We start from the raw sequence: 57400 nt of genomic DNA on the forward strand, positions 1-57400 counted from the left end.
CACCCTTGATCCCGGCGCCAGCGAGGTCTTGACCCGCGGCCCCACCGTCAGGCCCAGGGCCACCGCCTTGCGGGCCAGCAGCCCGGCCGCCAGCATGACGCCGGGATTGGAGGTGTTGGTGCAAGACGTGATGGCGGCGATCAGGACATCGCCGTGGCCGATATGGGCGGCGGCGGAGCCCAGGGGATGCCGCCGCTCCAGTTCTTCCGCCGGACGGCCGTAGCCGTTGTCCGCCACGGGCGCCGAGAACAGGGTGGTGAAGGCCCGGCGCATGTCCGGCAGGTTCAGGCGGTCCTGCGGCCGCTTGGGGCCGGCGATGGAGGGTTGCACCGAGCCCAGATCGAACTCGATCACCGTGCTGTAGTCGATGTCGCCGGGCATGGGGATGCCGAACAGGCCCTGGGCCGAGAAATAGGCGCGGAAGGCCTCGATCTCGGCCTCGGTGCGGCCGGTGGCGGTCAGATATTTGACGGTTTCCTCGTCCACCGGGAAAAAACCCATGGTGGCGCCGTATTCCGGCGCCATGTTGGCGATGGTGGCGCGGTCGGGCACCGCCAGGGAGCGGGTCCCGTCGCCGAAGAACTCGACGAACTTGCCGACCACCTTGGCCCGGCGCAGACGCTCGGTGAGGAACAGCACCAGATCGGTGGCGGTTGCGCCCTCGGGCAGGCGGCCGTGCAGATGGACGCCGACCACGTCGGGGGTAAGGAACACCAGCGGCTGGCCCAGCATGCCGGCTTCCGCCTCGATGCCGCCGACGCCCCAGCCGACCACGCCGAGCGCGTTGATCATGGTGGTGTGGGAATCGGTGCCGACCAGGGTGTCGGGATAGGTGACGCCGTTCTTTTCAAGCACGCCGCGCGCCAGGAATTCCAGATTGACCTGATGGACGATGCCGATGCCCGGCGGCACGACGCGGAAGGTGTCGAAGGCCTGCATGCCCCATTTGATGAAGCGGTAGCGTTCGGCGTTGCGGCTGAACTCCCGGCGCATGTTGAGCCCCAGGGAATCGTCCTCCTCGTAGTGATCCACCTGAACCGAGTGATCGACCACCAGATCGACGGGGACCAGCGGCTCGATGATGTCGGGAGCTTTGCCGAAGGCCTGGGCCACGCCGCGCATGGCCGCCAGATCGCACAGCAGCGGCACGCCGGTGAAATCCTGCAAGACGATGCGGGCCACCACGAAGGGGATTTCCGCATTGCGCGGGGCATTGGGCCGCCAGCCGGCCAGATGGCGGACGTGGTCCTCGGTGATCCGCTTGCCGTCGCAATTGCGCAGCAGGGATTCCAGCACGATGCGGATGGAGACCGGCAGGCGCGATACCGGGCCGCCACCGCCCCCATCCAACGCCGCCAGGGCGTAATATCTGGACGATTTTCCGTGGCCGAGCGGAAGATCGCGTAACGCGCCGAATGGATCTTGGAGCATGATGGCCTCCGTTGATTGCGGCGGTAGCCCTGGAGAGGAGCAGCCCATGAGCACCACCCGGCCGGAAAAGGATTCCTTTGGCATCATCCAGGTGCCGGCGAACCATATATGGGGTGCGCAGACCCAGCGTTCGCTGGAATATTTCGCCATATCCGGCGAACGGATGCCAGTCGAACTGATTCTGGCCCTGGCTCAGGTGAAGGGAGCCTGCGCCCGGGTCAACGCCGACCTCGGCCTGCTGGCCGCCGACAAGGCCGACGCCATCATCGCCGCCGCGCGGGAAGTGCAGTCCGGACGGTATGAACGGGAATTTCCCCTGTCGGTCTGGCAGACCGGCTCGGGCACCCAGACCAACATGAACATGAACGAGGTGCTGGCCAACCGCGCCTCGGAGATCCTGGGCGGCGAGCGCGGCCTGAACCGCTGCGTCCATCCCAATGACGAGGTGAATCTGGGGCAGTCCTCCAACGATGTCTTTCCCACCGCCATGCACGTGGCCGCCGCCATCGCCATGGCCGGCTCCCTGCTGCCTTCGCTGGGCGGCCTGCGCGCCACTCTGGCGGGGCTGGCGGGCGAGTTCGCCGCCATCGTCAAGATCGGCCGCACCCACCTGCAGGACGCCACGCCGCTGACCCTGGGGCAGGAGTTCTCCGGCTACGTGGCGCAACTGGACCACGCCGAGGCGGTGCTGACCGGCGCATTACCGTCGCTCTATCCCCTGGCCATCGGCGGAACCGCCGTGGGGACCGGGCTGAATACCCACCCGGAATTCGGCGCCCGCGTCGCGGCGGAACTGGCGCGAAGCTATGGCCTGGACTTCGTTTCCGCCGGCAACAAATTCGCCGCCCTGGCCGCCCATGACGGTCTGGTGGCCGCCCATGGCGCGGTGAAGACCCTGGCGGTGGCGCTGATGAAGATCGCCAACGACATCCGCTGGCTGGCCTCGGGGCCGCGTTCGGGGCTGGGCGAGATCGGCCTGCCGGAAAACGAACCCGGCAGCTCGATCATGCCGGGCAAGGTCAATCCCACCCAATGCGAGGCCCTGACCATGGCCTGCTGCCAGGTGATGGGCAACGACGTCGCCATCACCATGGGGGGCGCCTCGGGCAATTTCGAGCTGAACGTCTTCAAGCCCCTCATCGCGCATAACTTTCTTCAGAGCGTGCGCCTGATGGCCGACGGCATGGCCAGCTTCGACCGGCATTGCGTGCGCGGCATCACTGCCAACCGGCAACGGATCGGCCAGTTGCTGGAACAGTCGCTGATGCTGGTGACGGCGCTTGCGCCCCATATCGGCTACGACCGCGCCGCCGAGATCGCCAAGCGCGCCCATGCCGACGGCCTGACCCTGCGCCAGGCGGCCCTGGACACCGGCCATGTGACGGCGGAGCAGTTCGAGGCCTGGGTGGACCCCGCCAAGATGGTCTGAGGCATCGGGCCGTTCCATGACCGCTCAGGCGTCCTTGCCCTGCAGGCGCAGGTGCAGCCGGGTCAGTTCCGACAGGCTGGCGGTTCCCATCTTTTTCAGAAGGTTGGCGCGATGGCTCTCGACCGTGCGGATGCCGATATTCAGTTCGGCGGCGATCAGCTTGTTGGCCAGTCCCCGCACCATCAGATCCATCACCGACCGCTCGCGCCGGCTCAGGCGGCGATAGCGGGTGAAGACGCTGGCCTGCTCTCCGGCCCGCTGGCGCGCCTCGGCATCGCGGTCGAAGGCCTCGCGCACCCGCTGCAGGAGGTATTCGTCGGCGAACGGCTTTTCCAGGAAGTCGAGGGCGCCGCTGCGAAAGGCGTTGACCGCGATGGGGACGTCGCCGTGGCCGGTGATGACGATGACCGGCAACGGCTGGGCCTGGGCGGACATCCATTCCAGCAGCTCCAGGCCGCTCATCCCGGGCATGCGCTGATCGACTACCAGACAGCCGGGCCGGGTGGGCTGATAGGCCGACATGAAGGCCTCGCCGTCGGCGAAGGTCTCGCACGGCACTCCGGCAAGGCTGCACATCACGGAAATGCAATGACGCACGGCGTCATCGTCGTCGACAATGAATACGGTTGGCTCAAGCATCGCGGACCACGGGAAGTGTGAAGGAAAAACAGGCGCCCTCGGGGCCGTTGCGGGCCAGCCACAACCGCCCGCCATGGGCTTCGACGATGGAGCGGCAGATGGGCAGGCCCAGCCCCATCCCGGAGGGTTTGGTGGTGAAGAACAGATCGAACAGCGGCCCCACCTTGTCCTCGGGGACGCCGGGGCCGGTATCGGCGACCGAGATCTCCACCATGCGCTCGCCCAGGGTGGCGGCGACGGCGATGCGGTCCGGTCCGTCGCGCTTCTCCCGGTTGGCCAGGGCGTCGAGGCTGTTGCGCAGCAGGTTCAGCAGAATCTGGTCGAGCTGGACCGCGTCGATCCACAGCGGCGGCAGATCGGCGGGCAGGTCCACGGTCAGGGCGATGCCGTGGCGGCGGGCGTCGGGGCGGATGAACACCAGGATGCCGTCAAGGGCGGCCCGCAGATCGACTTTGGCCGGCTGGCCGTCCTGGCGCAGGAAGCCCCGGATGGAGCGCAGCACCTCGGCGGCGCGTTCGGCCTCGGCGGTGGCGCGGTCCATCAGGTCGAGAATCGCGTCGCGCTCGCCGCCGCGCACCAGCAACTGGCGGCAGGACCGGGTATAGCCCATGGTGGTGAACAGCGGCTGGTTCAACTCGTGGGCCAGGCTGGAGGCCATCTCGCCGATCAGGCTGAGGCGCGCCACCCGTGACAGCTCGGCCCGGCGCTGACCCAGGCTGATTTCCAGCCGCCAGCGCTCGCTGACCACCGCGCCCACCAGCAATCCGGTCCCCGCCAGTGCCACCATGACCGTCTGGTAATAGGTCAGGTCCCGCCAGTGGCCGGGGCTGATCGACAGCCCGACGATGACACCGATGTGGATGACCAGTACCGCCGTGGTCGTGCCGGCCAGCCCGCGCCGCATGGCGATCCAGATGATGGGCAGGAACAGGACATAGAGGATCTTGGACGGATCGGGCACCAGCGGGTTGAAGGTCACTGCCAGGGCGGCGGCCACCGCCAGGGCGTGCAGGGCCGTCTCGATCCGGGGCCTGCGGGGGCCGTTGCCCGGAGTGCGATGGACATGCAGCAGCAGGAAGGGCGTCACGGTCAGGATGGCGATGACGTCGCCCACCCAGTATTGCGCCACGATGGCCGGCAGGTCGTGCCAGGGCAGCAGCCCGGCCACCATGTAGGGAAGGGTGAAGCCCAAGGCGGCGGCCACGGCGGCGATGGGCACCATGATCACCAGCCGGACGGTATCGTACATGCGCCCCAGGTCGGGGCTGAACCGCAGGCGGAGGGACGGCAGCCAGACGCCGGCGCCATAGCTGAGCACGATCAGCAGATTGCTGACGGCGAGCACCGGGACCGGCGCCGGGCTGCCGCGCACCAGAAGGTCGCCCAGCATCAGCGCCGCGAAGGTCAGCGGCGCCGCTCCCCGTGGCTTGAGCAGCAGCAGGGCCAGGTAAAGGCCGGCCGGGGGATTCCAGGGGGTGATGTTGATGGCCGGCGGGTCGTGGATGAAGGTGACCCGGTCGACCAGGATGTAGACGGCGAGAAAGACGAGCGGGAACAGCCTTCCGCCGATCGCGAACCGCTGCACTCCTCGTCTCCTCCGTTCCGATGCCGGGGGCGGCCCATGACGGGCCGCCCCTTCCATCACTCAGTTGGTAAAGTAGGCCTGGGTGCCGTGCGCGGCAATGGCGTCGGACAGCCGCTGCAGGGCATGGACATAGGCCGCGGTGCGCATGGCCGCCTTCTTTTCCAGATGGATGTTCCAGACGTGGCGTCCTTCGGCTTCCATGATGGTCTTGAGGCGCTGATGGACCTCCGCGAGGGACCAGTAATAGCCCTGGCGGTTCTGCACCCACTCGAAGTAGGACACGGTCACGCCGCCGGCATTGGCCAGGATGTCGGGCAGGACGACGATGCCCTTGGCCTCGAGCAGGGCATCGGCTTCCTTGGTGACCGGGCCGTTGGCCAGTTCGAGGATCACCTTGGTGCGGATGCTGTCGGCGTTGTCGATGTGGATCTGGTCCTCGAGCGCCGCCGGAACCAGCAGGTCGCATTCCACGGCCAGCAATTCGTCGGCAGCCACCACGCGGGCGCGGCCGCTCTTGGCATAGGCCGAGACCGAGCCGGCCGCGTCCTTGGCGTCGAGCACCGCATCGGGGTCGAGGCCGTCGGCCGAGACGATGGCGCCACGCGAATCCGAGATGCCGATGATCTTGTAGCCGTCGGCATGCAGCAGGCGGGCGATGTGGACGCCGGCATTGCCGTAGCCCAGCACGACGACGCGCTTGGCCGACTTGTCCAGGCCCAGCTCGGTTTCCAGGTGCTTGACCAGATAGAAGCCGCCGCGCGCGGTGGCGTCGTCGCGGCCCAGCGAGCCGCCCAGCGGAATCGGCTTGCCGGTGATGACGGCCGGGCTCGGCTGGCGGACCATGGAACTGTACTCGTCGGCCATCCAGCCCATGATCATGGAATTGGTATAGACATCGGGGGCCGGAATGTCGCGATCGGGGCCGATCATGCTGGCGAAGGCCTGGACATAGGCGCGCGACAGGCGTTCCAGCTCGGCGCGCGACAGGCCGCGGGGATCGACCTGGACCGCGCCCTTGCCGCCGCCATAGGGCAGGTTCATCACGGCGCACTTGAAGGTCATCCAGAAGGCCAGGGTCGAGACTTCGCCCACCGTCGACGACGGATGGAAGCGGATGCCGCCCTTGGTCGGGCCGCGCGTATCGTCGTAGCGGCAGCGCCAGGCGGTGAAGGAGCGGCGCGACCCGTCGTCCATGCGGATGGTCAGGCGGGTGGTCAGGGTCTCCTTGGGATGACGGAGCTTCTCAAGCACCTCGGGATCGACCTCGATGTGGCGGGCCGCCTCGTCAAGTCGGGTGAGGGCGTGGGAAAGCATGGCCATGTCGGTCATTAGGTTATCTCCAGTGATTTGGTTCCGGTGACCGCTTTGCCCCGCCCGCCCAAGGATTTGTCCGAGGCGTTGGACTAACTCGCCGCACCGAAAAGATGGCCGTAAATGTACGGTGTTCCAGGAGACATGCAGAAGACCGTGATTCTGCTGAATTATAGTTCTTGACTTTCTGATTTCTTGTAATTTCGCTTTGTGGGGATTGCCGCATCACGGCGTCTCCTCTTGTCCCTGAATCCCGGCCTCAACCTCGGCCGGCTGGCGGCGAAGCTGCTTCTCGCCAAGGAAGAGCAGGATCGGCGCGGCGATGAAGATGGACGACGAGGTGGCCAGCACCACGCCGAACAGCAAGACCAGGGCGAATTCCTGCAACGCCTCGCCGCCGAAGATGGCGAGCGGCGCGGTGGCGAGGAACAGGGCCAGCGAGGTGCCCACCGTGCGGCTCATGGTCTCGTTGATGCTGAGATCGATGAGTTCGCGCAGCGGCATGCGGCGATAGCGCCTGAGGTTCTCGCGCACCCGGTCGTAGACCACCACCTTGTCGTTGATGGAATAGCCCATGATGGTCAGGATCGCCGCGATGGCGGTCAGGTTGAATTGCATGCCGGTGATGGCGAAGAAGCCCACCGTCTTGGTGACGTCCAGCAGCATGGTCACCACCGCGCCCACCCCGAACTGCCATTCGAAGCGGAACCAGATGTAGATCAGCATGGCCACCGCCGCCAGCCCCAGGGCCAGCATGCCTTCCTGGAACAGTTCGGCGCTGACCGAGGCGCCGACGGTTTCCACCCGGCGGATGGAGGTGCCGGGCAATTCCTCCGTCAGGGTGCGCTGCAGGCTGCCGACCGCCTTCTGCTGGGCCGGATCGCCGCCCGGCTGCTGCTCGAAGCGGATCAGCACGTCGGAGGCGGCGCCGAACTGCTGCAGCGATACCTGCCCCAGCCCCAACTGCCCGGTGACCTCGCGCAGTCGCGAGAAATCCGCCGGCCCCTCGGTGCGGATCTCCACCACCGTGCCGCCGGCGAAATCCACGCCGTAATTGAGGCCCGGCTTGAAGAACAGGCCGATGGAGGCGGCGCTGATGATCACCGAGACGATCAGGCCGACATTGCGCCCTTTCATGAAGGGGACGCGCGTCACCTCGGGCACCAGCCGCAGTCCCCACGATATGGGCAGGGCCTTGGGGCGCCGGGCCCGGAACCACGCCACCATCAGCCAGCGGGCGACGATGGTGGCGGTGAACATGGAGGTGATGATCCCTAAGCTGATGGTGACGGCGAAGCCCTTCACCGTGCCGGTGCCCACCGCGTAGAGCAGCACCATCTTGATCAGGGTGGTCAGATTGCTGTCGATGATGGTGGCGAAGGCGCGGCGGAAGCCCGCCTCCATGGCGGCGGCGGGCGAGACGCCCTTGCGCGCCTCCTCGCGGATGCGCTCGTTGATCAGGATGTTGGCGTCCACCGACATGCCCAGCGTCAGCAGGATGCCGGCGATGCCGGGCAGGGTCAGCGTCGCCTGCAGCAGCGACAGCGCCGCCAGGGTCAGCGCCAGATTGAACAGCAGGGCGACGTTGGCGAAGATGCCGAACAGACCGTAGCTGACCGTCATGTAGCCCACCACCAGGGCGAAGCCGACCACGCAGGCGATCACTCCGGCCCGGATGGCGTCGGCGCCCAGATCGGGGCCGACGCTGCGCTCCTCGACCACGGTCAGCGGGGCGGGAAGGGCGCCGGCCCGCAGCAGCACCGCCAGATCGTTGGCCGATTGGGCGGTGAACCGCCCGCTGATCTGTCCCTGGCCGCCGGTGATGGGCTCGCGGATCACCGGGGCGCTGATCACCTTGCCGTCCAGCACGATGGCGAAGGGGCGGCCGGTATTGGCGGTGGTGATCTCGGCGAAGCGCTTGGCGCCGATCCCGTCGAAGGTGAAGCCGACCACCCACTCGCCCGTCTGGGAGTTGGTGGTGGCGGAGGCGTCGCGCAGGCGGGCGCCGTCCAGTTCCACCTTGGTGCGGATGGCGATCTTCTCGGAGCCATAGGCCGGGTCGGCCGAGGGCAGCAACTTCGAGCCCGCGCTTCCCGGCGCCTCGGCCACCATATGGAAGCTCATCTTGGCCGTCTGTCCCAGCAACCGCTTGATCCGCCCGGGATCGTCGATGCCGGGCAACTGCACCAGGATGCGGTCGCGCCCCTGGCGGGCCACCACCGGCTCGTTGACGCCGGTCTGGTCGATGCGGCGGCGCACGATCTCCACCGATTGCTCCACCGCCCGCGATTGCGCGTTGCGCACCGCCTCTTCGGTCAGGCTCAGGCGGAACGCCCCCTTGTCGCCGACCTCGACGGTGAAGTCCTTCAGGCCCGGCGTGCCGCCCTCGACGGCCGGGCGGATGATGGTCCGCGCCTCGGCGATCCGGGCCGGATCGGTCAGGGTGAACGAGACCGCTCCATTGGCGGCGCCCAGGTCGCGATAGCCGATGCCGGCGGCGCGCAGGCCGCCGCGGACGGCGTCGACGGTGCCGTCCAGGCGTTCCTTGATCACCGCCGGGCTGTCCACCTCCAGCAGCAGATAGGCGCCGCCCTGCAGGTCGAGGCCGAGGTTGAAGCGCGACAGCGACAGCCAGCCGGGCATGGCCTCCGGCTTGACGAAATTGGGGAGACTCATGACTACGCCGAGCAGGCACACCGCCCAGATCAAGGTCGATTTCAGCTTGGAGAAGTACAGCATGCTTAGGGCACCGGAAGAGGATGGATGTGCTGGGTGGATTGGTCGGGGGCGGCGAACAGCCGCTCGGTGATGCCGCGGGCGATCTCGCGCTCGCCCATCACCACGATGTCGGCTCCCAGGCCGGTCAGGTGTTCGACCTGCGGGTCGGAATGGGCGCGGGCGATGATCCGCAGGGCCGGATTGGCGGCACGGGCCTGCTGGACCGCCTGACCCGCTTCGAAGGCATTGGGGATGGCGACCACCATGCAGGAGGCCTTGGCCAGGTTGGCGGCCTTGAGGACCTGCGGCTTGGCGACGTTGCCGTCGATCACCTCGACGCCGGCCTTGCGTAACTGGGCGACGATGGTGTCGGTGTCCTCGATCACCAGGAAGCGGGTCTGGCGGTCCAGCAGGGTCCGCCCGATCAGGCTGCCGACCCGGCCGTAGCCGACCAGTACCACATGACCTTCAAGCGAGGTGACCGGCAGGGCCGCGTCGGCGGGGGAGATGGTTTCCGGCGCGGCCTCTGCCGGCCCCGTCTCCTTCGCGCGCTTTTCCAGGCGCTTCAGGAGCCGATCCATGGCAGCGAACATCAGGGGGTTGAGCAGGATCGAAACGATGGCGCCGGCCAGGATCAGGTCGCGGGCGCGGCGGGGCAGCAGGTCGAGATTGACGCCAAGCTCGGCCAGGATGAACGAGAACTCGCCGATCTGGGCCAGACTGGCGGAAATGGTCAGCGCCGTGCGGACCGGATGGCGGAAGGCCAGGACGATCAGGAAGGCGGCGATGGACTTGCCGAACAGAATGATGAACAGGGTGCCCAAAAAGGGCAGCGGTTCGCGCCACACGATGCTGGGGTCGAACAGCATGCCCACCGAGACGAAGAACAGCACGGCGAAGGCATCGCGCAGCGGCAGGGATTCCTGCGCCGCCTGATGGCTGAGTTCGGATTCGCTCAGCACCATGCCGGCGAAAAAGGCGCCCAGGGCCAGCGACACCCCGAACAGCTTGGCCGCCCCGAAGGCCACGCCCAGCGCGATGGCCAGGACCGCCAGACGGAACAGCTCGCGCGAGCCCATGTGGGCGACGGTGTGGAGTATCCACGGAATCACCCGCCGCCCGACGATCAGCATGAAGGCGACGAAGGCCGCCACCTTGGCGAAGGTGAGCGCCAGCATGCCGCCGATGTCCAGATCGAGGCGGGTGGCGACCCAGTCGCGCTCCAGACCGCTGTGGCCGTTGACCGCCCCGGCCAGGGCCGGCAGCAGCACCAGGGCCAGGACCATGGCCAAATCCTCGACGATCAGCCAGCCGACGGCGATGCGGCCGCGGCCGGTGTCGATCTCGCGGCGTTCCTGCAGGGCGCGGAGCAGGACCACCGTACTGGCCACCGACAGGGCCAGCCCGAACACCAGCCCGGCCGGCACCGGCCAATCCATCAGCAAGGCGAGTCCCAGCCCCATGACGGTGGCCACGGCGATCTGGACCATGGCGCCGGGGATGGCGATGGCGCTGACCGACAGCAGATCCTTCAGCGAAAAGTGCAGGCCGACGCCGAACATCAGCAGAATGACGCCGATTTCCGCCAGTTGGGGGGCCAGCGTCTGGTCGGCGACGAAGCCGGGGGTGAACGGGCCGGCGACGATGCCGGCCAGCAGATAGCCCACCAGCGGCGGGACGCGCAGCCGGACGGCGATGGCGCCGAAGATGAAGGCGAGGCCGATGCCGGCCACGATGGTGGTGATCAGCGAAGTGGCATGCGGCATGCGGCCGGGAGTTCCTTTCGGTGTCTTTTGCGGTGGGCCGGGCTCATCCCGGCACGATCAGCACGTCGCAGGGCATGTGCTCGAGGACGTCGTGGGCGATGCTGCCGAACAGGGCACGGCCCAGGCCGTGCCGCCCGGCCGAGCCCATGACGATAAGATCGGGCCGGGGCGACATCCGGCTTTCCAGAATGATCCCATCCACCGGGCCGCCGAGACGGACGGAGGTGGCGACGGCCCGCTCGTTCATGGGCAGACCGTCGGTCAGGCGGGCGAAATCGTCGGCGAAGCTTCCCTCCGAGCTTTCCGCGCCGGCGGCCGAGGCCGCAACCGGCGCGTCATAGACATGGAGAAGCCTGACCGCCCCGTCAGGAACCATGGTCATGGCGATGTCCAGGGCCGGGCGCGACAGGTCCGAGAAATCCACCGGCACCAGGGCGGTGGCATAGGGGGCGAACGGCTTGTCCGCCACGGCCAGCAGCGGTACGCGGCCGATGACGCCGATCTTCTCCACCGTCGAGGTCAGGCCCAGGCCTTCGGCCGGCTCGGCCCGACCGGCCACCAGCAGGTCGGCGCTCCACAGGTCGGCGTAGCGGGCCATGGCCACGCCCACCGGTCCGCCACACGCCACCACGACCAGCGGCAGGTCGGCGGCGCCGGGAACCCTTTCCAGATGCCGCGCCATCTCGGCTTCGATGTGATGGGGCGGCAGATTGTCCAGGGGCTTGCGCTCCTTTCCCGCGCGGATGGCATACAGGGCGGTCAGGATGGCACGGTGCTGCCGCGCCAACTGCACGGCCCGCTCCATGGCGCGGTCCGAGTGGGGCTCCAGGTCGGTGGCCAGCAGAATTCTGCGGATCGCCGTCATGGCCCGGACTTTCCGTCGCCCGGAGGCGGGATATTGAAACGAGGGGCCATTCCTGCCTCGCGCTGATGAATTGGAAGGCCAGGGTTCAGGAAAAACCCGTATGCCGTCGACTCCGGAGACTACGGAGGCATCATTGCCGGGTGGAAAATCCAGGTAGTAACAATATGTTATTCAGATCCCTCCGTATTCTTGCGGAGGCCGGGGGCGGATGCATCCGGCGGCCTGGGCTGCTACCATCGGCCGATCGCGAGAGAGGAAAGGCCGCCGTGCCGAAGGACTTCCGGCTGATCGCCGTCTATCTGCCCGCCCACCTGTTCCTCGATTGGGTCAGCTATATCCACGAGCTGCCGCCCCTCAACGTCACGCCCTGGAATCCGCCGGCCGGTCTGGCCATGGGGATGCTGATCGCCTTCGGTCCGCGCATGGCGCCCCTGGTCTGGCTGGCCCTGACGGCGGGCGACGTGCTGATTCGCGGCCTGACCGTCGATCTGTGGGCCACCTTGGTGTCCAACGCGGTGATTGCCGGGTGTTATGGTCTTGCCGCCTGGATCATGCGGTCCCGGTTCGGGTTGCGGCCCGGTCTGGAACGGCTGCGCGACATCGCCTTGCTGATGGCGGGCAGCGGCATCGCGGCGGCGGCGGCCGGTACCGGCTATATTTCCGTCTTCATGTGGATCGGCCTGTTCCCGGCAAGCGAATTCCTGCCGGCTCTGCTGCGCTATTGGGTGGGCGACGTGATCGGCATCATGGTGCTGACGCCGGTCATCCTGCTGTTGCGCCAACGCCACTGGTCCCTGCGCCTGCCGTGGCCCGGAGGCGTCGAGGCGGCGGCCCAGGGGCTGGCCATCGGGCTGGCGCTGTGGGTGGTGTTCGGCCCCCTGGCATCCAGCCGCTACGAGTATTTCTATCTCCTGTTCCTGCCGGTGGTCTGGGTGGCGTCGCGGCACGGTCTGACGGGGGCGGCGCTGGCGGCGCTGGTCTGCCAGGTGGGGCTGATCATCGCCATCCAGTCGGTGGGGACCGAAACGGCGATAATGACCCATTTCCAGTTCCTCATGCTGGCCCTGACGGTCACCGCGCTGCTGCTGGGCGCGGTGGTCACCGAGCGCCGCCGGGCCGAGGCCTGGGTTCGCGAGCGCCAGGAGGAATTCGCCCACGCGTCGCGCCTGACCGAGGCCGGCGAGATGACCGCCGCCCTGGCGCACGAGATCAACCAGCCGCTGGCCGCCACCATGAGCTATGCCCGGGCGGCGCGGAAGATCGCGCGGCGCGACGGTGTTTCGTCCCAACTGGCCGAGATTCTGGACAAGACCATCGCCCAGGCCGAGCGGGCCGACCGTGTCATGCGCAGCCTGCGCGACTTCGTGCGCAAGGGCGAACGCCGCACCGAAGCCGTCGTCGTCGCCCGGCTGGTGGCCGACAGCCTGATCCTGGCCGGTCCGGGCGTCCGCCAGCATGGCGTTGCCATCGTCACCGACATCGCCGGCGGCCTTCCCCCGGTGGCGGGCGATCCCGTCCAGTTGCAGCAGGTCCTGCTCAATCTGGTGCGCAACGCCGCCGAGGCGATGATCGGCTCGCCCGGCGGCGAGCGTCTGATCACCCTGTCGGCGGGACGGGGCGAGCCCGGCTTCGTGGAGATCGCGGTTCGAGACACCGGTCCGGGCTTTTCCGAACTGGTGGAGCGCAACCTGTTCATTCCCTTCGTCACCACCAAGGCGACCGGCATGGGGCTGGGCCTGTCCATCGCGCGGTCCATCGTCGAGACCCACGGAGGAGCCCTGGCCGGCTACCGCCTGCCCGAGGGCGGCACCATCTTTCGCTTCACCCTTCCCATCGCCACCAGCCATGATGACCGCCATGCCCGATGAACAATCCATTGTTTTCGTGATCGACGACGACGAGGCCGTGCGCGATGCCTTGTCCGTCCACCTGGATCTGGCCGGATTGCCGGTCCGCACCTTCGCCTCGGCCAGTGACTTCCTGGCCGCAATCGACCCCGACCAGGGGGGCTGCGCCGTCCTCGACATCCGCATGCCCGATCAGGACGGCATCGCCTTGCAGCAGGAGATGATCCGGCGCGGCCTGACCCTGCCGGTGATCATCATCACCGGCCATGGCGACGTCGAGGCGGCGGTGGCGGCTTTCCGGTCGGGAGCGGTGGATTTCCTGCAGAAGCCCTTTGATGAGGACCTGTTGATCGAGCGAATCCGCGAAGCCATCGAGCGCGACCGTCACAGCCGCCGGCTGTCCCTGGAAGTGGCCGAGATCCGGGTGCGCTTCGACCAGCTCAGCCCGCGCGAGAAGGAGGTCATGGATCTGGTCGCCCAGGGGCATTCCAACAAGGTGATCGCCATCCGCCTGGATATCGGCGTGCGCACCGTGGAAACCCACCGCGCCAAGGTGCTGGAGAAAATGGGAGTGCGCAGCGCCCCCGAGCTGGCCCGCATGAAGATGCGGTTGGACGAGGGCGGGCACGGCTGACCGGTTCAGGTCCGGCGGGCCGCCCCCGCCCGCTGCTCTACCTGGCGTTGGCGGGAGCCAGCGCCCAGTCGGAAAAGCCGCCGCCCGCCGCCGGGGTGCGGCAGAAGGTGATATCCCAGGCATGGGTGGTGACCCGGGGATGGGTGGTGTCGAAGATGAAGGCGCCGTCCTTGATCACCGGCACGCCTTCCGAGGCGGTCAGCGTCACCTTGTTGTCCACGCATTCGCGGGCTTCGGTGGTTTCGTGGCGGGTGGTGCGGACGCTGGCCTTGTAGGTGGCGTTGCGGTCCTCGGCGGCGGAGTCCGAGGACTTGCCGGGGACGCTGTCCTCGAGATTGCCCAGGCGATGGCGGATGGCCTTCAGGGCCAGTTCCTTGAAGGTGCCGCTGGTCATGCGGTTGGACGGAGCGGTCGGGGCGGCGAAAAAGCTGTCCACGGCGGACAGGGTGCTTTCCACCACCGCAACCGGCAACTTCATCTCGCGGGCGACGTCCGAGGCATCGCTGGCCAGGGCCGGCCGGGCCATGGCGACGGCAATTCCGAGACCGAAGGCCATCGAAAGAATGGATTTGGGAGAAAGGCGCATGGGAGGTTCCTGCCGGTTGATCATTGATTTCATGGGCGCGCATGGGTGAATGCGGCGGAATTCTAGGGATGAAGCAAGGCGACAATATGGCAAGGCGGCGGTTGCCGCCGCAAGATGCTCAGTCTTCGGCCTCCCCGTGCCGGACGAGGAAGCCGCTGACGATGGCGGTGAAGTTGTCGTTGCTGTCGCCGGCGATCATGTGGCGGGCACTGCCGATCTCCACGTATTCCGCCGCCGGCACCAGTCGGCGGAACTCGGCGGCGGCCTCGGCGGTGACCACGTCGCTGCGCCCGCCCCGGATCAGTTGGGTGGGGATTTTGACGCGCCGCGCCGCCTCGGCCATGCGCCCGTGGTCCAGGAGCGGGGCCTTGCGCACCGAGCGGATGAATTGCGGGTCCCAGTGCCAGCGATAGCGCCCGTCCTTCCCCTTGCGCAGGTTCTTGATCAGGCCGCCGGTGACCTTGGGACGCGGGCGGTGGGGCAGATAGGCGGCGACCGCCTCGGCGGCCTCCTCCACCGAGGCGAAGCCGTCGGGGGCCGCTTCCATGAAGCGGATGACGTTCTCGGCGCCGGCGGCATCGACGGTATGGGCGACGTCGACCAGCACCAGGGCGCTGGCGATGGCCTTGTCGCTTTCCCCCACCGCCATCAGCGCGGTCAGGCCGCCGAGCGAGGCTCCGACCAGGGCCGGCGGCCGGGCCAAGGTGGCGATGACCTGACGCAGGTCGGCGGCGAAGGCGTCCAGACGGTAATCGCCGTCGGTCGCCCAGGTGCTTTCGCCATGGCCGCGCAGGTCCAGGGAAATGACATGACGGCCGCCCCGCACCAGTTCCCGCGCGGTCTTGCCCCACGATCCCCGGGTCTGGCCGCCGCCATGCATCAGGATGACGGCCGGATGCTCCGGGTCGCCTCCCACATCGGCGGCCAGGGTTACCCCGGCTCCCTGGAATTGCCTTGCCTTCATCTCAGCCACTCATGCGTCCTTGACGTTCGAAGCGACTATGCCAGGACAGGGCCTCGTCGAGAATGTGCGGCGTGTGCAGGCCGCCATGTCCGGCGCGGGCGGCCTGTTCGGCGCGGGCGACGTAGTCGAGCAGCGCCGCCTGATAGTCGGGATGGGCGCAACGCCCGATGACCTCGCGCGAACGCTGGCGGGGCGCCAGGCCGCGCAGGTCGGCCAGCCCCCGCTCGGTCACCAGGATCTGGACGTCGTGCTCGGTGTGGTCCACGTGACTGGCCATGGGCACGATGCACGAGATGGCGCCGTCCTTGGCGGTGGACGGCGTCATGAAGATGGACAGGTAGGCGTTGCGGGCGAAATCCCCCGAACCGCCGATGCCGTTCATGATGCGGGTGCCCATGATGTGGGTGGAATTGACGTTGCCGTAGATGTCGGCCTCGATCATGCCGTTCATGGCGATGATGCCGAGGCGGCGGATCACTTCCGGGTGGTTGGAGATTTCCTGCGGCCGCAGCACGATGCGCTGGCGGTAGAAGTCCAGGTTGCCGAGGAATTCCTTCATGCCGGCCGGGCTGAGCGACAGGGCGGTGGCCGACGCCATGGCCAGCTTGCCGGATTTCAGCATCTCCAGCATGCCGTCCTGCAGCACCTCGGTATAGCCGGTCAGATTGTCGAACGGCCCCTGGTTCAGGCCCGACAGCACGGCGTTGGCGATGTTGCCCACGCCCGATTGCAGCGGCAGGAGTTCGGCCGGCAGGCGGCCCTTTTTGACCTCGTGGCCGAGGAATTCCAGGATGTGCTCGGCGATGCGCCGGGAATTGTCGTCCGGCGGCGCGAAGGTGGTGTTGCGGTCGGGCAGGGCGGTTTCCACCACCGCCACCACCTTGTCCGGGTCCACGTGCAGATAGGGCTCGCCGATGCGGTCGCCGGGATGGACCATGGGAATGGGCTTGCGGTGGGGCGGACGCTCGGTGCCGTAATAGATGTCGTGCATGCCCTCGAAGGCGGCCGGCTGCCAGGAATTGACCTCGAGGATCACCTTGTCGGCCTGATCCAGCCAGGTCTTGTTGTTGCCCACCGACGAGGACGGAATCAGCTTTCCGTCCTCGGTGACGCCGGCCACCTCGACCACCGCCACGTTGAGCTTGCCCAGGAAGCCGAACCACACGAACTGCGCCACGTGCGACAGGTGGATGTCGATATAGTCCATCTGCCCGGCATTGATGCGGGTGCGGCAGGTGGGGTCGGACTGGTAGGGCAGACGCAGCTCGATGCCGCCCACCTTGGCCAGGGCGCCGTCCAGTTCCGGCGCGGTGGACGCCCCGGTCCATACCCCGATGCGGAAGGTGCCGCCGTTCTGATTGCTGCTCTCGATGTGCCGGGCCAGGGCCGGCGGCACCGCCTTGGGATAGCCGGCGCCGGTAAAGCCGCTCATGCCGACATTGTCCCCGTGCTGGATCAGGGCGGCGGCCTCGTCGGCCGACATGATTTTCCGCCGCAGGGCGGGGTGAAGGACACGGGACTCTGCTGACATGGAAACTCCGCGATCATGTAAAGGGAAAGGGGCGCCGTGGCCTCAGGCGCCGAGAGGTTCGAACCGCCCTTGGGCGGGGTCATGGGTCCACAGGCCGCCGTCATCCATATTGAACCACCAGCCCTTCAGGGCGAGGCGGCCATTCTCCACCCGTTCCCGGACCCATGGGAAGGTCATCAGGTTTTCCAGCGACTGGATGACGGAGCCCTGTTCGGTGGCGCGGGCCTCCTCCTCGGTGAAATGGCGGCCCTGATTGGGGCTGGCGCAGCAGGAGGCGGCGGCGATGTCGACCCACCGGTTGATGTATTGGCGGTCGGGCGGCCTGCCCACCACCGCGTTGCACAGGGCCTGGATGCCGCCGCAGCCCGAGTGGCCGAGCACGATGACGTGGCTGACCTCCAGGTCCCTGACGGCGAATTCGATGGCGGCGCTGGTGCCGTGATAGTGCTCGTCCGGCTGGTGGGGCGGGACGAGATTGGCCACGTTGCGCACCACGAACAGCTCGCCCGGCTCGGCGTTGAGCAGCAACGCCGGGTCGACCCGCGAATCCGAGCAGGCGATGACCAGTACCTTGGGGCGCTGCCCGCGCTTGACCAGGTCTTGGAACAATTCGGGCCGCTGCCCGAAATAGGTGGCGCGGAAGACCTGAAATCCGGCCAGCAGCTTGTCCAGATCGCCCATGGAAAATCCTTTTCCTTGCCGGATCAGGCGCGGACCAGCGCGTCGTAATCGGCGATAAGCTGGCGGGTGACCGCGCCGGGGGTGAAGGTGTAGGGGCCGATTTCACGGACCGGCGTCAGTTCGGCGGCGGAGCCGGTCAGGAAGCATTCACCGGCCCTGGCCATTTCCTCGGGCATGATCGCCCGTTCCACCAGTTTGAGGCCCCGCGCCCGGACCAGATCCATCACCGTCTGGCGGGTGATGCCGTTCAGGAAGCAATCGGGGATGGGGGTGTGAACCTCGCCGTCGAACACGAAGAAGATATTGGCGCCGCTGGCCTCGGCGATCTGCCCCCGCCAGTCCAGCAGCAGCGAATCGTCGTAGCCGGCCGCCTCGGCGGTGTGCTTGCTCAGGGTGCCGATCATGTACAGGCCGGATGCCTTGGCCTGGGTCGGCGCCGTCTGGGGATGGGGGCGCCGCCATTCCGAGATGTCGAGGCGGATGCCCTGCATCCGCGCCTCGGGCGACCAGTAGCTTGGCCATTGCCACACGGCGATGGCCATGTGGATGCGGGCGGCCTGGGCGGCCACGGCCATCATCTCGCTGCCCCGCCAGACCACCGGGCGGGCATAGCCGTTGACCATGTTGTTGGCGGCGACGGTACGGTCGGTGGCCTCGCTCACCTCGGCGGCGGAATAGGGGAGTTTCATGCCGAGCAGCCGGGCTGATTCGACCAGACGCCGGGAGTGCTCCGCCAGCTTGAAAACCTTGCCGTCGTAGATCCGCTCGCCCTCGAAAACGCACGAGGCGTAGTGCAGGCCATGGTTCAGCACGTGGATCTTGGCATCGCGCCAGGGAATCAGGTCGCCGTCGAACCAGATGAAGCCGTCGCGGTCGTCGAAGGGAATGATTGCCATGGAAAGCCGTCCTGGGATCGTCAGCAATAAAATTACGCTTGACGTGACGTGAAGGTAAGATTCATAGGCGTATATGTCAATATTGCTGACCCATGCGTTCTCCTCAACCCACCCATTTGCCGGCGAGTGTGGTCCGCGTCGGATCGAGGGCGCAGCCTGGAATGCTTCATAAGCCCGACGGGACGTGTCATCCTTCGGTTGAGAGGGCGCCGTAACCCCAATCCCAGTTCAACGGAGAGTGTGATGAGCAAGTATCAGATCGCCGTCGTTGTCGGGAGCCTCCGCCGGGACTCCATCAATCGCAAGCTGGCCGAGGCCATGGCCAAGCTGGCCCCCGCCGCCTTTTCGTTCACGCACCTGGAGATCGGCGATCTGCCGCTCTACAACCAGGATGAGGATTCCACCCCGTCCGAGCCCGTCAAGCGCCTGAAGGCCGGGATCACGGCGGCGCGGGGGTTGCTTTTCGTCACCCCGGAATACAACCGCTCCATCCCCGGCGTTCTTAAGAACGCTCTCGACCATGCGTCGCGCCCCTATGGACAGAACGCCTGGGCCGGCAAGCCCGCCGGCGTCCTGGGCGCGTCCCCGGGGGCCATGGGCACCGCCTTGGCGCAACAGCATCTGCGCAACATCCTGGCCTATCTCGACGTGCCGACCCTGGGCCAGCCGGAGGCCTTCATCCAGGTGCGCGACGGCTTTTTCGACGAAAACGGCGCCATCGCCAACGCCGATACCCGGAAGTTCCTGCAAGGCTGGATGGACCGCTATGTCGCCTGGGTGATGGACGCGGCCCATAACCGGGAGGATGCCTATTTGCAGGCGCGTTTTCCTCCCGGCTAAGGGGGGACGGCAATTGGGCGGCCTCCCGATTCGGGGAGGTGCGCCCGCAGGGGAGGAGCCGTGAATGATCATGTTGTCCAACCGCAAAGCCGTTGGAGGCGCGGTTCTTGTGGTGGCGCTTGCCGCCGGCCTTCTCGGCTGGTGGTTTCTCAAGCCCGCCAAGCTGCCGCCCGGCTTCGCCAGCGGCAACGGGCGGATCGAGGCGGTCGAGATCGACGTCGCCACCAAGACGGCCGGACGGATCAGGGACATCCTGGTGGCCGAGGGCGAGTTCGTCCATGCCGGCCAAATTCTGGCCAACATGGATACCGCCGTGCTCGACGCCCAGATGGCGGAGGCCAAGGCGCAATGGCAGCATGCCCAGGTCAACGTCGAGACCGCCCAGAGCCTGCTGACCCAGCGCGAGGCCGAGAAGACCTCCATGATCGCCGTGGCGGCCCAGCGTCAGGCGGAACTGGGGAACGCCGACAAGCGGCTGGTGCGCACGGAACGTCTGGCGGCCAACGGCACGGCGCCGCTGCAGACCCTGGACAACGACCGTGCCGCGTTCCAGGGCGCCAAGGCGGCGGTCAACGCCGCCACCGCCCAGGTGGCGGCGGCCGATGCGGCCATCGGCTACGCCCGCTCCCAGATCGCCGCCGCCCAATCGGAGGTGGAGGCGGTGCGGGCGACCATCAGCCGTATTCAGGCCGATCTTGACGACAGCGCCCTGAAATCGCCGCGCGACGGCCGGGTCCAGTACCGGGTCGCCCAGCCGGGCGAGGTGCTGGCCGCCGGTGGGCGGGTGCTGAACATGGTCGATCTCGGCGACGTCTACATGACCTTCTTCCTGCCCACCGCCACCGCCGGGCGGGTCGCCATGGGCGCCGAGGTGCGGCTGGTGCTCGACGCCGTGCCGCAATACGTCATCCCGGCCCAGGCCTCGTTCGTCGCCGACGTGGCGCAGTTCACCCCCAAGACGGTGGAGACCGCCGAGGAACGCCTGAAGCTGATGTTCCGCGTCAAGGCGCGCATCGACCAGGACCTGCTAAAAAAGCACATCACCATGGTCAAGACCGGCCTGCCCGGCATGGCCTATGTCCGGGTCGATCCCAAGGCCGAATGGCCGCCCGAACTGCAGGTCCGGGTTCCGTAATGGAACCCTCGCCGCCCCCCGTTGCCCGGCTGCGCGACATCGGCCTGCGCTATGGCGCGGTGAATGCGCTGGACGCGGTCAGCCTGGACATTCCCGCCGGCATCATGGTCGGGCTGATCGGCCCGGACGGGGTGGGAAAGTCCAGCCTGCTGTCGCTGCTGGCCGGGGCGCGGGCGGTGCGGACGGGGACGCTGGAGGCCCTGGGCGGCGACATGGCCGATCCCCGTCACCGCGAGGCGGTGGTTCCGCGTATCGCCTACATGCCCCAGGGGCTGGGCAAGAATCTCTATCCCACCCTGTCGGTGTTCGAGAACGTGGATTTCTTCGGCCGGCTGTTCGGCCAGGGCCGGGCCGAGCGTCTGGCCCGCATCGGCCAGTTGCTGGACGGCACCGGGCTGGCCCCGTTCGCCGGCCGTCCCGCCGGCAAGCTGTCGGGGGGCATGAAGCAGAAGCTCGGCCTGTGCTGCGCGCTGATCCACGATCCCGATCTGCTGATCCTCGACGAGCCGACCACCGGCGTCGACCCCCTGTCGCGCCGGCAGTTCTGGGACCTCATCGACGCCATTCGCCGGCAGCGGCCGGGCATGAGTGTGGTGGTGGCGACCGCCTATATGGAGGAAGCCGCCCGTTTCGACTGGCTGGTGGCCATGGATGCCGGCCGGGTGCTGGCCGCCGGCACCGCCGGGGACATTCTGGCCCGCGCCGGTTCCACCTCGCTGGAGGCGGCGTTCATCGCCCTGCTGCCCGAGGAGAAGCGAAAGGGATACCGCCCGGTAGAGATCATCGCCCGCCACGACGGAGCGGATGGCGAGGTCGCCATCGAGGCGCGGGACCTGACCAAGCGCTTCGGCGATTTCACCGCCGTCGACCATGTCAGCTTCCGCATCGGGCGTGGCGAGATTTTCGGCTTTCTCGGCTCCAACGGCTGCGGCAAGACCACCACCATGAAGATGCTGACCGGCCTGCTGCCGGCCAGCGACGGACAGGCCTGGCTGTTCGGCGGCCTCGTCGATCCCCACGACCTGGAGACCCGGCGTCGGGTCGGCTACATGTCGCAGGGATTCTCGCTCTATACCGAGCTGACGGTGCGCCAGAATCTCGAGCTGCACGCCCGGCTGTTCCATGTGCCGCCCGGCGAAGTGGCCGGGCGGATCGACGAGATGGCGCGGCGCTTCGATCTGGCCGGCATCATGGATGCCTTGCCCGACGCCCTGCCGCTGGGCCACCGGCAGCGGCTGTCCCTGGCGGTGGCGCTGATCCACCGGCCGGAAATGCTGATTCTCGACGAGCCGACCTCGGGGGTCGATCCGGTGGCCCGCGACGCCTTCTGGCGCATCCTGATGGATCTGGCCCGCGTCGACCGGGTCACCATCTTCATTTCAACCCATTTCATGAACGAAGCCGAGCGCTGCGACCGTATCTCGCTGATGCATGCCGGGCGGGTGCTGGTCAGCGATTCCCCGGCCGCCCTGGTGGCCCGGCGCGGCACGGCGACGCTGGAGGACGCCTTCATCGCCTATCTGGAGGAGGCGGAAACCGGCCCATCCGGTCAGGCCTCCGCCGCCAGCCCGCCGCCACGGGCGGCGGCTGAACGAACCGCGCCCCGCGCCTTCGACCTGCGGCGCATGCTCAGCTATGCCCGGCGGGAAACCCTGGAACTGCGGCGCGATCCCGTCCGCGCCACCCTGGCGCTGCTCGGCACCCTGATCCTCATGTTCGTCATGGGCTACGGCATCAGCCTGGACGTGGAGGACCTGACCTTCGCCGTGCTGGACCGGGATCAGACGGCCATCAGCCGCGATTATGCCCTCAACATCGCCGGATCACGCTATTTCGTCGAGCACCGGCCCATCACCGACCATGACGAGCTGGACCGGCGGATGCGGTCGGGGGAATTGGGGCTGGCCATCGAGATTCCCCCCGGCTTCGGGCGCGATATCGCCCACGGACGGGCGGTGGAGATCGGCGCCTGGATCGACGGCGCCATGCCGCAGCGGGCCGAGACCATCCGCGGCTATGTCCAGGGCATGCACGCCCAATGGCTGGCCGCCAAGCTGGCCGAGACCACCGGGAAGCCCGCCGGCCTCTTCACGATCGAGACCCGCTTTCGCTACAATCCCGACGTCAAGAGCCTGGTGGCCATGGTGCCGGCGGTGATCCCGCTGCTGCTGATGCTGATTCCCGCCATGTTGACCGCGCTCAGCGTGGTGCGGGAAAAGGAGCTGGGCTCCATCGTCAACCTGTACGTCACGCCGGTCACCCGCCTGGAATTCCTGTTGGGCAAGCAGATTCCCTATATCGGGCTGGCCATGGTCAACTACCTGCTCCTGGCGCTTCTGGCCGTCACCCTGTTCGGGGTGCCGCTGAAGGGCAGCATCCTGGCCCTCACCGTGGCGACCCTGCTCTACGTCACCTCGGCGACGGCCATCGGCCTGCTGATCTCCACCTTCATGCGCAGCCAGATCGCCGCCATTTTCGGCACGGCGGTGCTGTCGATCCTGCCGGCGGTACAGTTTTCCGGGATGATCGACCCGGTGCCGTCCCTCGAAGGGGCGGGGGCGCTGATCGGGCGGGTCTATCCCGCCACCTACTATCTGATCATCGTGCGCGGAACCTTCGCCAAGGCGCTGGGATTCCATGACCTGGGACACTCGTTCATCCCGTTGCTGATCGCCATTCCGGTCCTGCTGGGCCTGTGCGTCGCCCTGTTGAAGAAGCAGGAGAGCTGAGCCATGGCGGGCGGCAACATCCTTCACCTCGGCATCAAGGAACTGCGCAGCCTGGCCCGCGATCCGGTGATGCTGGTGCTGATCTTCTGGGCCTTCACCTTTTCCATCTACGGCGGGGCGACCGCCATGCCGGAAAGCCTGCACAAGGCCCCCATCGCCATCGTCGACGAGGATCGCTCGCCCCTCTCCCAGCGGATCATCGCGGCGTTCTATCCCCCCTACTTCCTGCCGCCGGTGATCATCACCCAGGCGGAAATGGATGCCCGCATGGATGGCGGTCTGGATACCTTCGCCCTGGATATCCCGCCCGACTTCCAAAGCGACGTGCTGGCCGGCAGGACGCCGACCATCCAGCTCAACATCGACGCCACCCGCATGAGCCAGGCCTTCACCGGCAATGCCTATATCCAGACCATCATCACCGGCGAGGTGGAGACCTTCGTCCGCCGCCATCGCTCGGACGCGGCGGCGCCGGTCGATCTGGTCCTGCGGTCGCGTTTCAATCCCCAACTCAGCAAGTCGTGGTTCGGATCGGTGATGGAGGTGATCAACAACGTCACCCTGCTGTCCATCGTGCTGACCGGGGCCGCCCTGATCCGCGAGCGCGAGCACGGCACCATCGAACATCTGCTGGTGATGCCGGTCACCCCGTTCCAGATCATGACCAGCAAGGTGTGGGCCATGGGGCTGGTGGTGCTGGTCGCCTGCGCCGCTTCCCTGGCCGTGGTGGTGCAGGGGCTGCTGCGGGTGCCCATCGAGGGGTCGGTGGCGCTGTTCCTGGCCGGCGCCGCCTTGCACCTGTTCGCCACCACCTCCATGGGCATCTTCCTCGGCACCGTCGCCCGCTCCATGCCGCAATTCGGCCTGTTGCTGATCCTGGTGCTGCTGCCGCTGCAGATGCTGTCGGGCGGCACCACGCCGCGGGAAAGCATGCCGGAGATCGTCCAGGCCATCATGCAGGCGGCGCCCACCACCCATTTCGTCATCCTGGCCCAGGCCATTCTGTACCGGGGAGCGGGGCTGGCGGTGGTGTGGCCGCAATTCCTCGCCCTGGGGCTGATCGGCGCGGTGCTGTTCGGTTATGCCCTGGCCCGGTTCCGCAAGGCCATCGGGACCATGGCGTGATCAGCGGAAATCCCGCGACGGATACTTGCCGCTCCCTCTCGCCAGGGCGGTGAGGTGGGCCGACAGGTCCTCGATCCTCTCCGCCACCACGTGCACCACCCCGTCCTGGGCCTGGACGCGGCCGTCGACCCGCAGCAGGTAACCGCCCAGGATCTGGCGGCGGTGCTTCTCGAACATATCGGGCCACACCACGATGTTGGCGATGCCGGTCTCGTCCTCGAGCGTGATGAACAGCACGCCCTTGGCGCTGCCCGGCCGCTGGCGGACCAGCACCAGCCCCGACACCGCCGCACGGCCACCTTTCCGGTTGCGTAACGAGGCGTTGGGGGCGATGCCACGCAGGCGGAACGGATCGCGCAGCACCGCCAGGGGGTGGCATTTCAGCGACAGCTTGAGGGCGGCATAATCGCCCACCACCTCCTCGCCGGCCGAGGCCTTGGGCAGGGCGATCCTGGCCTCGGCCGGCGGTGGGGAATCGGTGAACAGCGGCAGGGGCGGGGCGTCCAGCGCCTTGACCGCCCAGGCGGCTTCGCGGCGGGAGAGGTCGAGGGAGCCGAAGGCATCGGCGGCGGCCAGCTTGTCCAGCACCGCCCGCTCCAGGCCGGAGCGCCGCCACAGATCGTAAGGGCTGCCATAGCCGCCGTCCCGCGCCGCCACCAGCCGCGCCCCGTCGCGGGCGGCCAGTCCCTCCACCTGCCGCAGGCCGAGGCGAAGCGCCCCATCCTCCAGGGTGCAATCCCAATCGCTGTGGTTCACATCCACCGGCCGGACCCGGATGCCGTGGTCGATGGCGTCGCGCACGATCTGGGCGGGAGCGTAGAAGCCCATGGGCTGGCTGTTGAGCAGGGCGCAGGCGAAGGCCGCCGGGTAGTGGCATTTCAGCCAGGCCGAGACGTAGACCAGATGGGCGAAGGCGGCGGCGTGGCTTTCGGGGAAGCCGTATTCGCCGAAACCCTCGATCTGCTTGAATACCCTTTCCGCGAAGTCGCGCTCATAGCCGCGCGCCACCATGCCGGAAATCAGCTTGTCGCCATAGGTGCCCACTTTGCCGGTGTGGCGGAAGGTGGCCATGGCGCGGCGCAGGCCGTCGGCCTCGGAGGGCGTGAAGCCGCCGGCCACCATGGCGATCTTCATGGCCTGCTCCTGGAACAGCGGCACGCCCTCGGTCTTGTCCAGCACCTGGCGCAGTTCCTCGGACGGGTATTCCACCTTCTCACGCCCCTGGCGGCGGCGCAGATAGGGATGGACCATGCCGCCCTGGATGGGGCCGGGCCGCACGATGGCCACCTCGATGACCAGATCGTAGAAGCGCCGGGGCCTGAGGCGGGGCAGCATGCTCATCTGGGCACGGCTTTCCACCTGGAACACCCCGATGGCGTCGGCCTTGCACAGCATGTCGTAGGTGGCCGAATCTTCGCGCGGCAAGGTGGCGAGGCAAAGGTCGCGGCCGTGATGGGCGCGCAGCAGGTCGAAGGCCTTGCGGATGCAAGACAGCATGCCAAGCGCCAGAACATCCACCTTCATCAGGCCCAGGGCGTCGAGATCGTCCTTGTCCCACTGGATGACGGTGCGGTCCTGCATGCCGGCGTTCTCGATGGGCACCAGTTCGTCGAGGCGCCCCTTGGAGATGACGAAGCCGCCCACATGCTGGGACAGGTGGCGGGGAAAGCCGGTCAGTTCCTCGGCCAAAGCCAGGGTGCGCGCCAGATTGGCCTCGGTGGGGTCGAGGCCCAGCTCGCGCACGTGCCCGGCCTCGATGCCCCGCCGGCCCCAGCCGGAATTGGCCTTGGCCAGGGCCTCGACGGTATCCTCGGCTAGCCCCATCACCTTGCCCACGTCGCGGATGGCCGAGCGGGTGCGGTAGTGGATCACCGTGGCGGTCAGCCCGGCCCGGTGGCGGCCATAGGTGTCGTAGATGTGCTGGATCACCTCTTCCCGGCGTTCGTGCTCGAAATCCACGTCGATGTCGGGCGGCTCGCCCCGCTCGGCGCTGATGAAGCGCTCGAACAGCAGATCCATATGGGCGGGATCGACCGGGGTGACGCGCAAGGCATAGCACACCGCCGAATTGGCCGCCGAGCCGCGCCCCTGGCACAGAATGCCCCGACTTTCGGCGAAGGCGACGATGGCATGCACCGTCAGGAAATAGGGCGCGAAGCCCAATTGCCGGATCAGGGCCAGTTCGTGCGCCAACTGGCCGGCGACCTTGGCCGGTACGCCCTCGGGATAGCGTCGGGCGGCGCCTTCGCGGGTCAACTGTTCCAGGCGCTCCTGCGGGTCCATGCCCTGGGCCACCTCGGCCGGGTATTCATAACGCAACTCGTCCAGGGAGAAGCGGCAGCGCCGGGTGATCTCCAGGCTGTTGGCGACGGCGTCGGGGTGGTCGGCGAACAGCCGGGCCATCTCGTCGGGGCTTTTGAGGTGGCGTTCGGCATGGGTGGACAGCGCCCAGCCGGCCTGGGCCAGGGTGACCCCCAAGCGGATGCAGGTCAGCACATCGGCCAGGGGGCGCCGTGCCGGGGTGTGATAGAGCACGTCGTTGGTGGCGACCAGGGGGACGCCGAAGCCGGCCAGGGTCCGCAGCCGCCCGGCATCATCGCCCTTGAAACGGCGGGTGGCGGCAAGGTAGAGACGGCCGCCCAGTATCCGCCGCCATTCCTCCGCCTGGGCGGTGAAACCTTCGTCCAGAGGATCGGGAGGAATCAGCACTAGGATCTGGCCCTCGGCGTGGGCCGCCACGTCGGCGCGGCCGAGGTGGCATTCGCCCTTGGGGGCACGGCGCCGCCCCAGGGTCAAAAGGCGCGACAGGCGGCCATAGGCGGCCCGATCCTCCGGCAGGCACAGCAGGCTGGCGCCGTCGGCAAGGTCGAGCCGCGCCCCCACCACCAGCCGGATGCCCGCCGCCTTGGCCGCCACATGGGCACGCACGATGCCGGCCAGCGAGTTGCGCTCGCAGATGGCGATGGCCTCGATTCCCAGGGCGGCCGCCGTGATCGCCAACTCGTCCGCGTGCGAGGCGCCCTCCAGGAAGGTGTAGTTGCTGATGCACTGGAGTTCGGCGTAACGGTGGGGATTCATGTCCGTTCCTCAGGCGCCGGGCGGGGGCTTGCGCCCCCTTGGCTCCTCCGCTGCGCTCCGGGCGCCTCAATGGCGCCGCGCTTCGGCTTTGCCTCGCTCACGGGAACACTCCGTGCAGATACCAGCGCGGCGGTTCGGCGTGTCCGTAATGGCCCAGGCGATAAAGCCACAGGCGCAGGCCCTGTTCGTCCTCCACCCGGTAGTAATCCCGTTCCTCGGACTCCTCGTGCCACCATTCCGGGGCGATGCGTTCAGGCCCGTCGGCGCGGACCACACGATGCAGCCGGCCCTGCCAGCGGAAGCGCAGCGGCGGGGCGTCGGGAATGGGGGCCATGGCCTCGATGGGCTCGGGATGGGGCAGCAGACGGATGGGATGGCGCCCCTCGGGCCAGCTTTCGGCGGGGGGCGGCGCGCCGGGGCCAAGGCGGCGGACGGAGCGTTCCGGCACGTGGCTGGGGCGCGGGATCAGGCGCATCAGCCGGCCCGGCCCCAGGCGGTTGCTCAAGGAATCCAGCAGGCGGGACAGATCGGCCTCGCCCGCCTGTCCCTCCAGATCGGACTGGGCGGCGGATTGCGGCTGGATGGCGGTGGCTTCCAGGCAGGCGGCCTCGATGCCGAAGCCGGGGCGGATGTCGGCCAGCCGGTCGCGGAACAGCCGGGCCAGATGGATGGGATCGCGGTTGGGGGCGCTGGTGCCGATCTCGGCCCTGGCCAGGGTCGAATCCACCCGGAACAGGGTGAAGTCCAGGCGCCGCGCTCCCATACCGTCCTCCTCCAGCCGCCGGCACAGACTGCCCAGCAGGTGGCCCAGGGTGGCGGCGATGTCCTCGGCCCGGGAAATGGGCTCGGCGAAGCTGGCATGAACGCGGTGGGCCACCGGCGGCCGGAGCGGCGAGATGGGCTCGGGCTCGTCGCCCAGCATCTGATCGAGGCGCCAGACCACCGTATGGCCGAACCGTCGCGACAATTGGGCGCGGGGAAGGCCCATCAGGTCGCCGACCCGCCGCAGCCCCAGGTCGGACAGGGCCTGGACGGTGGCGGGGGCCAGGCGCAGGGCGGCGGGAGGCAGCGGCTCCAGCCCGCTCGACTCCGCCAGGATGGGGGCGGCGGGATCGCCGAAGCGGGCCCAGGCCCAGGCGGCGCCCGGCGTGGCGGCCAGGGCGGCACGCGCCGTCAGCCCCAGGGTCAGGAAGCGCTCTGTTAACTGCTCCAGCAGTTTTGTTTCGCCGCCGAACAGATGGCCGCTTCCGGTGACGTCCAGCCACAACCCGCTGGCTCCGTCGGTGGCGGTCCACGGGCTGAACAGGCCGCAACGCTCGGCCAGGGTGGCCAGCAGGCGGGCATCGCCCTCCGGATCATGGGGAAGGACGCGCGACGAGGGGACCTGGGCCAGGGCCGAGGCCAGCTTCATGCCGGGGCGCAGACCCGCCAGGGCGGCGGCCCGGTTCACCGCCATCACCTGCCGGGTGGGGCCGGGCGTGGCGGTGATCAGCGGGGCGTCACGCCACGCGGGCGCATTCCGGCACAGCCGGTCGGTGGCCAGCCGGGGCAGCCAGACCGAGACAATGCGCCGTTCCATCCCATTCCACCTTCCAACTTGCCACCATGCCGCTGTCGTCGGGAGAGCGCCCCCGGCAACGGAGCAGGTCCAGCCGCCAATGCCCCTCCGCCCCGGGAAGGCTTTCCACCCGCCAGCGGGTCAGGGCCGGGGTTACCGCCGCCGCCGCGCGGTTGAGCAGCAGCAGCGTGGTGCCGCTGTGCCCCGCCGCCAGTTGCAGCCGCCGGGCGGCGGTGAAGTCCAGGCCCCGCACCTCGCCCAGCACGGCGGCCAGGGCCGGTGAACGGGCGGCCTCCTCCAGGGCCCACAGGGCGGCCTTGGATCGCCCCGGCACCACCATCACCAGCCGGTCCGGCCCCAGACCGAAGCGGGCGAGGCCGGGGGCATGGGGCATGTCTCCCTCGGCCAGCCACAGCACCGGCTTGGCCGCCAGCCGGGCCAGCCCGCCCAGCAGGAAGGCGGCGAAGCCCAGGGCCGCCCCGTCATGGCCGGCGGCCGGCGAGGCGGGAGAGATTTCGTGCAGAACTCCGGTCCGCATTCCCTCGAACCCCGCCAGCCCCAGCGGCAGGTCCGGCCCATGGCCGTCCGTGCCGCCTCCCTCCAGGGTGGCGACGCTGCGGCGCAGGGATTCGAGGGCGGGCGAGGGCATGGCGACTCCATATGTTCGTCAAATGTTCCTATATTTGACGTGGCGGAGTCAAGGGGAGAGCCCGGCTCAGGCTTTTTTGGGGGGATCGGCGTATTGCCGGGCGATGGCGTGAAATTCCTCCTGGATGCCGACGAAGGCGTCGACCACGTCCGGGTCGAAGCGGGTTCCCTTCTCCTGGACGATGGCCTCGACCGCCGTGAAATGCGGGAAGGGTTCCTTGTAGACCCGGCGGCTGATCAGGGCGTCGTAGACATCGGCCACCGCCATCAGGCGGGCGGAAACCGGGATGTCGTCGCCCGACAGGCCCAGGGGGTAGCCGTCGCCGTCCCAGCGCTCGTGATGGAAGTGGGCGATCTCCTTGGCCATGGTCAGGAAATCCAGGCTGGTTCCCAGCCAACGCTCGGCGGCCTCGATGGCATTGCGGCCCAGGGCGGCGTGGGTCTTCATGACCTCGAATTCCTCGGAGGTCAGGCGGCCGGGCTTCAGCAGGATGCAGTCCGGAATGCCGATCTTGCCGATGTCGTGCAGGGGCGCCGACTTGAACAGCATGGTAATGGCGGGCTCGTCCAGGAAGCGGGCGAAGCGGGGATGGTTCTGCAGGCTGGTGGCCAGGGCGCTCATGTAGAACTGGGTGCGGCGGATGTGATTGCCGGTCATCAGGTCGCGGGTCTCGGCCAGCGAGGCCATGGCCAGGATGGTGACGTCCTTGACCGCCGTGACTTCCTTGGTCCGTTTGGCGACCTCGCGCTCCAGGAAGCTGTTGTGGTCGCGCAGCAGGTCGGCCGAGGCCTTGAGCCGCAGATGGGCCTGGACCCGGGCCAGCACGATGGAGGGGCTGAACGGCTTGGTGATGTAGTCCACCGCGCCCATGTCCAGGCCCCGCTTCTCCTCGGCCATCCGCGTCTTGCTGGTCAGGAAGATCACCGGAATCTCGCTGGTCCGGGGATCGGCCTTGAGCTGCCGGCAGACCTCGTAGCCGTCGATGTCGGGCATCATGACGTCCAGCAGGATCAGGTCGGGGCGTTCGTTGCCCAAGGCGATCTTCAGGCCCTTCTCGCCACTGTTGGCCACCTTGACCCGGTAATCCGCCTTCAGCACTTCGCTCATCAGCCAGATGTCGTCCGGGCTGTCGTCCACCACCAGGATGGTGGCCTTGTCCATGAAATCCGGGGACGGCATTACGGGTTGGCCTTCTGGCAAGGGGTGGTCTCGGTTCCCGAGACCGACAGCAACGCCTTCTTGCGCTTCATGTCGGAATCGGAATCGGCGTGCTCCAGGGCGATGGCGCGGAACTCGTCCTGGATTTCCAGGAAGGCGTCGACGATGTCGGGGTCGAAGTGCTGGCCCCGGCCCTCGATGATGATCTCCACCGCCTTTTCGTGGGGCATGCCTTCCTTGTAGACCCGGCGGCTGATCAGGGCGTCGTAGACGTCGGCCACCGCCATCAGGCGGGCGGACAGGGGGATGGCGTCACCGCTCAGCCCCTGGGGATAGCCGCTGCCGTCCCACTTCTCCTGGTGGCCGTAGGCGATCTCCTTGGCGGTGGTCAGGAATTCCACCCTGGTCCCCAGGGAGTGTTCGGCATGTTCGATGGCTTCACGGCCCAGCGTGGTGTGGGTCTTCATGATCTCGAACTCTTCGGGGACGAAGCGCCCCGGCTTCAGCAGGATGCGGTCGGGAATGCCCACCTTGCCGATGTCGTGCAGCGGCGCCGACTTGAACAGCATGTTGATGGCGCCGTCGTCCAGATGGGCGGCGAAGCGGGGATGGGTCCGCAGCCGGGAGGCCAGCGCCTTGACGTAGAACTGGGTGCGGCGGATGTGGTTGCCGGTTTCCAGGTCGCGGGTCTCGGCCAGCGAGGCCATGGCCAGGATGGTGACGTCCTGGATGGCCATGACCTCCTCGGTGCGCTTGGCGACCTCCTGTTCCAGAAAGTCGTTCTTGTCGCGGAGGAAGTCGGCGGTGGCCTTGAGCTTCAGGTGGGTCTTGACCCGGGCCAGCACGATGGGCGGACTGATGGGCTTGGTGATGTAGTCGACGGCGCCGAGTTCCAGCCCCTTCTTCTCCGCATCCATTTCCGTCTTGGCGGTCAGGAAGATCACCGGAATGTGCTGCGTCCGGACATCGGCCTTGAGGCGCTGGCAGACTTCGTAGCCGTCGAGGCCCGGCATCATGATGTCCAGCAGGATCAGGTCGGGGGGATTGTCGGCCTGCGCGATCTTGAGGGCCTTCTCGCCGGAACTGGCCACCTTCACCCGGTACTCGTCCTTGAGCAGGCTGCTCAGGACCGCCAGATTGTCCGGCGTGTCGTCCACCACCAGGATGGTGGACTTCTCGATAAGGTCTTGGGCGTCCATCGCGGGTTCCTTAGGGAGATAAGCTGTTCCGTTGCATGGCCTCGGTCAGGGCGGCGGCGGCGGTATCGAAGTTGAATTCCTTGATGGCCGCGCGAATCCGCCCGAAATCCTCGGGGAAGGCACTATTCAGCAGGCTGGCGTTCTCTTCCAGTACATCGTCGGCTTCGGCGTCGTCTTCCGCAAGCAGGATAAGCATCCGCCGGCACACGGCGTCCAGGGCTTCACGGTCGACGGCCACCGATGCGACCATTTCTTCCGGCGGCAGCTTGGCCTCGAGGGTGGCGATCAGTTCCGCCAGGGGGGCTTCCAGGGCGCCGAGCAGGCCGTCCACCTCGCCGGGCGGCCGCTTGTCGCCGATGGCGGCTTCCAGGTCGGCGGCGCGGCGCTGTATGTCGTCGGCACCGATCATGCCGGCCAGCCCCTTGGTGGTGTGGGCCAGACGTTCCGCCATCGGCCAGTCGTCTCCGTCCAGCGCGGCGCGGATTTCGCCGGAAACCGCCTTGCGGCCGGCAGCGAACTTACGCAGCGAGGTGAGGTAAAGGCGGGTCTTGCCCTGGACCCGGCGCAGGCCGGTGGCGGTGTCGAGGCCGGTGATCACCGGGATTTCGGCGTCCTCGGCCGGTGTCGCGGGGCCTGGGCGGGCCGGAGCCGGAGCGTGACGCGGCGCGATCCAGCGGAGCAGGGCGGTCCATAGCTGGTCCGGGTCGATGGGCTTGGTGATGAAATCGTTCATGCCGGCCTCGAGGCAGCGGTCGCGGTCGCGCTGCATGGCGTTGGCGGTCATGGCGACGATGGGCAGGCCGTCGAACAGGCCCATGCGGCGGATTTCCATGGTGGCGGTGACGCCATCCATCACCGGCATCTGCATGTCCATCAACACGATGTCGTAGGCGTTCTGGCGGATTTTGGCGATGGCGACGGCGCCGTCATCGGCCACGTCCACCAGGAAGCCGGCATCGCCGAGCAGTTCCGTGGCCACCTGCTGGTTGAGGTCGTTGTCCTCCACCAGCAGGATGCGGGCGCCCTGGATGGTTGTCAGGTTTTCCAGGGGACCCGGCAGGGAGCCGCCGGCCTGCCGGCGCTCCGAGGGCTGGGCTCCGAACCGGCGCATGACGGTGTCGAACAGGATGGAGGCGCTGACCGGCTTGATCAGCACGTCCTCGATGCCGGCCTCGGCGATCTGGTTCAGCACCTCCTCGCGGCCATAGGCGGTGACCATCAGCAGGCGGGGCGACGGCTCGAGGCCCAGGGACTTGATCCGGCGGGCGGTCTCGATGCCGTCCATGCCGGGCATGCGCCAGTCCAGCAGGATGACCTCGTAGGGCTCGTCCGCCGTCGCCGCCCGTTTCACCTCCTCGATGGCCGCCTGGCCCGAGGGCAGGTCGCTGACCCGGAAGGTCATGCCGGCCAGCAGGTCCGACAGCACGGCGCGGGCGTTGTCGTTGTCGTCGACCACCAGGGCCCGGCAGCCCCGCAAATCGGGGGACGGCAGCAAGTCCCGCCTGTGGGCGGTGCCGATGCCCATGCGGGCGGTGAACCAGAAGGTGCTGCCCTTGCCGTATTCGCTGTCGACGCCCACCTCGCCGCCCATCAGTTCGGCCAGCCGCCGGGAGATGGCCAGCCCCAGTCCGGTGCCGCCGAACTTGCGGGTGGTGGAGGTGTCGGCCTGCTCGAAGCTCTGGAACAGCCGGGCCTGCTGCTCGGCGGTGATGCCGATGCCGGTGTCGCGGACGGCGAAATACAGCAGCACCTCGGTCTCGGTGCGCTCCTTGACGCGGGCGATGATGTCGATCTCGCCCTTCTCGGTGAACTTCACCGCGTTGTTGGCGTAGTTGATCAGAATCTGCCCCAGGCGCAGGGAATCGCCCACCAGGGTGCGGGGCACCTCGGACGGAATGTCGAACACCAGTTCCAGGTTCTTGGCGCTGGTCTTTTCGGTCAGCAGGCTGGCGATGTTGTCCAGCACCTTGTCCAGTTCGAAATCCGCCTGCTCGACGGCCAGTTTGCCGGCCTCGATCTTGGAGAAGTCCAGGATGTCGTTGATGATGCCCAGCAGGTGCTGGCCGGCGCCCTGGATCTTCTTGACGTAGTCATGCTGCCGGGGCGTCAGCTCGGTCTTCAGGGCCAGATGGCTCATGCCGATGATGGCGTTCATGGGGGTGCGGATCTCGTGGCTCATGTTGGCCAGGAAGTCCGACTTCATCCGCGTGGCGTCCTCGGCCAGTTCCTTGGCCCGCGTCAGGGCGCCCTCGGCCTGCTTTTCCGCCGTGATGTCCTGGAAGAACCCGGCCCAGGCGGCGCCATTGGCATCGATGACGGTGGGCAGGGCCTCCATGCGGACCCAGCGGGGCTCGCCCGGCAGGTCCAGACGGAAGCGGGTGGAGAAGCGCCGGCAGCCCCGGATGGCTTCCTCGATCTCCGCTTCCACGGCGGCCTGATCGTCGGCCAGCATGGTGCCGTAGAGCCGTCCGCCATTGGCGAGCAGCTCGTCGGGACCGATCCCCAGGATGCCCCGCACCTGCCGGCTGATGAAGGTGAACCAGAACAGGTCGCCTTCGCTGCGCAACTCGAACACCGCCACCGGGACCGAATTGGTCAGGGCGCGCAGGCGCTCCTCGGCCTGCTGCAGGCGGTTTTCCCAGTTGCGGCGCTCGGTGATGTCGTCGCAGACCCAGATGGAGCCCTTGCCCAGGTCGTCGCTGTCGATGGCCCGGCCCGAGGTGCGGCCCCAGAAGGTGCCGCCGTCCTTGCGCCGGTACTCCCAGTCGCGCTGGAAGGTCTCGCCCCGGGCGAGAACGGGATAGGCATCCCGGCCCATCTGCTCGAAATCGCTGTCGTGGGCGAAGATGATGCCGGTGCTCTGTCCCTCCATCTCCCCCGGCTCATAGCCCAGCAACCGGGACAGCGACTTGTTGGAGCGGATGATGAGGCGGTCGCGGATGACCGCGATGCCCAGGCCGGCCGACTGGAAGATGGCCGACTGCTCCTCGACCGCCGCCGTCATGGCGGCCAGGGCCTCCTCGCGCTCGGTGACGTCCAGCCAATAGCCGTTCCATATCCGGGTGCCGTCCGCCATGGACGAGGCCATGGCGCGGGTCTCGATCCATCGCGCCTCGCCCTGGCGGCTCATCACCCGGTACAGCAGGTGGGTGGATGACCCCGCCACCATGGCCTCGTCCATGGCCCGGCGGGCCTCGGCAAGGTCGTCGGGGTGGATGCGCCAGAAGCGGAGGTCGGGGTCGTTGCGCAATTCCTCGGGGGAGTAGCCCCAGATCTCCTCGGCCTTGGCGCTGATGAAGCTGAAGCGGCGATTGCCGTCCGGCCCGATCTCGTAGCGGAAGGCGGCGCAGGGCAGGGAATCGGCCATCTCGCGCAGCAACTGGCGGGACCACTCGGCGGCGCTTTTCGACCGCTGCAGCGCCTCGGTACGCTCCAGCACCCGAGCCTCCAGGGTGGCGTTGGCCTCCTCCAGGCGGGAGGTGGAGGACAGCAGCGCCTCGCGCATGGCTTCCTGGGCGGCGGACAGCTCGGTGATCTCCACCAGATCGGATTGCACTACCACCGGCCGGGTCAGGTCCATGCGGCCGATCCGGGCGCTTTCCTTGGCCAGCGCCTCCAGCGGCGCGGCGAAACGCCGGGCCATGGGCAGGGTCACCAGCGCCGCCATGGTCAACGAGCCGAGGATCAGCAGGATCAGCAGGACGACCTGTTCGCGGCCCACGGGCACGAAGTCGTGGCGCGGCGCGACGACCCCCAGCCAGATGGGGTGGGCGCCGATGGCCATGCGGCGGAAGTGGGAGAACCAGACATCGCCGTCGACGCTCATGGCGGTCAGGCCACCGTCCGGCCGTCCCAGGTCGTTCCAGCGCCTCCATCCCTCGGCCAGGACCGGCATGTTCTGGTCGGCCAGCGGCTTCAGCACCGCCTTCTTGATCTCCTCGTCGTCGCCGAAGCGCGGCATGCGGGGCACGCCGACCAACTGCCCCCGGTCGTCCAGCAGCATCCCCACCCCGTTGGGGCCGGCCCTGACCTGGCGGGTGAAATGGGAGAGGTCGAGCAGCTTGACGTCGTGGCCGATCACATAGCGGCTGCCGTCGGGGGCGGTCCAGCGGGTGGCGGCGGTGATGCCCGGCTCCTTGGTGGTGAAGAAGATGTAAGGCGCGGTCCAGTGGATGTCCTCGTCCCGCGCCATGGCCATGGCGCCCTGGAACCACGGGCGGGTGCGGGCGTCGTAGTCGCGCTCCAGCACCTCGGTCTTCTCCATCACCCGGCCGGCGCTCCAGGTGATCCAGGTGGTGGCCTTGCCCCGCCGGTCGGGATGGCTGAGGCGGTTGACCCACTTGCCGTCCGGGGTCAGCAGCAAAAGGATTTCCCGCCCCGATTCATGGGCGAGGATCACCGACGAGATTTCCGGATGATTCTCGATGATGGGAAAGAAGAACTCGTTGAAGCGCTGAAGCTGGTTCAGGTCCAGGCTGCCGTTCATGCCCCAGTGGCGGCTGGTGTTGAGGGTGATCTCCACCGTGGCCAGCAGGCGCCTGACCCGTGCCTCCAACTCGCCCGCCGTCTGCCGCATCTGGGTGTCGGCCAGGCGGTCGATGGTCGGCGCGACGATCAGGCTATAGGTGGAGGCGGCGAATACCCCGAGCGCCACGACCACGATGAAGAAGGCGCGGACCAGAAGGCTGCCGCGAATGGACGTCCCACCTGTCGGTCGTCCGGGTCGCGGGGGCGTCGGCGCCTGTTCGGTCATGCAACCCCACCTTCCGGCAATGGAACCTGGGTTCCCTTAGTCATAAAATAGTCGGGAGCACCGCCGGGGGAAAGTGCGTTTCTGCGCCGTCATAGGGCCGGAGTAGGGGGCCAGTGCCGGGCGAGCAGGGTATTGGTCCGCGCCACCGCCTGATGGGCGGCGTCCAACAGGCCTTGCTTGGTGACGACCGCCGCCGTCGAGATGGCGGTGATCTCGGCGGCCCGGTCCAGCAGGTCGAAGGCCTGGGCCAACTCGCGGCCGGCGTCGATCAGTCGGGTCCAGTTTTCCATGTCGTCCTCCCCATTTTTCTCGATGCTCCGGGTCAGGCCGCCCGGTGATCCGTGGTCTTGTGCTCCATGGCATGACCGGTGGCCGGCTCGCCCACCTCGACCCGCAGGATGTGGTCGAAGCCGTTGAATTCCGTCCGCAGGCAGGCGCCATAGGCCCCCATTTGCCCGATTTCGATCCAGTCGCCCTCGGCGATGTCGTCGGGCAGCGGGAACGGCCCCTCCATGCGGTCGAGCGAATCGCAGGTCGGCCCATAGAATCCGAAGGGGTGAAGCGCCCCGTGGCTGGCGCCCGCCGCCTTGATCAGGCGGCAGGGATAGCAAAAGCCCAGCGCTCCGGCATCCGACAGGGTTCCATAGACTCCGTCGTTGATGAACAGCATGTCGCCGCGTCGCCCTTGGACCTGCACCACCAGCGACTGGCAGGCGGCCACCAGGGCGCGTCCGGGCTCGCACCACAGGGTGCAGCCGGCCGGCAGGGCCATGCGGGCCACGCCGCGACGGATGGCGGCCATGAAGGCGCCGAGCGGCGGCGGGCGCATGTCGGGATAGCTCACCGGAAAGCCGCCGCCCACGTCCAGGACATCGAGGTCGATTCCGGCGGTCCGGATGATGGTGTCGGCTTGGGCCAGGGCGCGCTCCCAGGCGGTGGGATCGCAGCACTGCGAGCCCACGTGGAAGGCCAGTCCCGTCTTGGCGACGGCGGCGCAGTCACGCAGCAGTGCCACGGTGGTTTGCGCCGGGGCGCCGAACTTGCCCGACAGGTCGAGGCGGGCCTCGCCCTTGGCAAGGGCCATGCGCACCATCAGGCGCAGGTCGCGGGCATGGCCGGTTTCCTCGACGATCTTGGCCAGTTCCTCCGGGCTGTCGAGGACGAAGTCGCGCACGCCGTGTTGGGCATAGGCCTCGCGGATGGCCGAGCGGGCCTTGACCGGATGCATGAAGTGGATATGGGCGTCGGGGAACAGGCGGCGGACCAGCCGCACCTCGGAGATGGAGGCGGCGTCGAAATGGCGGATGCCGCCCGCCGCCAGGGCGCGCAGCACCGCCTCGTCCGGGTTGCATTTGACCGCGTACAGGACATGGCCGGGGAAGGCCGCGACGAAGCGCGCCGCTTCCCTGCACGCCTTGGCCGGGCGCAGGCAGAGCATGGGAATATCGGGGCGAAGGCTCATCACCGCCGCGCGTGTCGACGGCAGCGCCGGGGTGGTGCCGTCGCGGCGAGGCAGGGGACGGATGCGGGTGATGTTCATGGTCGTGACTCCCCGGCTGGAATCGATCCTTGCGCCCTTCCCGGCCAGACCGGGAGTGGCGGCGAAACCTTCGGTGCAACGACGGCGAGGGCGAACGCCTAGGCCGTCGTCACGGACTGAGGGTACGCTCGGGATTGAATAGGGGAACTGCGCCCGGGGCGTTGGTCGTCAACATGTCCACCTCCCTTTCGGGTACCGGCCCATTTCTACCGGCTCCTCCAAAAAGGACGCGTGCGTCGTTGCATAACCTACAAAGGGCCATCGGCACGTGCGTGTGCGTCACTGAGTTGACTCTAGACCCTCCGGGGGGAGGGGGCAAGACCCTGAAATGTTACAATTTCTCCGGATCTTGCCGGGTCGGGTCCACGCCGGCCGGGCGGCGCGGGATGGACGTCACCCGCCAGGTGAACAGGCCGCCCACCTCGGGCCCGCCGGTGCCGGGCGCCTGCCCCGGATCGATGGCGCCGATGTGGAAGCTGAGATAGGTCTGCAGCCCGCCGACTCCGTGGCTTTGTCCTGGTCTTCGCAGGGTGACGTTCTGGATATCATTATAATGTTTGTGGATTTATGAAGGGTTGTGGCATATACACGTAAATTGTTCGTGGTTATTGCTGGTCAATACCAAGGTCAGTCCTGAGTCTGAGTGATGTAGCGGTGGTGGTTCTTTACCGAAATCAACGATATGACCTTTGTCTGAACTTGGTGTGAACTTCATCGTTGACCATCGTCAATGTGCGCTGCCGAAAATGTCCTACATTTCATGCCATGATGCGTTCCTCACTGAAGCACGCCCTGATTTCGCGTTTTCTGGTCTGTCTGCTGATCGCCGGTCTGGCGACCCAGTGGGTGACCGGCGCGCGGGCCCTGGGCGGGACTTTGGTGCCGAGCGCCGCCGTGGTGTCGGCCGCGTCCGGCGATAGCGTCGACCGGCTGCTTTCGGATCTGGTCAAATCCATCTGCTCCAAGAGCAGGAAGGAACAGGCCAAGGACGATCACTGCCTGTACTGCGTGCCGGCGCCCCATTCGCTGGCCGTTTTCCTGGACGATCGGGATGGAACCGTTTTGGCCGCCCCGGTCCGGGTCGGCTTCGTCTCGGAATCCCAGGTTCTTCCGCTCTCCCGCCGTCTGCCGGGGGATGGCCCGTCGCGTGCCCCCCCTTTCTCCGCCTGAGCGCTTTCGCCTGCGAACGTGACCGGGATACCCCGCCTGCTCCGATGACCGGCGCCGCCTGACGGCGCGTGGTCCGACCTGGCGTGGCTCCCCTCTGAAGGAGCAAAGGATCATGAGATTGGAAACTGCCGCGCCCGCCGCCAAGGGACCGCCGGCCCTCGGTTTCGGCCATTGGCCGAGGCGCCACCCCGACCGGGCCGCCCTGGAGCGTCTGGCCGACATCGCCCCCTTCGACCTGCTGGACGGCGATGAGATGGAGGCACTGCTGCACGACGCGGCGGTGTGCCACAACACCGAGGCCGCCACCCTGTTCATGGCCCGCGGGCCGGCCGAATACCTGCATGTGGTGATGCGGGGCCAGGTGGTGCTGCACGGCCCCGACGGGGTGATCGTCGACGGGGTGGCGGCCCCGGCCATTCTGGATGCCGCCGACCTGTTCACCGGCCGCCATGTCTTCACCGCTGAGGCCTTGACCGGATCGCTGGTGGTGCGCATCCCGCGCACCGACGTGCTGGCGCTGCTGCAATCGAGCAGTCCGCTGGCCCATGCCTTCCTCGGGCTGGTGGCCGCCGCCACCCAGACCCTGGCCGACGCCCTGATGGCCCAGCGCTGCCTGACCAGCGTCCAGCGTCTGGCCACCTTCTTGCTGGAGCAGGCGGCCAAGGCGGGGGCCGAGCACAGCTTCGTCCTCGATATCCCCAAGAAGGCCATCGCCGGCCAGTTGGGCATCACGCCGGCCCACTTCGCCCGCTCGCTGACCCGGCTGGTCTCGGCCGGGCTGGTCGGCCGGCTCAACCGCAACACCATCGTTCTCAACAATATTTCGGCCCTGCGTGCCTTGCTCGAGGGGGAACTCGGCATCGCCACCCAGGACGGAAGCACGGCCCAGCACAAGCAACTGGCCGCCTACAGGACCTTCAAGAGCCTTTCCTGATCACTCGTACCGGAGGAGCGCAATGTCGGACGTTCTGACAAAATCCGCCGCCAGAAACATCTTCTATGGTGGCACGGCATTCTTTTTCATCATCTTCATCGGTCTGGTGGCGCATAGCGTCTCCACCGTCAACGCCATGAGCGAAACCCATCCCGTCACGCCGTCGGTGGCGGCGGGCAAGCATATCTGGGAACGCCATGCCTGCGTCGACTGCCACACCATCATGGGCGAGGGCGCCTATTTCGCCCCCGAACTGGGCAATGTCTGGGTCCGCTACGGCGGCCGGGAAGACGCCGATTCGGCCCGCGAGGCCCTGAAGGCCTGGATGAAGGGCCAGCCCTCGGGCATCGAGGGGCGGCGCCAGATGCCCAAATTCGACATCACCGACACCGAACTGGATGAACTGGTCGACTTCCTGAAGTGGACCAGCGAAGTCAACACCCAGAACTGGCCGCCCAAGGTTTCCGGCTAAGAGGGGGAAGGAAAACATGAAATACGAATCGCAAAAGGTTGCCCTCTACTATATCGCCGGAGCCCTGGGCCTGTTCGTCGCCCAGATCATCTTCGGCGTGGTGCTGGGCACCATCGTCGTGGTACCGAACTTTCTGTCCGAGCTGCTGCCGTTCAACATCGCGCGCATGATCCATACCAACGCGCTGATCGTCTGGCTGCTGATGGGCTTCTTCGGTTGCTCCTACTACCTGATCCCCGAGGAGGCGGAGACCGAGCTGTACAGCCCCAAGCTGGCCATCGTGCAGTTCTGGCTGTTCCTGTTCGGCGCGGCGGCGGCCGTGGTCGGTTACCTGTTCCGCATCCACGAGGGACGCGAGTTCCTGGAACAGCCCCTGTGGATCAAGCTGGCCATCGTCGTGGTGGCGCTGATGTTCCTCTACAACATCACCATGACGGTGCTTAAAGGTCGCAAGACCGCCATCACCAACGTCCTGCTGCTGGGATTGTGGGGCATCGCCATCTTCTTCCTGTTCTCGCTCTACAACCCCTCCAACCTGATCCTGGACAAGGTGTTCTGGTGGTGGGTCGTCCATCTGTGGGTGGAAGGCGTGTGGGAACTGGTCATGGCCGCGGTGCTGGCCTTCCTGATGATCAAGATGACCGGCGTCGACCGCGAGGTGGTCGAGAAGTGGCTCTACGTCATCATCGGTCTGGCGCTGTTCTCCGGTATCTTGGGGACCGGCCACCACTACTACTGGATCGGCATGCCGGCCTACTGGCAGTGGATCGGCAGCGTGTTCTCCACCCTGGAGGTGGCGCCGTTCTTCGCCATGGTGATCTTCACCTTCATGATGGTGTGGAAGGGCGGCCGTTCCCATCCCAACAAGGCGGCGCTGCTGTGGTCGCTGGGCTGCTCGGTCTTCGCCTTCTTCGGCGCGGGCGTGTGGGGCTTCCTCCATACCCTGGCTCCCATCAACTACGTGACCCACGGCACCCAGGTGACGGCGGCCCACGGGCATCTGGCCTTCTACGGCGCCTATGTGATGCTCAACATCGCCATGTTCACCTATGCCATGCCCAACATCCTGAAGCGCGAGCCCTATAATCAGGTGCTCAACATGTGGGGCTTCTGGGTCACGTCGTCGGGCGTCACCTTCATGACCTTCGCGCTGACCTTCGCCGGCGTGGTGCAGAGCCATCTGCAGCGGGTGATGGGCATGAACTTCATGGAAGTGCAGGACGCGCTGGGCCTGTTCTACTGGATGCGTCTGGGGGCGGGCGTCGCCACCCTGGTGGGCGTGATCCTGATCGTCTGGTCGCTGGTGGTTCCCGGCAGCGCCAAGCAGGCGGGGCGCGTCGCCGCTCAGCCTGCCGAGTAAGTACATGAGAAAGGGGCGGCGGCCATGGGCCGCCGTCCCGCTTTCCCGGAGTTACCCATGTCCGACCAACTCCCGTTCTATCTGCCCCAGGGCAACGAATGCGCCCTGTTCGAACTGGCCTGGAGCCGCCGTCTGCCCCTGCTGCTCAAGGGGCCCACCGGCTGCGGCAAGACCCGCTTCGTCGCCCATATGGCGGCCAAGCTGGGCCGCCCGCTGTTCACCGTGTCCTGCCACGACGATCTCACCGCCGCCGATCTGACCGGGCGTTATCTGTTGAAGGGCGGCGATACCGCCTGGACCGACGGGCCGCTGACCAGCGCGGTCAGGGCCGGGGGCATCTGCTATCTCGACGAGGTGGTGGAGGCCAGGAAGGACGTCACCGTGGTGTTGCATCCGCTGACCGACGACCGGCGCATCCTGCCGCTGGAGCGCACCGGCGAGATGCTGGAGGCGCCGTCCGACTTCATGCTGGTGGCCTCCTACAATCCCGGCTACCAGAACGTGCTGAAGCAATTGAAGCCGTCGACGCGGCAACGCTTCGTCGCCATCGAATTCGACTTTCCCGCCGCCGATCTGGAGCGCCGGGTGGTGGCCGAGGAATCCGGCCTGGACGAAGGCAAGGTCCAGCCGCTGATCCTGCTGGCCGGCCGCCTGCGGGCGCTCAAGGGCCACGATCTGGAGGAAGGCGTCTCCACCCGCCTGCTGGTCTATTGCGCCACCCTGATGGCGGCGGGCCTGTCGGTGCGCGAGGCCGTGCAGGTCACCATGATCGAGCCGCTGTCCGACGACCCGGAAGTGAAGGCCGGGCTGGAAGAGGTGGCCAGGGCCATCTTCGCATGAGCCTGCTCTCCTTCCTGGAACTGGAAGAGCGGGTCGGCACCCTCTGGCACCGCTGGGTGGGCGACAAGGCCAGTTGGCCGTCCCACCCCGAGGCCGCCGTGACCCTGGAATCCATGCGTCCCCGTCTGGCCGTGCTGTTTCGCGGCCTGGGCGGCGAGCGGGGCTTGCAGATCGCCGCCGCCGCCGCCCGCGAGTCCCGTCACCGGCTCGACCTGCGCCAGCGCATCGGCATGGAGACCGAGCGGCTGGTCGCCGCCACCCGCGATGAGACCAGCCTGTCCCTGCCGCCCGCCATGGCGCTGTTTCCCTCGATCGAACTCAACCGCGATCTCTATATTTGGCTGGCCGCCTATTTCGCCGTGCTGGAGCCGGCGCCCCTGCCCGACCAGCCGCTGGCCGCCGATCTGGCCCGCCTCGCCCAGGCGCGGCGCACCACGCGGGAGGTGCTGAAGCGCTTTCCCGGACTCGTTTCCCGCCATCGCGCCTTGTGCGCCGCCTTGGCGGCGGCGCGGCCCCGCCGCGGGCTGTCCGGTATCGAGGCCCGGGTGGAGGCAATGGTGTTGGCCGTGCTGGCCGATCCGGAGACCGCAATCGCCCCCATTTCCGCCAAGTCTCTCCGCGATTATCACCCGTTCCTGCCGGTGCCCCTGTGGGGCGAATGCCTGCCCGGTCTGGCCGGCGCCTTGCCCCCCGACGATGCCGAGCCCGAGGCGGGCGGCGGCGGGCGGGACGAGGGCGAGGATCAGGCCCGCCGCAAGGCCGAACGCCGGGACGAGGACAACGCCGACCGCAAGGATTCGCTGATCCTCAATCGTTTCGAGAAGATTCTGGCCATGGCCGACATGGTCAACGTCAACCGGGCCGCCGACGACACCGACGAGGAAGAGGCCAAGAAGGCCGCCGAGGATCTCGAGACCATCACGCTGGCCAAGCATTCGCGCAAGGCGGCCACCAAGCTGAAATTCGACCTGGACCTGCCGCCCTCGGCCACCGATGTCAGCCGGCTGACCGGCTCGTTCCTGCTGCCCGAATGGGATTGGCGCCGCAATGTCTACCATCCCGACCATTGCTCGGTGCTGGTCGGTCCAGCAGCGGAGGAGGGCGAGGACTGGACGCCCGACGACGCGGTGCGGCGCCATATCCGGGCGGTGAAGCGGCAGTTCGAGGCGCTGCGTACCCGCCCCATGCTGTTGCGCGCCCAGGCCGACGGCCAGGAGTTGGACACCGACGCGGTGGTGCGTGCCCGCTGCGATCTGGTGGCCAGCGGTATCGGTTCGGACCGGGTGTGGGCCAGCCACCGCGCCCAGGAGCGGGACCTGGCGGTGATGGTGCTGGTGGATTCCTCGCTGTCCACCGATGCCTGGATCGACAACCGCCGGGTTCTGGATGTGGAAAAGGAGGCATTGGCCGTGTTCAGTCATGGATTGGCCGCCTGCGGCGATCCCTTCGCCATCGCCACCTTCACCTCGCGCAAGCGGCAATGGGTGAAGCTGGACGTGGTCAAGGATTTCGACGAAGGCTTCGGGCCGGCGGTGATCCGCCGCATCGGCGCGGTGAAGCCCGGCTATTACACCCGCATCGGCGCCGCCCTGCGCTATGCCACCCAACGGCTGGAGGAACGGCCCGAGCGTCACCGCCTGCTGCTGGTCCTCACCGACGGCAAGCCCAACGACGTGGACCACTACGAGGGCCGCTACGGCATCGAGGACACCCGCAAGGCGGTGCTGGAGGCCCGGACCAAGGGGCTGGCCGTGTTCGGCGTCACCATCGACCGCAAGGCCCAGGGCTATTTCCCCCACCTGTTCGGGCGCGGCCATTACGCCATCGTCGGCCATCTGGCCCATCTGTCGGCGGCGCTGCCCCGCATCTACCGGCAGTTGGCGGCATGAGCGACCAGACGGAAAACTGGGGCGCCCTGTCGGAACTGCCCGGCAATCCCCTGATGTGGGTGCTGATCCTCAGCGAGATGCTGGTGTTCGGCGCCTTCTTCGTCGGCTTCGCCGTGGTGCGCCTGCTTCATCCCGAGATGGTGCTGGCCGGGCAGAATGCGCTGAGCATTCCGCTGGGCGGCCTCAACACCCTGATCCTGGTGACCAGCGGCTGGCTGGCGGCCCGCGCAGTCAAGGCCCGCGCCGAGGGCGGAATCGGGCGCTCCCGCCTGTTTCTGGCCGGAGCCGGGGCGCTGGGCCTGGGCTTCCTGACGGTCAAGGGCATCGAATACGCCGACAAGGCCGCCCACGGCCTGGGCATCGAGACCGATACCTTCTGGACGCTGTTCTACCTGATGACCGGCTTTCATGCCCTGCACGTGGTGATGGGCATCATCGTGCTGAGCATCGTCGGTTGGAAGAACAGCGTGGAGAATCTGGAGACCGGCGCCGCCTTCTGGCACATGGTCGACCTGATCTGGCTGATCCTGTTTCCCTTGGTGTATCTGCTGCGATGAGCGAAGAAACCTCCCGCGCCCACGGGCGCCGCCTGAACCGCGCCTGGGCCGTGCTGGCCGGCCTGACCGTCCTGTCGGTGGGGGCCGCCCTGCTGGGGCCGGACGGTCAGCGGGCCAGCCTGGGCTCGGTGGCCGTGGCCCTGGTCGCCTCCTTCATCAAGGGGCGGCAGGTCCTCGACCACTTCCTCGATCTGCGGCGGGCGGGCGGCGGCTGGCGCGGCCTGTTCAACGCCTTGCTGCTGGTGATCCTGGGGAGCTGCTTCGCCCTTTATCTGGCGGCCCTGCTGCGGGGCGGCCACTGAAACCCCTTCGCCAGGGCTGAGGTCCGATCAATCCCCTTGAATCGGCTGCGTCACGGAACTATCATTTTCCTGTACGGCGAAATGATGGCAGTGTCCGTCCATGATCGAAACCTTTGAAACCGTGGCCAAGGCCGTCGCCGACCCCAGCCGGGTGCGCATCCTCAAGCTGCTGGAGGGGGGCGAACTGTGCGTCTGCCAGATCACCACCGTCCTCGGCCTGGCGACCGCCACCATCTCCAAGCATCTGGCGGCCTTGAAGGTCGCCGGCCTGCTGTTGCAGCGCCGGGATGGCAAGTGGGTCTATTACCGGCTGGCGGAGCGTGGGCTCAACGCCTACGCCCCGCAATTCCTCGACATGGTGAAGGCCTCGCTGGCCGATGATCCCACCATCGCCGAGGACCGCCGGCTGCTGGCCATGGTCAATCGGGTTCCGGTCCAGGTGCTGTGCGATCAGGGCCGAGCCGCCTTGCCCGCCGGTGCCGCTTCCCAAGCCTGCTGTGGGGGACCACCATGAGCGAGAAGACCTACAATGTCCTGTTCCTGTGCACCGGCAATTCGGCGCGCTCCATCATGGCCGAAGCCATCCTCAACCGCGAGGGCGGCGCCAAGTTCAAGGCGTTCAGCGCCGGCAGCCAGCCTAAGGGCCATATCGACCCGACGGTTCTCAATCTGCTGAAGAAGTTGAACTTCCCCACCGATAGCTTCCGCTCCAAATCCTGGGAGGAGTTCGCCCGGCCGGGTGCGCCCGAGTTGGATTTCGTCTTTACCGTTTGCGATAACGCCGCCGGCGAGGTCTGCCCGGTGTGGCCGGGCCAGCCCATGACCGCCCATTGGGGTGTTCCCGACCCTGTCGGCTGCGACGGCACCGCCACCGAGAAGGCGGTGCTGACCGCCGACGTGATGCGCATGCTGAACAACCGTATCAGCGTCTTTTCCGCCCTGCCGATCCAGTCCCTGGACCGTCTGTCGCTGCAAAAGCACCTGAACGAGATCGGCAAGCCCCGGACCTGACACACGCGACAAGGCAATTTCTATGACTGATTCCATGATCAACGTTCTGGTTCTTTGCACCGGCAATTCCGCCCGTTCCGTCCTCGGCGAGGCCCTGATCAACCATCTGGGCGGCGGGCGCTGGCGGGCGTTCAGCGCCGGCAGCAATCCGACGGGCAAGGTCAATCCCCTGTCGCTGGAAGTGCTGGCCGAGAAGGGGCTGCCGGCCGAGGGCTACCGGTCCAAGTCGTGGGGCGAGTTCGCGTTGCCCGATGCGCCGAAAATGGATCTGGTCATCACCGTCTGCGACAACGCCGCCGGCGAAGTCTGCCCCATATGGCCGGGCCACCCGTCCAAGGTGCACATGGGCTTTCCCGATCCGGCGGCAGCCGAGGGCAGCCACGAGGAGCGGCTGGCCGAGTTCCGCAAGGTCTATTCCATGATCGAGGCCAAGGTGCGCCGGCTGATCGAACTCGGCCCGGAAAGGGCTGGGGAGGCCTAGGATGAACCTGTTCGAACGCTATCTGACCCTGTGGGTGGCCCTGTGCATCGCGGCCGGCGTGGCGCTGGGCCACTGGCTGCCGGGGCCGTTCCAGGCCATCGGCCGGCTGGAGCTGGCCCAGGTCAACCTGCCGGTGGCGGTGCTGATCTGGCTGATGATCATTCCCATGCTGCTGAAGATCGATTTCGGCGCGCTGCATCAGGTCAAGGAGCACTGGAAGGGCATCGGCGTCACCCTGTTCATCAACTGGGCGGTCAAGCCGTTCTCCATGGCGCTGCTGGGCTGGATCTTCGTCAGCCACCTGTTCCGGCCTTACCTTCCGGCCGGGCAGATCGAGTCCTATATGGCCGGGCTGATCCTGCTGGCCGCCGCGCCGTGCACCGCCATGGTGTTCGTGTGGTCCAACCTGACCAATGGCGAGCCGCACTTCACCCTCAGTCAGGTGGCGGTCAACGACCTGATCATGGTGGTGGCCTTCGCCCCCATCGTCGGGCTGCTGCTGGGGCTGTCGGCCATCACCGTGCCGTGGGACACCCTGTTCCTGTCGGTGGTGCTGTACATCGTGGTGCCGGTGATCCTGGCGCAGGTCTGGCGCAGGCTTTTGCTGGCCAGGGGGCCGCAGGCCCTGACCGCCACCCTGGCCCGGCTGGGGCCGCTCGCCCTGGTGGCGCTGCTCACCACCCTGGTGCTGCTGTTCGGCTTCCAGGGCGAGCAGATCATCAGGCAGCCGCTGGTCATCCTCATGCTGGCGGTACCCATCACCATCCAGGTCTATTTCAACTCGGGCCTGGCCTATCTGCTGAACAGGAAGCTGGGCGTCGCCCATTGCGTCGCCGGTCCCTCGGCCCTGATCGGCGCCTCCAACTTCTTCGAACTGGCGGTGGCCGCCGCCATCTCCCTGTTCGGCTTCCAGTCCGGCGCCGCCCTGGCCACCGTGGTCGGCGTGCTGATCGAGGTGCCGGTGATGCTGTCGGTGGTGAAAATCGTCAACCGGTCCAAGGGCTGGTACGAGAGGAGGACATCATGAAAAAGCTCGAAGTCTATGACCCCGCCATGTGCTGCTCCACCGGAGTCTGTGGTCCCGAGGTCGATCCCGTGCTGGTCACCTTCGCCGCCGACCTGAAATGGGTGGCCGAGCAGGGCGTCGAGGTGCGGCGCTACAATCTGGGGCAGGAACCCCAGGCCTTCGCCGCCAGCCCGGCCGTGGTCAAGGAGATGGAGGCGGGCATGGACCGCCTGCCGATCATCGCCGTCGACGGCCACATCGTCTCGACCGGCGTGCACCTGTCCCGCGACCAGCTGGCGGCCAAGCTCGGTCTCGCGGCCAAGCCCCGCATCACCATCAAGGCCGACGGGTCCTCATCCTGTTGCTCGCCCAAGACAGGGTGCTGCTGACATGGACAACACCCGCACGCTGTTCTTCACCGGCAAGGGCGGCGTGGGCAAGACCTCGCTGTCCTGCGCCACCGGGCTGGCCCTGGCCGAGGCGGGCAAGCGGGTCCTTATCGTCAGCACCGATCCGGCGTCCAATCTGGATGAGGTGCTGGGCACCGCGTTGGGTCAGAGTCCGACCGCCGTGGCCGGCGCTCCCGGCCTGTTCGCCCTGAACATCGACCCCGAAGCCGCCGCCCACGATTACAAGGAGCGCATGGTCGGCCCCTATCGCGGCATCCTGCCCGCCGCCGCCATCGCCAGCATGGAGGAGCAGTTCTCCGGCGCCTGCACGGTCGAGATCGCCGCCTTCGACGAATTCGCCAAGCTGCTGGGCGATCCGGCGGCGACGGCGGCGTTCGACCACGTCATTTTCGATACCGCCCCGACCGGCCATACGCTGCGGCTGCTGACCCTGCCCTCGGCCTGGACCGATTTCATCGCGTCCTCCACCGGCGGGGCGTCCTGCCTGGGGCCGCTGGCCGGGCTGGAAAAGCAAAAGGCGCTGTATGCCGCCACCGTGGCGCAACTGGCCGATCCGGCGATCACCACCGTGGTGCTGGTGGCCCGCCCGGAGGTCGCCGCCCTGCGCGAGGCCGAGCGCACCCGGCGCGAGCTGGCCGAACTGGGCGTCGCCAATCTGCGCCTCGCCCTCAACGGCGTATTTGCGGCGGGCGACAGCGACGATGCCATCGCGCGGGCCATGGAACGGCGCGGCGCCGAGGCGCTGGCCACCATGCCGGCCGGTCTGGCGGGTCTGCCGCGCCGGCAGATTCCCTTCCTGCCGGGGGGAACAGTCGGATTGGCGGCCCTGCGGCTGATGCTCGGATCGGCCGAGGAGCCGGCGGAGGCGCCTTGCGCCCCGGCGGGAACGCTGCCGCCGGGTCTGGCGCCGCTGGTCGACGGCCTGGAGGCCATGGGCAACGGGGTGATCATGACCATGGGCAAGGGCGGCGTCGGCAAGACCACCCTGGCCGCCGCCATCGCCGTGGCGCTGGCCGGGCGCGGCCATGCCGTGACCCTGTCGACCACCGATCCCGCCGCCCATGTGGCCGCCGCCCTGGAAGGCGGTATGGCCAACCTCACGGTGGCCCGCATCGATCCCGAGGCCGAGGTGGAGAGCTACCGCGACGAGGTACTGGCCAAGGCCGGCTCCGGCCTCGACGCTGCCGGCCGCGCCATGCTGGAGGAGGATCTGCGTTCGCCCTGCACCGAGGAGATCGCCGTATTCCGCGCCTTCGCCCGCACGGTGGAGGAGGGGCGGGACCGCTTCGTCATTCTCGACACCGCGCCCACCGGCCACACCATCTTGCTGCTGGACGCCGCCGAGGCCTATCACCGCGAGGTGATGCGCACCCAGGCCGACATGCCCGATTCGGTGCGCCAGCTACTGCCCCGGCTGCGCGACCCCGCCTTTACCCGCATCCTGATCGTCACCCTGGCCGAGGCCACCCCGGTGCACGAGGCCGAGCGCCTGCAGGACGATCTGGCGCGGGCCGGCATCAAGCCCTACGCCTGGGTGATCAACCAAAGCCTGCTGGCCAGCGGCACCACCCATCCCGTCCTGGCCCGGCGTGGCCGTTACGAGATGGCCTTCATCCGCAAGGTGGCCGACCATCTGGCGCCGCGCGCCGCGCTGGTTGCCTGGCAGGCGGAAACGCCGGTGGGGACAAAGGGGCTGGCGGCCCTGCTCGCGGGCGGCTGAGTCCGGTTCAGATCAGGCTGATCAGCGAGCGGATCTGGCGTTCGCGGATGTCGTCGGCGATGTCGGTCTGGGTCACCGAGCGGCCGCCGCCGTAATTGGAGATCAGCACCCGATGGACCCGGTGGAACGAGCCATAGCTGCTTTCCTCCCATTCCTCGACGCGCGGGCTGCCGTCGAAGGTGACGACCCGGCGCGCCTTGGAGGCGTTGCGGCGCACCGCGAAGATGGCTTCGGTGATCACCACGTAGATGCTGTCGCGGGTGAAATAGCCGGCCAGGGTGCCCAGCGCGGCGCCTGACGCCATGCCGATGCCCGCCCCGGCCGCCGCTCCGCCGGCTCCCGCCACCGCTCCACCCGCCGCCGCCCCGGCGACCACGCCGCCGGTGGAGCCGAGAAAGCCGTACTGGGCGATCATGTCGCGGTCGAACTGCTGGCTGCGGATGACATTGAGGTCGACCTTCAGGCCGAAATCGTTGCCATCCGAGCGCTCGTAGCCCTTGCCCACATAGCCCTGGTAAAGGCGCTCGCGGGTGGCGTCCAGGTCCCAGACCTGATCGCCCGACATGTTGCGCAAGCTGAGCTTGAGCCGGCGGTTGGGGAACAGGGAAGGATCGGTGAACAGGCTCGCATCCGAGCGCATGCCGTACATGCGGTCGGTCTTGGGGTCGACCACCATGTCGCCGGTGTTGCGGCGCTGGCAGGCGCCCAGGGCGGCGGCCAGGCCGGTGGCCAGGAACAGGCGCCGGTCGATGGACATGCTCATTCTCCCCTCATGGCTTCGTCAAGGAAGCGCTTGGCTTCGGCAAAGTGGACGGCGAAATTCAGGCCGGGGGCCGGGACGGCGATATCGTTGTTGCTCGAGGATCGCCCCGGCTCCGACATGGAATTGATCCCGACCACCTTGTTGCCCTTGAACAGCGGGCCGCCGGAATTGCCGGGATTGATGTCGGCATCCGTCTGGATGTACAGCGCCTTGCGCTCCAACTGCGTCTCGTTGCTCCGGCCCGTCATCCGGCGGATGGAACTGACCACGCCGCGGGTGATGGTGAAGAGGCGCCGGTGAGGGTGGCCGATGGCGTCCACCTGATCGCCGGGCAGCAGGTCCTTGCCCTGATAGAACTCCACCACCCGCCCCCGGGTCTGCACCTTGACCAGGGCAAGGTCCAGCAGCACGTCCTTGGCGATCACCTGCCCGAAGGTCTCGCGCTTGTCGTAAAGGCGCAATTCCACGATGGGCCGGTTCTGGACCACGTGCCAGTTGGTCATGACGATGTTGGAACGGACGTAAAAGCCGCTGCCCATGCCGCTGGGAGTGAAGATGGCCACCACGCTGTCGAAGCGCGGATCGTTGAGCGGGCGTTCCTCGTAGCGCTCGGCCTCGGCGCGGGCCACCGCCCTTCCACGGTCCTTGGCGACCTCGTCCAGCAGGGCGGTGAAATCGGCGGCCGGCTGGTTGGGGCCGCCCTGGGCCACCGCATGGTCGAGAAGCTCGGCCAGGGACACCATCACCGGCGCCCGCTCCCAGAAGCGCACCTGTTCCTCGCGGGCCACGTCGCTGCTGAGGCCGGCCTGGCCGGGATCGGAAGGGTCGAGGTCGTAGACGATGGTGAAGCGCTCGCGCTCCACCACGTCCAGTACCGACTTCATGTAACGCCCGGTCGTCCGGTCGACCAGATGGTAGTTGACCGTCAGGGTCTTGGTGCCCTCGATATCGGCCAGTCTGTAGGCATAGGGGCCGTAGACCGGCTGTTCCAGGAATTGCGGCGTGGTCGCCAGCTTGGCCTGCGCGTCGTCCATCTGCTTTTGCAGCTTGGGATGGTCGGGGCGCTTCTCCAGCCGGGCCGAGGCCTTGTCGAACTGGCTGACCGCCCGCACATAGGCCGGATTCTGAATCTTGTTGACCGAGACGACCTTGCGCGACACCTGATCCTTCATGTCGCGGACCTTGCGCGACACCTTGGCCAGCGCCACGTCGAACACCACCACGAAACGGCCGGTTTTCTCTGTCGGCCCCTTGAGCGCCGTTCCCAGGTCGCGCGGTTGGGCGTCGATGGGCAGGTCGACACCCACCTGGAACGGAAAGTCGATGTCGCCGTCGATGCGCCTCAGGTACCGGGACGTGGCGTTGACCAGGGTCATCTTCGCCACGTCGGGGGCATTCTCGCCCGCCGCCTTGGCGGATTCCACCAGGGTGCGGAGATCGGGATCGGCCGCCCGGCTGGCGGCCGGCAGGGCGAGCGCCGCCATCAGGAGGAGGGCGGCAAAGACCTTCGTGACCCGATTGCTCCCCATCCCCGCCCGCGCCCCTTCGGTTGTGTTCGGCGGGGATTGTAGTAAACTTCGGATGTGTACGCAAACCCGAGGCGCTCCTTTCTCGCCTCTTGCCTGTCGCTATGAATGATGTATCTATCCTCGGCAAGGCAACCTTCAGGCGTAGCCGCGCGACGAACGCGGAACCGGCTGGCGGGGAGGGGGCAGTTGGGGGGCAGGGTTTTCATGCGAGTTGCATCGCAGTCGGTGGCGTTCGGCCTCCAGGCTTGGGCTGGATGGCTGCCCGGCCGGGACGTACTGGCTGCCGGCGGAGATATCCGCGCCGGCGGGCCGCCCCTTCCCGCGTCGCTGCGCCGTCGCATCACGCCCGTCGGCCGCAAGGCGCTGGAAGCCGCCTGGACCGTCCTCGCCGGACGGCCGGGGGCGGAGCCGCTCATCGTGCTGAGTTCGCGTCACGGCGAATACGCCCGCACCCTGGGGCTGCTGGACAGTCTGGCGGCCAGCGGCGAGGTGTCGCCCGCCGAGTTCAGTCTGGCGGTTCATCATGGCTTGGCGGGGTTGCTGTCCATCGCCTCGGGCAACCATGCCGGCCATACCGCCGTGGCGGCGGGCGGCGAATCGTTCTGTTGCGCCCTGCTGGAGGCGGCGGCGGCGTTGGGTGACGGAACGCCGAGCGTGCTGCTCATGCATTTCGACGAGTCCCTGCCGCCGCAATACGCCCCGGTGGGGGGAGGCGAAGAGCCGGCCGTCGCCCTGGCGTTGCTGCTGTCGCCGGCCGGTGATGCCCCCGGCACCTTCGTCATGGAGTTCGCGCCGGCCGGGGTGTCGGGGCGGGATTGCCCGGCCGTGGCCTTCGCCCGTCTGCTGGAGGGCGAGGCGGCGGAGAGTTCGGCCTGTGGCGAGCGCATGATCTGGCGGTGGCGTCATGCGGCGTAGGCTCGAACTGCTCTGGCGATCCTTCGGCACCGGCCTGTTCCTGGCGATCATCGGCGTGGGCGGCAGCCTGATGGCCATGACGGTCTTTCCGCTGACCGCCCTGCTGACCCGTGACCGCGAGCGGCGGCGGCGGCGCATCCAGTGGGTGCTGCACATGAGCTTCAGGCTCTATTGCCGTGCCATCCACCTGATGAAGGTGGCCGACGTGCGGGTCGAGGGGGCGGAACGGCTGAAGGATCTGAGGGGCGCCATGATCGTCGCCAACCACCCTTCGCTGCTGGACGTGGTGATGATCATGGCGGCGGTGCCCAACGTCCAGTGCGTGGTCAAGGGCGCGTTGTGGAAGAATCCGTTCTTCCGCCTGACCGTCGAGGGCGCCGGCTATATCCGCAACGACCTGGAGCCCGAGGATCTGGTGCGTTCATGCATCGAGACGCTGCGGGCCGGCAACAACCTGATCGTCTTCCCCGAGGGCACCCGCACGGTGCGCGGGCAGCCCATGAAACTGCACCGGGGTTTCGCCAACATCGCCCTGCTGGCCGAGGCCGATCTGCAGATGATCCGCATCTCGGTCGAACCGCCGCTTCTCCACAAGGGCAACCCATGGTGGCGGGTGCCGGAAAAGAGAACAGAATTTCACATGAAGGTTTGCGACCGCCTGGACATAAAGCAGTTCATGGGATATCGCTTCCGGTCGCAATCATCCCGTCGCCTTGTCGGCTTTATTGAAGAATTCTACTTGGAAAATTCCAATCATGGATGCACTGGAACTGGAGCTGAAACACCTGATCGTTTCGGCGCTGAAGCTGGAGGACTTGTCGCCTGAGGATATCGGCTCGGACGAGCCGTTGTTCGGCGATAGCGGATTGGGCCTCGATTCCATCGATGCCCTGGAACTGGGGGTCGCCATCCGCAAGGCCTACGGCATCAAGATCGAGACGGTATCCGACGAAGTGAAGCGCCACTTCGCCAATATCCGCAATCTGGCCCAGTTCATCAGCGCCAACAACGAGGTGAAAGCGTGACCCGCGAGGAGATTTTCGCCACCCTGTCCGAATATCTCCAGGAGATGTTCGAGGTTGCCGCCGACAAGGTGACGCCGGACGCCCGGCTGTTCGAGGATCTGGACCTGGACAGCATCGACGCGGTCGATCTGGTGGTGCGGCTGCAGGACCTGACCGGCCGCAAGATCAAGCCGGACCAGTTCAAGACGGTGCGCACGGTTTCCGACGTGGTCGACCGCGTCCATGACCTCCTCGCCGAGTAGACCCGGCCTCGCCGTCGCGGTGGTAGGCGCCCTGGGGCTCGCCTATCCCGTCGCCGTCTATCTTTCCCTGGGGCGGGTTCCGGCCGGGGCCATGGTCCTGGTTGCCTTGGGGCTGATCGCCGGGCGTCTGCTCGTCCTTCGCCGCACCGCCGCCGCCCGCGCGCTGATGCCGGCCCTGATCGGCATCTTCGCGGTAACCGGCAGCCTGGGGCTGCTGAGGCCCGCCACGGCCGTGCTGGCCTATCCGGTAATGATGAGCCTGGGCATGGCGACGGCCTTCGGCCTGTCCCTGCGCCGGGACCCCTGCCTGGTGGAATGTTTCGCCATGATGACCGAACCGGCCCCCAGCCCGGCGGCGCGGGCCTATATGCGCCGGGTCAGCCTGATCTGGTGTCTGTTTCTGCTGGGCAATGCCGGGCTGTCGCTCATGACCGCCGCCCTGGGGGACATGGGGGTGTGGGCCCTCTACAACGGCCTGATCGCCTACGTGCTGATGGGAACCCTGTTCGCCGTGGAATATGCGGTACGCCGCCGCGTGCGGACGCGGGAGGCCTTGCGGTGATCCGTCTCGAGCATCTGTCGCCCGCCGCCTTTGCGCCCGATCACGTGGTGGCTTTCCGCCGGGGCGAGACCTTGCGCTGGCAACGCTTCTGCGCCGAGATCGGCGGGACGGCGCGGCAATTGGCCGGTTGCCGCCGGGTGGCGGTGATCGGCGACGATTCCTGGGATTTCGCCGTGGGGCTGCTGGGGGCGCTGAGCGCCGGGGCGGCGGTGATTCTGCCGGTCAACACCCAGCCCGCCACCCTGGCGGCCCTGGCCGGGCAGGTGGAGCGGGTGGTGGACGCGTCCTTCGTCCCCGGCGCGGCGGAGTGGAAGCCCGCTCTGTCGGCCGAGGGTTCGCGGCTGATCTTCCATACGTCGGGCTCCACCGGCGCCGCCAAGCGGGTCGAGCGTGGCCTGGGGAACCTGAGCGCCGAACTGGAAGCCCTGCATGCCCTGTGGGGGGAGTATCTGGCCGGGGCGGTGGCTCTCGCCACCGTGCCCCATCACCATGTCTATGGTCTTGTGTTCAAGCTGCTGTGGCCGCTGGCGGCGGGACGGCCGTTCCTGGCCGGGCGGCATGATCTGTGGGAAACGCTGCTGGCCGAGATGCCGGAAGGCGCCCTGCTGGTCACCTCGCCCGCCCATCTGACCCGGCTGGGCGGGCTGGAGCCTCTGCTCCCCGGCCGCCGGCCGCGCATGGTGCTGTCGGCCGGCGCACCGCTGCCCGAGGCGGCGGCCGGCGATGCCGCCTGTGTGCTGGGCGTTCCGGTGACCGAAATCTACGGCAGTACCGAGACGGGGGCCATGGCGACGCGGCGGCGCGACGGAGCGGGAGAGCCGTCCTGGCATCCCTTGCCCGGCTATGGCATCGCGCCGACCGCCGAGGGCCTGTTGCGCCTGGACGCTCCGGTGGGGCGGCTGGACATCGCCGACCATATGGAGACCATGGCGGATGGCGGTTTCCGCCTGATGGGCCGGGCCGACCGCGTGGCCAAGGTCGAGGGCAAGCGCATCAGCCTGGACGAGGTGGAGCGGGCGCTGGAGGCCCTGCCCCAGGTGGAGCGCGCCGCCGTGCTGGTACTGGATGGCCGGCTGGCCGCCGTGCTGGTGCTGGGCGGGGAGGGGCGGGAGGCCCTGGGCGCCCTGGGGCGGTTCCGCTTCGGGCGCCGGTTGCGGCGCCAATTGGCCGCCGGGCTGGAGCCGATCTGTTTGCCGCGCCGCTGGCGCTTCGTCGAGGCTTTGCCGATGGGCGACATGGGCAAGTGCCGCGCCGCCGATCTGGCCGAACTGTTCGCCGCCCCGGACCGGCTGCCCGCCGTCCTGGGGCGCCGGGAAACCGGAGAGGGAGCGGTGGCGCTCGATCTGAAAATCGGCACCGGCCTGCCGTGGTTCCAGGGCCATTTCCCCGGCCACCCCATCCTGCCGGGAGTGGTCCAGCTGGATTGGGCCGCCCATTTCGCCCGTACCGAGCTGGGCCTGTCCCTGCCGGCCGCCCAGGAGTTCCAGATCAAGTTCAAGGCGGTGATCCGTCCCGGCCACCATGTGGCCCTGGCGCTTCGCCACGATGCCGCCAAGGGCCGGCTG

At 67.7% G+C, this 57400-nt stretch carries 50 protein-coding genes (2 of these 50 running past the window's edge); 27 read left to right on the plus strand and 23 right to left on the minus strand.

Annotation, left to right across the window (positions count from 1 at the left end; genetic code table 11):
* A protein-coding gene (gene acnA, locus CP958_RS24975; RefSeq protein ID WP_096704859.1) for an aconitate hydratase AcnA crosses the window boundary here: on the minus strand, nucleotides 1–1431 show its 5' portion. The gene continues 1281 nt to the left of window position 1, outside the view; 1431 of the gene's 2712 nt are visible here — the first part of the coding sequence; it begins with the start codon at nucleotides 1429–1431; its stop codon lies off the left edge, out of view.
* Between the two features lie 46 nt (nucleotides 1432–1477).
* On the opposite strand from acnA, the gene fumC reads away from it, so the two are divergent.
* The gene (fumC, locus tag CP958_RS24980) at nucleotides 1478–2860 is read left to right on the plus strand and encodes a class II fumarate hydratase (protein ID WP_096704860.1); all 1383 of its coding nucleotides are present in this window, start codon (nucleotides 1478–1480) and stop codon (nucleotides 2858–2860) included.
* A 24-nt stretch (nucleotides 2861–2884) separates the two neighbouring features.
* On the opposite strand, the gene CP958_RS27440 is transcribed toward fumC, so the two are convergent.
* The 6 genes from CP958_RS27440 to CP958_RS25010 all read right to left on the minus strand — a co-directional run bounded on the left by CP958_RS27440 (nucleotide 2885) and on the right by CP958_RS25010 (nucleotide 11744).
* Nucleotides 2885–3499 (minus strand): response regulator, encoded by a 615-nt coding sequence (locus CP958_RS27440; RefSeq protein ID WP_096704861.1) that lies wholly within the window; start codon nucleotides 3497–3499, stop codon nucleotides 2885–2887.
* A complete protein-coding gene (locus tag CP958_RS24990; protein ID WP_170959108.1) occupies nucleotides 3492–5084 on the minus strand; it encodes an ATP-binding protein in 1593 nt (530 codons plus the stop codon). Before CP958_RS24990 ends, CP958_RS27440 begins: the two co-directional genes overlap by 8 nt.
* Before the next feature lie 60 nt (nucleotides 5085–5144).
* A complete protein-coding gene (locus CP958_RS24995; RefSeq protein ID WP_096704863.1) occupies nucleotides 5145–6413 on the minus strand; it encodes a Glu/Leu/Phe/Val dehydrogenase in 1269 nt (422 codons plus the stop codon).
* 207 nt (nucleotides 6414–6620) lie between these two features.
* Complete coding sequence (gene secD / locus CP958_RS25000; RefSeq protein ID WP_096704864.1) at nucleotides 6621–9134, minus strand: protein translocase subunit SecD; 2514 nt, start codon at nucleotides 9132–9134, stop codon at nucleotides 6621–6623.
* A gap of 2 nt (nucleotides 9135–9136) precedes the next feature.
* Nucleotides 9137–10879, minus strand: coding sequence for a YbaL family putative K(+) efflux transporter (ybaL, locus tag CP958_RS25005; protein WP_096704865.1), 1743 nt, complete (start codon nucleotides 10877–10879; stop codon nucleotides 9137–9139).
* Between the two features lie 43 nt (nucleotides 10880–10922).
* Nucleotides 10923–11744, minus strand: coding sequence for a universal stress protein (locus tag CP958_RS25010; protein WP_096704866.1), 822 nt, complete (start codon nucleotides 11742–11744; stop codon nucleotides 10923–10925).
* 266 nt (nucleotides 11745–12010) lie between these two features.
* Here CP958_RS25010 and CP958_RS25015 point away from each other — a divergent pair, with 266 nt between their 5' ends.
* Together CP958_RS25015 and CP958_RS25020 are read left to right on the plus strand one after the other, a co-directional pair.
* Nucleotides 12011–13612: an MASE1 domain-containing protein gene (locus tag CP958_RS25015; protein WP_242443138.1), complete on the plus strand. Its 1602-nt coding sequence runs from the start codon at nucleotides 12011–12013 to the stop codon at nucleotides 13610–13612.
* Complete coding sequence (locus CP958_RS25020) at nucleotides 13602–14225, plus strand: response regulator (protein ID WP_096705049.1); 624 nt, start codon at nucleotides 13602–13604, stop codon at nucleotides 14223–14225. Before CP958_RS25015 ends, CP958_RS25020 begins: the two co-directional genes overlap by 11 nt.
* A 37-nt stretch (nucleotides 14226–14262) precedes the next feature.
* Here the strand turns inward: CP958_RS25020 and CP958_RS25025 are convergent, their stop codons facing one another.
* From CP958_RS25025 to CP958_RS25045, 5 genes are all read right to left on the minus strand, one after another.
* Entirely contained in the window at nucleotides 14263–14811 is a 549-nt protein-coding gene (locus CP958_RS25025) for a hypothetical protein (RefSeq protein WP_096705050.1), read from the minus strand.
* Between the two features lie 118 nt (nucleotides 14812–14929).
* Complete coding sequence (locus CP958_RS25030) at nucleotides 14930–15775, minus strand: alpha/beta fold hydrolase (protein WP_170959124.1); 846 nt, start codon at nucleotides 15773–15775, stop codon at nucleotides 14930–14932.
* 1 nt (nucleotide 15776) lies between these two features.
* Complete coding sequence (locus CP958_RS25035; RefSeq protein ID WP_096704869.1) at nucleotides 15777–17306, minus strand: acetyl-CoA hydrolase/transferase family protein; 1530 nt, start codon at nucleotides 17304–17306, stop codon at nucleotides 15777–15779.
* Between the two features lie 42 nt (nucleotides 17307–17348).
* Nucleotides 17349–17987: a carbonic anhydrase gene (locus CP958_RS25040; RefSeq protein WP_096704870.1), complete on the minus strand. Its 639-nt coding sequence runs from the start codon at nucleotides 17985–17987 to the stop codon at nucleotides 17349–17351.
* A 23-nt stretch (nucleotides 17988–18010) separates the two neighbouring features.
* Entirely contained in the window at nucleotides 18011–18883 is an 873-nt protein-coding gene (locus CP958_RS25045) for a branched-chain amino acid aminotransferase (protein ID WP_096704871.1), read from the minus strand.
* Nucleotides 18884–19126: 243 nt separating this feature from the next.
* On the opposite strand from CP958_RS25045, the gene CP958_RS25050 reads away from it, so the two are divergent.
* From CP958_RS25050 to CP958_RS25065, 4 genes are all read left to right on the plus strand, one after another.
* The gene (locus tag CP958_RS25050; protein WP_096704872.1) at nucleotides 19127–19723 is read left to right on the plus strand and encodes an NAD(P)H-dependent oxidoreductase; all 597 of its coding nucleotides are present in this window, start codon (nucleotides 19127–19129) and stop codon (nucleotides 19721–19723) included.
* Between the two features lie 70 nt (nucleotides 19724–19793).
* Nucleotides 19794–20858, plus strand: coding sequence for an HlyD family efflux transporter periplasmic adaptor subunit (locus CP958_RS25055; RefSeq protein WP_096705051.1), 1065 nt, complete (start codon nucleotides 19794–19796; stop codon nucleotides 20856–20858).
* The gene (rbbA, locus tag CP958_RS25060; RefSeq protein WP_277948901.1) at nucleotides 20858–23587 is read left to right on the plus strand and encodes a ribosome-associated ATPase/putative transporter RbbA; all 2730 of its coding nucleotides are present in this window, start codon (nucleotides 20858–20860) and stop codon (nucleotides 23585–23587) included. The genes CP958_RS25055 and rbbA overlap by 1 nt, the downstream gene beginning before the upstream one ends.
* Before the next feature lie 3 nt (nucleotides 23588–23590).
* Complete coding sequence (locus CP958_RS25065; protein WP_096704874.1) at nucleotides 23591–24712, plus strand: ABC transporter permease; 1122 nt, start codon at nucleotides 23591–23593, stop codon at nucleotides 24710–24712.
* On the opposite strand, the gene CP958_RS25070 is transcribed toward CP958_RS25065, so the two are convergent.
* From CP958_RS25070 to CP958_RS27230, 9 genes are all read right to left on the minus strand, one after another.
* Complete coding sequence (locus tag CP958_RS25070) at nucleotides 24713–27790, minus strand: error-prone DNA polymerase (RefSeq protein WP_096704875.1); 3078 nt, start codon at nucleotides 27788–27790, stop codon at nucleotides 24713–24715. It lies immediately after the preceding gene.
* A gap of 97 nt (nucleotides 27791–27887) precedes the next feature.
* Nucleotides 27888–29369, minus strand: coding sequence for a DNA polymerase Y family protein (locus CP958_RS25080; RefSeq protein WP_096704876.1), 1482 nt, complete (start codon nucleotides 29367–29369; stop codon nucleotides 27888–27890).
* Complete coding sequence (locus tag CP958_RS27445; RefSeq protein WP_096704877.1) at nucleotides 29290–29997, minus strand: hypothetical protein; 708 nt, start codon at nucleotides 29995–29997, stop codon at nucleotides 29290–29292. The genes CP958_RS25080 and CP958_RS27445 overlap by 80 nt, the downstream gene beginning before the upstream one ends.
* Nucleotides 29998–30063: 66 nt before the next feature.
* On the minus strand, nucleotides 30064–31176 hold the full coding sequence (locus tag CP958_RS25090; RefSeq protein WP_096704878.1) for a two-component system response regulator: 1113 nt from the start codon (nucleotides 31174–31176) through the stop codon (nucleotides 30064–30066).
* Nucleotides 31176–32354 (minus strand): two-component system response regulator, encoded by a 1179-nt coding sequence (locus CP958_RS25095; RefSeq protein WP_096704879.1) that lies wholly within the window; start codon nucleotides 32352–32354, stop codon nucleotides 31176–31178. Before CP958_RS25095 ends, CP958_RS25090 begins: the two co-directional genes overlap by 1 nt.
* A gap of 10 nt (nucleotides 32355–32364) precedes the next feature.
* Nucleotides 32365–37107: a response regulator gene (locus CP958_RS25100; protein WP_096704880.1), complete on the minus strand. Its 4743-nt coding sequence runs from the start codon at nucleotides 37105–37107 to the stop codon at nucleotides 32365–32367.
* A gap of 89 nt (nucleotides 37108–37196) precedes the next feature.
* Nucleotides 37197–37397: a hypothetical protein gene (locus tag CP958_RS25105; RefSeq protein ID WP_096704881.1), complete on the minus strand. Its 201-nt coding sequence runs from the start codon at nucleotides 37395–37397 to the stop codon at nucleotides 37197–37199.
* Between the two features lie 32 nt (nucleotides 37398–37429).
* Nucleotides 37430–38647, minus strand: coding sequence for a type III PLP-dependent enzyme (locus CP958_RS25110; RefSeq protein WP_096704882.1), 1218 nt, complete (start codon nucleotides 38645–38647; stop codon nucleotides 37430–37432).
* 331 nt (nucleotides 38648–38978) lie between these two features.
* A complete protein-coding gene (locus CP958_RS27230; RefSeq protein ID WP_141400646.1) occupies nucleotides 38979–39212 on the minus strand; it encodes an arginase family protein in 234 nt (77 codons plus the stop codon).
* Between the two features lie 200 nt (nucleotides 39213–39412).
* Between CP958_RS27230 and CP958_RS25120 the strand changes: the two genes are divergently transcribed.
* The 14 genes from CP958_RS25120 to arsA all read left to right on the plus strand — a co-directional run bounded on the left by CP958_RS25120 (nucleotide 39413) and on the right by arsA (nucleotide 50799).
* Complete coding sequence (locus tag CP958_RS25120; protein ID WP_096704883.1) at nucleotides 39413–39817, plus strand: hypothetical protein; 405 nt, start codon at nucleotides 39413–39415, stop codon at nucleotides 39815–39817.
* Between the two features lie 112 nt (nucleotides 39818–39929).
* Complete coding sequence (locus CP958_RS25125) at nucleotides 39930–40751, plus strand: Crp/Fnr family transcriptional regulator (protein ID WP_242443139.1); 822 nt, start codon at nucleotides 39930–39932, stop codon at nucleotides 40749–40751.
* A gap of 22 nt (nucleotides 40752–40773) precedes the next feature.
* Entirely contained in the window at nucleotides 40774–41223 is a 450-nt protein-coding gene (locus CP958_RS25130; RefSeq protein ID WP_096704884.1) for a cytochrome c, read from the plus strand.
* A gap of 16 nt (nucleotides 41224–41239) precedes the next feature.
* The gene (locus CP958_RS25135) at nucleotides 41240–42583 is read left to right on the plus strand and encodes a cbb3-type cytochrome c oxidase subunit I (protein ID WP_096704885.1); all 1344 of its coding nucleotides are present in this window, start codon (nucleotides 41240–41242) and stop codon (nucleotides 42581–42583) included.
* Nucleotides 42584–42640: 57 nt separating this feature from the next.
* Nucleotides 42641–43423 (plus strand): CbbQ/NirQ/NorQ/GpvN family protein, encoded by a 783-nt coding sequence (locus CP958_RS25140; protein WP_170959109.1) that lies wholly within the window; start codon nucleotides 42641–42643, stop codon nucleotides 43421–43423.
* Nucleotides 43420–45312, plus strand: a complete 1893-nt coding sequence (locus CP958_RS25145) for a VWA domain-containing protein (RefSeq protein ID WP_096704887.1) — start codon at nucleotides 43420–43422, stop codon at nucleotides 45310–45312. Before CP958_RS25140 ends, CP958_RS25145 begins: the two co-directional genes overlap by 4 nt.
* Nucleotides 45309–45869 carry a cytochrome c oxidase subunit 3 gene (locus CP958_RS25150; RefSeq protein WP_096704888.1) on the plus strand — a complete coding sequence of 187 codons (561 nt, stop codon included), beginning with the start codon at nucleotides 45309–45311 and terminating at the stop codon, nucleotides 45867–45869. The genes CP958_RS25145 and CP958_RS25150 overlap by 4 nt, the downstream gene beginning before the upstream one ends.
* The gene (locus CP958_RS25155) at nucleotides 45866–46171 is read left to right on the plus strand and encodes a cytochrome C oxidase subunit IV family protein (RefSeq protein WP_096704889.1); all 306 of its coding nucleotides are present in this window, start codon (nucleotides 45866–45868) and stop codon (nucleotides 46169–46171) included. The genes CP958_RS25150 and CP958_RS25155 overlap by 4 nt, the downstream gene beginning before the upstream one ends.
* Before the next feature lie 100 nt (nucleotides 46172–46271).
* Nucleotides 46272–46685, plus strand: a complete 414-nt coding sequence (locus tag CP958_RS25160) for a metalloregulator ArsR/SmtB family transcription factor (RefSeq protein ID WP_096704890.1) — start codon at nucleotides 46272–46274, stop codon at nucleotides 46683–46685.
* On the plus strand, nucleotides 46682–47182 hold the full coding sequence (locus tag CP958_RS25165) for an arsenate reductase ArsC (protein WP_096704891.1): 501 nt from the start codon (nucleotides 46682–46684) through the stop codon (nucleotides 47180–47182). Before CP958_RS25160 ends, CP958_RS25165 begins: the two co-directional genes overlap by 4 nt.
* A 22-nt stretch (nucleotides 47183–47204) precedes the next feature.
* A complete protein-coding gene (locus tag CP958_RS25170) occupies nucleotides 47205–47663 on the plus strand; it encodes an arsenate reductase ArsC (protein WP_096704892.1) in 459 nt (152 codons plus the stop codon).
* A 1-nt stretch (nucleotide 47664) separates the two neighbouring features.
* Complete coding sequence (gene arsB, locus CP958_RS25175) at nucleotides 47665–48690, plus strand: ACR3 family arsenite efflux transporter (protein WP_096704893.1); 1026 nt, start codon at nucleotides 47665–47667, stop codon at nucleotides 48688–48690.
* Entirely contained in the window at nucleotides 48687–49058 is a 372-nt protein-coding gene (gene arsD, locus CP958_RS25180) for an arsenite efflux transporter metallochaperone ArsD (RefSeq protein WP_096704894.1), read from the plus strand. The genes arsB and arsD overlap by 4 nt, the downstream gene beginning before the upstream one ends.
* A 1-nt stretch (nucleotide 49059) precedes the next feature.
* Nucleotides 49060–50799 carry an arsenical pump-driving ATPase gene (gene arsA / locus CP958_RS25185; protein ID WP_096704895.1) on the plus strand — a complete coding sequence of 580 codons (1740 nt, stop codon included), beginning with the start codon at nucleotides 49060–49062 and terminating at the stop codon, nucleotides 50797–50799.
* Nucleotides 50800–50806: 7 nt separating this feature from the next.
* Here arsA and traT read toward each other — a convergent pair whose 3' ends face one another.
* Nucleotides 50807–51562: a complement resistance protein TraT gene (gene traT / locus CP958_RS25190; RefSeq protein WP_096704896.1), complete on the minus strand. Its 756-nt coding sequence runs from the start codon at nucleotides 51560–51562 to the stop codon at nucleotides 50807–50809.
* Nucleotides 51559–53091, minus strand: a complete 1533-nt coding sequence (locus CP958_RS25195) for a S1C family serine protease (RefSeq protein ID WP_096704897.1) — start codon at nucleotides 53089–53091, stop codon at nucleotides 51559–51561. Before CP958_RS25195 ends, traT begins: the two co-directional genes overlap by 4 nt.
* Before the next feature lie 204 nt (nucleotides 53092–53295).
* Here CP958_RS25195 and CP958_RS25200 point away from each other — a divergent pair, with 204 nt between their 5' ends.
* The 6 genes in view from CP958_RS25200 to CP958_RS25220 are tightly spaced (each overlapping or abutting the next) and all read left to right on the plus strand, a layout consistent with a single transcriptional unit that may run on beyond the window.
* Entirely contained in the window at nucleotides 53296–54006 is a 711-nt protein-coding gene (locus CP958_RS25200; RefSeq protein ID WP_170959110.1) for a beta-ketoacyl synthase chain length factor, read from the plus strand.
* On the plus strand, nucleotides 53996–54832 hold the full coding sequence (locus CP958_RS25205; protein ID WP_096704899.1) for a lysophospholipid acyltransferase family protein: 837 nt from the start codon (nucleotides 53996–53998) through the stop codon (nucleotides 54830–54832). Before CP958_RS25200 ends, CP958_RS25205 begins: the two co-directional genes overlap by 11 nt.
* Complete coding sequence (locus CP958_RS25210) at nucleotides 54762–55031, plus strand: phosphopantetheine-binding protein (protein ID WP_096704900.1); 270 nt, start codon at nucleotides 54762–54764, stop codon at nucleotides 55029–55031. The genes CP958_RS25205 and CP958_RS25210 overlap by 71 nt, the downstream gene beginning before the upstream one ends.
* On the plus strand, nucleotides 55028–55273 hold the full coding sequence (locus CP958_RS25215) for an acyl carrier protein (protein WP_096704901.1): 246 nt from the start codon (nucleotides 55028–55030) through the stop codon (nucleotides 55271–55273). Before CP958_RS25210 ends, CP958_RS25215 begins: the two co-directional genes overlap by 4 nt.
* Nucleotides 55254–55835 (plus strand): hypothetical protein, encoded by a 582-nt coding sequence (locus CP958_RS26590; RefSeq protein ID WP_170959111.1) that lies wholly within the window; start codon nucleotides 55254–55256, stop codon nucleotides 55833–55835. Before CP958_RS25215 ends, CP958_RS26590 begins: the two co-directional genes overlap by 20 nt.
* Nucleotides 55832–57400, plus strand: the 5' portion of a protein-coding gene (locus CP958_RS25220) for an AMP-binding protein (protein ID WP_170959112.1). Its footprint extends 57 nt past the window's final position; only the first 1569 of its 1626 coding nucleotides appear in the window; the start codon lies at nucleotides 55832–55834; its stop codon lies off the right edge, out of view. Before CP958_RS26590 ends, CP958_RS25220 begins: the two co-directional genes overlap by 4 nt.

It is taken from the genome of Magnetospirillum sp. 15-1 (assembly GCF_900184795.1).
In the GTDB taxonomy this organism is placed as follows: Bacteria; Pseudomonadota; Alphaproteobacteria; order Rhodospirillales; family Magnetospirillaceae; genus Phaeospirillum.

Coding starts and splice junctions, on each gene's coding strand:
- CP958_RS25055 (WP_096705051.1), top strand. CDS start 19,794: ATGTTGTCCAACCGCAAAGCCGTTGGAGGCGCGGTTCTTGTGGTGGCG.
- CP958_RS26590 (WP_170959111.1), top strand. CDS start 55,254: ATGACCTCCTCGCCGAGTAGACCCGGCCTCGCCGTCGCGGTGGTAGGC.
- CP958_RS25020 (WP_096705049.1), top strand. CDS start 13,602: ATGCCCGATGAACAATCCATTGTTTTCGTGATCGACGACGACGAGGCC.
- CP958_RS25110 (WP_096704882.1), bottom strand. CDS start 38,647: ATGAACATCACCCGCATCCGTCCCCTGCCTCGCCGCGACGGCACCACC.
- CP958_RS25195 (WP_096704897.1), bottom strand. CDS start 53,091: ATGGGGAGCAATCGGGTCACGAAGGTCTTTGCCGCCCTCCTCCTGATG.
- CP958_RS25125 (WP_242443139.1), top strand. CDS start 39,930: ATGAGATTGGAAACTGCCGCGCCCGCCGCCAAGGGACCGCCGGCCCTC.
- ybaL (WP_096704865.1), bottom strand. CDS start 10,879: ATGCCGCATGCCACTTCGCTGATCACCACCATCGTGGCCGGCATCGGC.
- CP958_RS25035 (WP_096704869.1), bottom strand. CDS start 17,306: ATGTCAGCAGAGTCCCGTGTCCTTCACCCCGCCCTGCGGCGGAAAATC.
- CP958_RS25170 (WP_096704892.1), top strand. CDS start 47,205: ATGACTGATTCCATGATCAACGTTCTGGTTCTTTGCACCGGCAATTCC.
- CP958_RS27445 (WP_096704877.1), bottom strand. CDS start 29,997: ATGCCCTCGCCCGCCCTCGAATCCCTGCGCCGCAGCGTCGCCACCCTG.
- CP958_RS25090 (WP_096704878.1), bottom strand. CDS start 31,176: ATGCCGTCCCCGGATTTCATGGACAAGGCCACCATCCTGGTGGTGGAC.
- CP958_RS24995 (WP_096704863.1), bottom strand. CDS start 6,413: ATGACCGACATGGCCATGCTTTCCCACGCCCTCACCCGACTTGACGAG.
- rbbA (WP_277948901.1), top strand. CDS start 20,858: ATGGAACCCTCGCCGCCCCCCGTTGCCCGGCTGCGCGACATCGGCCTG.
- CP958_RS25140 (WP_170959109.1), top strand. CDS start 42,641: ATGTCCGACCAACTCCCGTTCTATCTGCCCCAGGGCAACGAATGCGCC.
- CP958_RS25080 (WP_096704876.1), bottom strand. CDS start 29,369: ATGGAACGGCGCATTGTCTCGGTCTGGCTGCCCCGGCTGGCCACCGAC.
- secD (WP_096704864.1), bottom strand. CDS start 9,134: ATGCTGTACTTCTCCAAGCTGAAATCGACCTTGATCTGGGCGGTGTGC.
- CP958_RS25070 (WP_096704875.1), bottom strand. CDS start 27,790: ATGAATCCCCACCGTTACGCCGAACTCCAGTGCATCAGCAACTACACC.
- arsA (WP_096704895.1), top strand. CDS start 49,060: ATGGACAACACCCGCACGCTGTTCTTCACCGGCAAGGGCGGCGTGGGC.
- CP958_RS25105 (WP_096704881.1), bottom strand. CDS start 37,397: ATGGAAAACTGGACCCGACTGATCGACGCCGGCCGCGAGTTGGCCCAG.
- CP958_RS25160 (WP_096704890.1), top strand. CDS start 46,272: ATGATCGAAACCTTTGAAACCGTGGCCAAGGCCGTCGCCGACCCCAGC.
- CP958_RS25065 (WP_096704874.1), top strand. CDS start 23,591: ATGGCGGGCGGCAACATCCTTCACCTCGGCATCAAGGAACTGCGCAGC.
- traT (WP_096704896.1), bottom strand. CDS start 51,562: ATGAGCATGTCCATCGACCGGCGCCTGTTCCTGGCCACCGGCCTGGCC.
- fumC (WP_096704860.1), top strand. CDS start 1,478: ATGAGCACCACCCGGCCGGAAAAGGATTCCTTTGGCATCATCCAGGTG.
- CP958_RS25150 (WP_096704888.1), top strand. CDS start 45,309: ATGAGCGACCAGACGGAAAACTGGGGCGCCCTGTCGGAACTGCCCGGC.
- CP958_RS25030 (WP_170959124.1), bottom strand. CDS start 15,775: ATGAAGGCAAGGCAATTCCAGGGAGCCGGGGTAACCCTGGCCGCCGAT.
- CP958_RS25130 (WP_096704884.1), top strand. CDS start 40,774: ATGTCGGACGTTCTGACAAAATCCGCCGCCAGAAACATCTTCTATGGT.
- CP958_RS25120 (WP_096704883.1), top strand. CDS start 39,413: ATGATGCGTTCCTCACTGAAGCACGCCCTGATTTCGCGTTTTCTGGTC.
- CP958_RS25045 (WP_096704871.1), bottom strand. CDS start 18,883: ATGGCAATCATTCCCTTCGACGACCGCGACGGCTTCATCTGGTTCGAC.
- CP958_RS25165 (WP_096704891.1), top strand. CDS start 46,682: ATGAGCGAGAAGACCTACAATGTCCTGTTCCTGTGCACCGGCAATTCG.
- CP958_RS25100 (WP_096704880.1), bottom strand. CDS start 37,107: ATGACCGAACAGGCGCCGACGCCCCCGCGACCCGGACGACCGACAGGT.
- CP958_RS25205 (WP_096704899.1), top strand. CDS start 53,996: ATGCGGCGTAGGCTCGAACTGCTCTGGCGATCCTTCGGCACCGGCCTG.
- arsD (WP_096704894.1), top strand. CDS start 48,687: ATGAAAAAGCTCGAAGTCTATGACCCCGCCATGTGCTGCTCCACCGGA.
- arsB (WP_096704893.1), top strand. CDS start 47,665: ATGAACCTGTTCGAACGCTATCTGACCCTGTGGGTGGCCCTGTGCATC.
- CP958_RS25095 (WP_096704879.1), bottom strand. CDS start 32,354: ATGGACGCCCAAGACCTTATCGAGAAGTCCACCATCCTGGTGGTGGAC.
- CP958_RS25155 (WP_096704889.1), top strand. CDS start 45,866: ATGAGCGAAGAAACCTCCCGCGCCCACGGGCGCCGCCTGAACCGCGCC.
- CP958_RS27440 (WP_096704861.1), bottom strand. CDS start 3,499: ATGCTTGAGCCAACCGTATTCATTGTCGACGACGATGACGCCGTGCGT.
- CP958_RS25210 (WP_096704900.1), top strand. CDS start 54,762: ATGGATGCACTGGAACTGGAGCTGAAACACCTGATCGTTTCGGCGCTG.
- CP958_RS25200 (WP_170959110.1), top strand. CDS start 53,296: ATGCGAGTTGCATCGCAGTCGGTGGCGTTCGGCCTCCAGGCTTGGGCT.
- CP958_RS25135 (WP_096704885.1), top strand. CDS start 41,240: ATGAAATACGAATCGCAAAAGGTTGCCCTCTACTATATCGCCGGAGCC.
- CP958_RS25050 (WP_096704872.1), top strand. CDS start 19,127: ATGAGCAAGTATCAGATCGCCGTCGTTGTCGGGAGCCTCCGCCGGGAC.
- CP958_RS25025 (WP_096705050.1), bottom strand. CDS start 14,811: ATGCGCCTTTCTCCCAAATCCATTCTTTCGATGGCCTTCGGTCTCGGA.
- CP958_RS25040 (WP_096704870.1), bottom strand. CDS start 17,987: ATGGGCGATCTGGACAAGCTGCTGGCCGGATTTCAGGTCTTCCGCGCC.
- CP958_RS25145 (WP_096704887.1), top strand. CDS start 43,420: ATGAGCCTGCTCTCCTTCCTGGAACTGGAAGAGCGGGTCGGCACCCTC.
- CP958_RS25010 (WP_096704866.1), bottom strand. CDS start 11,744: ATGACGGCGATCCGCAGAATTCTGCTGGCCACCGACCTGGAGCCCCAC.